This window comes from Gilliamella sp. W8126 (assembly GCF_016102185.1).
In the GTDB taxonomy this organism is placed as follows: domain Bacteria; phylum Pseudomonadota; class Gammaproteobacteria; order Enterobacterales; family Orbaceae; genus Gilliamella; species Gilliamella apis_A.
Genome location: NZ_JACFPE010000009.1, coordinates 1 through 57,671, shown reverse-complemented (window position 1 = coordinate 57,671; position 57,671 = coordinate 1). Strand labels below are relative to the sequence as shown.

Sequence of the window (57,671 nt, the reverse complement as noted above, 5' to 3'; positions counted from 1 at the left end):
CACTATTGATAACATGTCGTTTGATGTCAGTAAATCTAAACGAGATCAAATTGTTAAATTTCGTCAACAAACAGCGATGGTTTTTCAACAGTTTAATCTTTTTCCACAAAAGAATGCTTTAGAAAATGTTATGGAAGGGTTACTGATTGTAAAAAAATACTCTCGAGAGAAAGCTGAAAAAATTGCTTACGACAAACTCGTTGAAGTTGGTCTTGCTGATAGAGTAAACCACTATCCAAAACAACTATCAGGTGGTCAACAACAAAGGGTTGCTATTGCGAGAGCGTTAGCCATGAATCCTAAGGTTTTATTACTTGATGAACCTACCTCTGCATTAGATCCTGAGTTAGTCGGCGAAGTATTGGCAACGATAAAAATGGCGGCAAAATCGGGTATTACGATGATATTAGTTTCTCATGAAATGAGTTTTGTGCATGATATAGCCAGCCGAGTTTTGTTCTTAGATAAAGGGCAAATTATTGAAGATGGATCGCCTAAACAAGTTTTTTTAAATCCTGTTCATCAAAGAACAAAAGATTTTTTATCTAGATATTATTCAGCAATGCAAATGGATTATGAGATTTAATCAGTAAATGAGGTACTAATGGGGATTATTATTCAACAACACTGTGATGATATTAATTGGCAAGAAGTTGCTGATTTACTGGCATTTTATGGCCTAAGTTCGTTCGATGCGATAACTCAAGAACAAGTCTTTAAAAGAAGCTATGCGGTAGTTTTTTTATTGGAGAATAATCATGTGGTGGGGGTGGGTAGAGCACTATCAGATGGAATTTGTCAGGCAGCGATTTATAACATTGCTTTGGCTAAACACTTACATGGTCAGCAATATGGTAGGCTAATTGTCGATAAGCTTATTGAACAAGTAAAGGATTGTAATATTATTCTTTATACACATCCTCAAACGGTTGAATTTTATAAGAACTTAGGTTTTGATTTAATGAAAACTGGTATGGCCATATATCAAACAGATCATCGGCAGCAAATGAAAGAAATGGGATTCATTTAGATAGCCTAATTGACTAGCATTTTAATAATATTAACTAATTTTAACTACAGAGGATCGGCGTTATGAATCTAAAAAAATGGTATAGCTTTTTGATCTTGGCTGTTTTATCACTGATTGGATGTGATAATCAAAATAAAAACACCCAAAGTACTAAAGTAGAAAAAATCGTTATTGCAACATCAGGCGCACCAAGTCCTTTTACGACAGTCAATGATAAAGGAGAGCTGACTGGCTATGATATCGATGTGGTTAAAGCCATATTTGCCAAACAACCACAATATGAAATTAATTTTGAAATTACAGAATTTCCATCGGTACTTGCAGGACTTGATTCTCAAAGGTATCAAGTTGGTGCTAATAATTATGCAATGAATGAAAAACGTAAGGAGAAGTATTTTTATTCCGATCCAATCTTTAAAAATCAATATGTAATCGCAGTAGCTAAAAATAATAATAATATAAATCGTTTTAGTGATCTTAATGGAAAATCTACAGAAGTATCACCTGGACTAAACTATGCTACAGCTTTAGAAACCTATAATCAGCAAAACCCTAATAATCCTGTCAAAATTGTTTATAGTGAAGCTGATTTATTACCTGTTTTGCAACATGTTGAAAACGGTCAATATGATTTTCAGTTAATTGATAAAGTAATGTTATCGCAATATATTAGTGAACATCATCTCAATTTAAAAATAATTGAACTAAGTAAGGAAGATGAAGATCGTATTGCTTCACCATTTAGTTATCTTTTAATTAGTAAAAGTAGTAGAGGGGAACAATTAACCAAAGATATCAATGAAGGTATCAAAAAAATTATTAGTAGTGGTGAACTAGCACAAATTAGTCAGCGTTATTTTGCTGCTGATTATTCACCTAAATAATGAATATCAATGGTCTAACAGCGGTAAATAAACATCCGTTATCATCTGTTCTAGTTTAATGGTCGGACCAACATTGACATAATGAAAAATTGGGGGGAAATCTCCCAGTTTTTCTCCGCTATTTGGTAACCATTGTTTGAGTAAATAAATAATAGCTTGATTATGATATCTCGAACCAATATCTCTGGTTTTTGCACAGCGGAGTTGGGGAATCGTTTTATTTATTACTCCATAAATGTTAGTAGTAATAGGTTCATCAATAGCGATACCCAAATCGACATGATGTAGTTCCGGCGGCGTTGATTTGGATTGGTATAATGAATGCCGTAGTTTCTATATTTATTATCTAAAAGCTGATTTTCTTGTCGCCATTTTATGAGTTTATTCACTGATTCATGTTCTAATTCAGGCGAGCCATAATGCTCAATAACGGCTAACTGTGTCATCGGAAATAATACGATTTCGACATCCATATAAACCTCAAAATTTATCAATGATAATGATCTTGTCGAATCTTAACACTGATTAAATATATAAAAAAATCCAATTTCACTTGACAATAGATCTGCTGAAAAAGATAATGGCGCCGTTTTTTTAATCTAATATTTATATTTTTTGTGAGGTGACAAAATGCCTGTATTCAACACTTTATCTTAATGCCGACATGGTATCTTCTATTTTATTGTCTTTTAGCTTTTTCTAAAGCGTCTACGTTGCAGTTCAATCTATAGATCTTCGCCTTGTCGGTTTTCCCTAATTTTTCGGAGAAAACAAAATGACAATGGAAACTTATATTCAAAATTTAGAATTAATTAAATACCCACGAACTCCACATTTGCAAAGTTCACGTTTACAATTTGGCGATAGTGAGCATGGACAGCTACCTTACGATCAGTTAGCAGGGCAATATATTGTGGTTGAAGAAAAACTTGATGGGGCCAACTGTGCAATCAGTTTTTCAGAAAGTGGTGAACTATTACTACAATCACGTGGCCATTACTTAATAGGAGGGAGTCGCGAACGTCAATTTAATCTATTTAAACATTGGGCAACGGTCCATGAAGGCTGGTTAATTGAACGTTTAGAAGATCGCTATATTATGTATGGTGAGTGGCTACATAAAAAACACGCTATTTTTTATGATGCATTACCACATTATTTTTGTGAATTTGATGTTTGGGATAGGCATAATAATTGTTTCTTATCGACTCGAAAGCGTCATGAATTATTGGCCGATGGTCCTATTTTATCTGTTCCTGTATTGTTTATGGGAATTGCACCAGAAAAATTAAGTGATTTATTAGCACTCGTGAAAAATTCTTTAGCTAAAACAATTGACTGGCGAAGTTGTTTTGAAAAAATTGTCACACAAGAAAAGCTTGATTTAATCAAAGCTTGGCAACAGTGTGATAACTCTGATTTGATGGAAGGATTATATTTAAAAATCGAATCAGCAAATACTACAACTGGTCGTTTGAAGTGGGTTAGGCAGGATTTTGTGCAAGCTATATTAGATGCTGGGCAACATCATTTACAACAACCATTTATTCCTAATCAATTAGCTAACAATGTTGAGCTTTATTCGCCACAACTAACAATAAATTGGAATAATGGCTTAGTATTTGGAGGTGATTTATGAGTTATTCACAGTTACAACAAGAGATCGCCTACAGTATCAGCCAAGATAACTTTGACCAGTGGTTAGACTGTATTCCTGAGTTGAATAAATTGACTATTACACCACAAGATCCGATTTATCATGGTGAAGGAAATGTTTGGATTCATACTCAAATGGTATTAAGGGCTTTAATTGCTCAAGATGATTTTGCAGCATCTTCTGATGAAGATAAGTTTGTACTGTTTATGACTGCTTTATTACATGATATTGCCAAACCAGAAACGACAATTATTGATGAAATAAGTGGTCGAATTTCACAACCACGACATTCGCAAAAAGGCGAGATAAGTAGTCGAATATTATTATGGCGAAATGGCGTTCCTTTTGAATTACGGGAAAAAATTTGTCGAATTATCCGAGTGCATCAAATACCATTTTATGCTTTAAGTGATGATAATAACTATAAATCACCGCAATGGTTAATTCATCGGCTTTCATGGCAACTTCCTGTTTGGATGTTATGTATGCAAGCTAAAGCAGATATACTGGGTCGTATTAGTGCTGATAAAGCTCGAATGGTTGATGAAGTTGAACTCTTCAAACAATTAGCTTTAGAAGAAGAGTGTTTATATCAACCACGGCAATTTATTGATGATTATACGCGAATACAATATTTTCGAGGTAGCAATGTGTTACCTGATTATGCGTTATATCCTCAAAAAGGGCCTAAAGTCATCTTACTGTCGGGGTTGCCTGCATCAGGTAAAAATAGCTGGATAAGTAAATACTATCCAAAGTTACCGGTTGCATCATATGATGATGCTCGTAATCAACTTAAATTGAAGCATGGTCAAAATGAAGGTTTAGTGATTCAATTTGTATTAGCAAAGGTAAAACAATACTTAAGAGAGAATCAGTCATTTATTTGGAATGCTACTCACTTATCACGAGATATGCGAGAAAAAGCATTGGATTTACTTTATGCTTATCATGCCGAAGTTGAAATTGTTTATCTTGAGCAGTCAGAAAAAACATTATATCAACGTAATTCAAGTCGAGATACTAGCTTGCCAAACAAGAAAATTACTCAAATGCTTTCTAAATGGCAAGTGCCGTTACCGACAGAGGCACATAAGGTAACTTATCTAGTCAATTAGCGGTATTTAAATAAATTATGATGGGCCTTTCAGCGCCCATCATGTTTAGTTTTGCATTATTATTTAATACCGTTATCTTTGATGACTTGCTGATACCAATAAAAACTATCTTTTTTAATTCGATTAAGCGTTTTTAAATCATGATCATCTCGATCGACATAGACAAAGCCATAACGTTTTTTGAAACCTTGATGTGAACTTAGTAAATCGATAACTGACCATGGACAATATCCAAATAACTCAACACCATCTTCAATCGCATCATGACAAGCTAAGATATGCGATTTTATATAATCAATGCGATAATCATCATGTACTTTATTGTCAGCAGTTAAAATATCTGGTGTACCTAAGCCATTTTCTGTAATGATCAGTGGTAAACGATATTGGCGATAATATTCATTTAATACCAGTCTTAGACCCATAGGGTCAATTTGTGCACCATAAGTTGAGGCGACCAAATTTGGATTTTTCTCGATCTTGAAATAACCATAAAGATCAAAATCGATATCTTTTTCTTTGCTACCAAACGGATGGCTATCATCTTCTGGTAGGTAACTAGCCACTAATGTCCGATAATAATTTACGGCAATAAAATCTGGCTTAGCTTGTTTTAAAATTTGCGCATCTTCTGATTGAGTAATAGGATAGATACCACAACGATTTAAGTAATTTTTATAATACCCAGGATAGTCACCAAAGCAGTACATTTCAAGTGCATAGTTGGTTTTGAAATTGTCATTCATTTTGGCTGCCCAAACATCCATGGGTTTGTTACTTGCAGGGTAGGTCATGGTTGATGATACCGCTGGCCCAACTTTACTACCTGAAATTAGTTCATGACAGTCATTGGTTGCCATTGCATGAGCAACAAACATATGATAATCCATTTGAGCTCTCACTTTTTCAACCTCATGAGCCGCAACTTTATACATGTTCATTCTTTCGTTAACACGGATCATCAGATTTTGTTCGTTATTAATCTGCCAATGTTTTACTCGATCGCCGAATGCTTGATAACATATTTGCGCATAACGTCTAAATGCATCAACACAACGACGATCTTGCCAACCATTATATTTATCAACTAAGGCGAATGGTAAATCAAAATGATAAAGAGTAATAAACGGAATGATATCGTTCTTGATTAATTCATTGATGACTTTGTTGTAGAAATTAATGCCTGCTTGATTTATTTCACCATCACCATCGGGAATAATACGCGCCCATGATATAGAAAAACGATAAGTTTTTAGTCCTAACTCTTTAAATAAAGCAATGTCACTTTCAACATGATGATAGAAATCACTGGCTATTTTACTATCGGCTTGTATTGCAGAGCGTTGAAATGAATTGTAATCGGCAACGGTCATTCCTTTTCCATCCGCATCCCACCCACCTTCAATTTGAAATGCAGAAGATGATGCTCCCCACCAAAAATCCTTAGCAAAAGCTTTCATAACTAAACCTCTAAACTTGAATAAATAATAAATTGTCTTTATTACTAACATGAGTTAGTTGACAATAATCTATATGTTTATATTGATCTGAATTAACCACAATAATCGAAGTTGTTAAATCAAATTGCTGTTCGATTTTTTCGATATTAAAGGAAACAATTTTGTTTCCTTTAGCAATATGTTGACCAGTTTCTACATAAGACTGGAAATATTTACCTTGTAAGTTAACTGTATCAATACCTATATGAATCAGCAACTCAATACCGTTATCTAATTTTAGGCCAATTGCATGTAAAGTCGGGTAGAGTACGGTAATGGTACAATCTGCTGGGGCAATTATTTCACCAGCTTTAGGGTAAATTGCTATTCCTTTGCCCATCGATCCTGAAGCAAATACTTCATCTTTAACTTGATTTAGCGCAATAACTTCGCCGGCAACTGGCGATAGAATGGTTGTATCATTTGTTAATGGTTGGCTAGATGAGGTTTGAATTGTCTTTGACTCTTCTTCATTTGCGATATCGTTAAAGCCAACAAGCATCGTCATAATGCATGAGCCAAAAAAAGCGAAACCTATACCAATTAAGTAACATAAGAAAGCTTTGGTTCCGGCTTCAGCATAAACCGGGATTGTCAGTACGCCTTGATTGGCAAAAGCGGTTCCATAAGAACCTCCCCAGCCCATTAAACCACCAGCGAGTGCACCACATATAACTGCACAAACCATTGGTCTTTTCAATCTAAGATTTGCTCCATAAATAGCCGGTTCGGAAATACCGAATAAGGCGGTTATTGTCGCTGAAGCAGCAACTGTTTTTAGATTCTTATTTTTAGTTTTAAAAAATACACCTAAAGCAGCGCCGGCTTGTGAAAAATTAGCTGCACCAGCAAAAGCAAGTAAACTTTGATGTCCTGTTTGGGCTACATCATTAATGCCGATTGGTACGATAGCGCGGTGGGCACCAAAGATAACTAAAATACACCATACACCACCAATAAATGCACCTAATAAGATAGGACTAACTCCCATAATGTAGTAATAGACCCAGTTTATAAATTCGCCGATATAGATACCAATTGGGCCGAAAATAAGTAATGTAGCTGGAATCATGACGAGCAATGAACATGTAGGCACCATGATGATTTTTAACACTTCTGGAATAATATAATCTAGAAATCTTTGTACATAACTTAAAATGAACACCGCTAATATAATAGGTATAACACTTGATGTGTAACTAGCTTTGGTGAGTTCGATTGCAAACAGCGTTACCTCGGTGTTACTGGTCATTAAATTGACGATTGATGGATAACATAAAGTCGCACCAATAATCATGGAAATAAATTCATGAGCTTTGAAGACTCTAGCCGCAGTGTAACCTAATATAATTGGCATAAAATAGAAAACTGCATCTGATGCCGCATGCAAAATAGTATAGGTGTTATAGCTTTTAATATCAGTCTGATAGTAATAGTTACCAATCATAACGGCAATAGCTAGAATTCCTTTTAGCATTCCTGATGCTGCGATAGCCGGAATAATTGGTGTGAAAATAGCGGCAAAAGCATTAAGTATTTTTACAGCTAAAGATAGTTTAGGTTCTGTTTGATTATTTCGTTTTACATCACCGACGAATGAGACTAATTGCTCATAAACTTTAGTGACTTTATTACCTAAAACCACTTGATATTGTCCACTCCCTTCAACAACAGAAATTACACCTTCTGTTTGTAATAATTTTTCACGATTAGCGGTTTGGTTATCGTGTAATTGGAAGCGTAATCGAGTAAAGCAGTGGGTAAAATTAATAATATTTTCTTTACCGCCCACCAATTGTAAAATTTGTTGGGCTATTTGGGGATAGTCCATTATTTTCTCCATTACTTAAAGAATGGTTATACGTTGAAAAAAACTAAACACACTAAAAATCATTGCGTTAATATTAATTAAAAAATAAATATTATTGATAATATTAGCTTTTTTCTATTAAATTTAATTTTTATCATTTTATGAAGTGGTTGCAAGCTAGCATAGTTTATAAGTTTAGACAAGTTTGTCTTAACTATTGCCAAATAATTTAATGAAAATTGTGGTAAATAGGATAATTGTTGGTATAAAAATGTGCATAAATCAAATAAGCTAAGAAAAATTTTAATAACTTTTTTCTTTTTCTGTGTATGCGCAATATCTACTATTCTTTATTAAAAACTTTATTTTATAGTAATAAATTTATTGATAATTATTACTTATATATTGGTTAGCGCTTACTTTTTTAATCATTATTAAGATTATGTTGGTTGTTTTTTAATTATCACCTTTTGTTTCCTAGCTTAATTCGATCAGAAATATAGCTATCAACTACAATACTTTTATCGATCCAATAATGAGTACTCTAGTTATAATTATTTAATTTTTTATTTTTTCTGTTATTAAAATGTTCTCGTCGTAGTTAGTAATTAAATAAAGTGTGAGATAGACTGAAGTATGAAGTGCTTTAATTTAGATTATCTTAGGATATTTACACAATGAATGACTACATTATTAATTTTGGGTTAGTGAATGAACCTGAAATGATGCTTAATAACGGCCGTTTATTTTACTTTAGCTGGCGTGACAATCGTTACGGTGCTTTTATCAATAATTTATTGGTTACCGCTTAACCATCAATTTTTATTAGAACATTTATAAGTTAAATGAGTTAATTTTGAGCTGCATAATGAGATAAAAACCATGTAACTGCGATAAGATCCGCTGAGCCACCAGGACTTAGGTGGCGTTTTATCAGTTCGTCATCTAACTTAGCAATCATTTCTAGTCCATTTGGATGCAAAACGCCACCTTGCTGGATTAAATATCTTGCTTCATTTTGCACGAATTCTAATCCGGCTAGTCCTCCTCTAGAAACTAGGTTTGTGTCTTGATTGTAAGCTAATAAGTATAGCATTGCTTGTAATAGGGCTGATTCTTCATCATAGCCACTATTCAACATTTTTTGATAAATTGGTAATGATATCTCACGTGCGGTTGTATATCCTGATTCAGCCTCGCCTCTTGCACCAGTAAGATTATGTTGTTTAAAAAGCCGTTCTCCTACTGAGTGGCTGCGGTTATTTTGTGATAATTCGTTATTAACCATACCGTGGCAAATGTTAGCTACCTCATTACAGATCATCGGAATAGTTGTCTGTAATTTAAGTTGCTCTAATTTACCTATGGCACTTAGTAATAGACCAAAGGCAAATATTCCACCTTTATGCGTATTAATCTGTTTAGTTGCACTAAACATTGCTGTTTCACATTCAAGGCCAATTGGTCGAATATTTGCTAAAAAATCAGGTGCTGCAACGTTGGCATTATGTTTTCCATAATTATAAAAGCGTTCAAACCAATTTGAAATGGCATTAATACTTGTTATGAATGTTTGAAAACTCATATCGTGATGTGCGCCATTATTGTTCATATCTACCAATCCAGGTTTGGGTGATAAGCAGATCTCTCTAATTAATGCTTGTACCGCTAATATTGTCGGTGAGCTCAGAAAATTTTCACTTATTAATTTCGATTCTAAGCTAATTACTTGCGATAAATAATTACTCATGGAATAGGCTGCCTTTACAATTAAGCTTAATAATCATTATGAGATGCTTGAGCAAGTACTTCTCGATTACCATTATGGGCAGGTGCACTTATAATGCCTTCCATTTCCATTTGTTCCACAATTCGTGCGGCTCGGTTATAACCAATTCTAAATTTACGTTGGACACTGGATATTGATGCTCTACGTGTTTCAATGACGAAAGAAACCACTTGATCAAATAGTGGATCGAGTTCTTCATCAATAGTATCAAAGCTACCACTTTCACTATCATCAGTTGAGACTGTTACATTTTCAATATATTTAGGTTTACCACGGGCTTTCCAATCTTGTACGACGGCATGAACTTCTTCATCACGGACAAAAGCGCCATGAACACGAACAGGAATAGAGCTATTAGGTGCTAAATAGAGCATATCCCCCATACCAAGCAGAGATTCTGCACCCATTTGATCTAAAATGGTTCGTGAGTCAATCTTACTTGAAACTGTAAATGCAATACGGGTTGGTATGTTAGCTTTAATTAAACCGGTAATAACATCAACAGAAGGTCTTTGAGTTGCTAGTACCAAATGAATACCTGCAGCTCGGGCTTTTTGTGCTAGTCGAGCAATTAACTCTTCAACTTTTTTACCAACAGCCATAATTAAATCGGCAAATTCATCAACCATAACCACAATATATGGAAGTTTTTCAAGCGTTGGCATTTCTAGATCCATACTATCGGTTGGTTTCCAAAGTGGATCAGGAATTGGTCGCCCCATCTCTTCAGCGAGCTTGATTTTCTCATTAAAACCAGCAATGTTACGCACCCCTAACGCTGACATTAATCGATAGCGTTTTTCCATTTCATTCACACACCAGTTAAGAGCATTTGCCGCATCTTTCATATCGGTGACGACTTGAGTTAATAGGTGTGGTATTCCTTCATAGATAGAGAGCTCTAACATTTTAGGATCAATCATGATGAACCTAACATCTTCCGGTTGTGATTTGTATAAAATGCTTAATATCATGGCATTAACACCAACCGATTTCCCTGAACCTGTTGTCCCTGCGACTAATAAGTGAGGCATTTTTGCTAAATCAGCAACTACCGATTGTCCAGCAATGTCTTTTCCTAAAACGACAGTAAGTGGAGATTGAGCGTTTTTGAATTGTGGACTATCTAGTACTTCTCTGAAATAAACGGTTTGTCGATTTTGATTAGGTAATTCAATACCGACATAAGGTTTACCAGGTATTACTTCTACAACTCTCACCGATGGCATAGATAAGGAACGAGCTAAATCACGATCCAGTGTTGATATTCTGGCCGCTTTAATACCTGGAGCTAGTTCAATTTCAAACCTCGTAATCACTGGTCCTGGTAAATAATCAACAACGCGAGCTTTTACTCGATAATCAGATAAACTTTTTTCAATTTGCTGTGACATTGCATTTAACGCAACATGATCCACTTCAATTCGTGTTGTTGGTGGTGGCGTTAATAAACTCAACGACGGTAATGGAGTAGTTGGCTTGGGTAATGGTTTATCATTACGTTGTAATAACGGATGAATTAAGCTTTCTCCCTCATCTTCATTATCTTCTTCGGTATCTTCATCGATAATCGGTGCCGTTTGAGTTAAAGCCGTGAGTGATTGTGTTGTTTCTTCGATAGCAACATCATTTAAATAAATATCATCTATAGTAGGATTTTCTTGTTTAAGAAGTGAGATATCAACATCCTCAGGTATCTCAAAGTTGTCTGGAATATCATTGGTTTGATAATGATTATATTCTGGGGTAATGCTTAGTGATATTTCATCCTCAACTGGTTGTATTACAGTTGGTTCTATCACACTTTCGTTATTAAAAGTAGGATGATTTATATTTATTTCAGGTTCATGATGTTCCATAGTAAATAACGGTTTACTTGGCGCATCGGCAATCGTGTATTTATCTTCTTCGAATGGTTGAATGATATCTTGACTATCCTTTTGCTCATTAGATTCCACCAAATTAGTAGAATTAGTTGTACCACCTTCATTCATATTTTTTAAAATGGTTTCCATTCGCGCTAATATTGCATCAGGATCAAGGTCTTTTTTGGCTACCTTTTCAGTTACATCATGAGTTTCGTCTGTAGTAGCATTGTTAGCTTCGATCGTTTGTAATAATTGAGCTGCCGTTTTTATGAATTTTTCATCATTTTGTAATGAAATCGGATCTAGATCTATTGTTGATTCGGCTTTTTCCGTATCTATTTTAGCGGCTATTTCTGGATTATTTGTAGCCAAGTTGGTTAGTTTAATACTTTCTTGACTACTATCATCCATATCAAGATGTAAATCAATCTGTGGTTCTTTTTCTTCTATAGATGCTTCATCATTTTGATTTTGCTCAACTGATTGTGTCACTTTATCTGGCGTAAATAACCATTTTATTGGCGATAGTATTAACATAACTAACACCCCGATTTTTTCAAATAGATAAAGCCAAGAAAAGCCAGTCAATAATGTAACACAAGCTAAGGTTGTTGCTAGTAAAGCTAAAGAGGTTACTAAGCTGCTCATAACTGGTAACAAACTTTCAATAACTATTGAGCCTAGATAACCACCGGCTTGGAATTGTTCTGGGTCACGAATATTTAAGGTAAAAAAACCACAACAACTAAGTACAAAAGCTAATATACCAATAATTCGAAATGAAACACTGAAATAGTTAATTGGTTCATTACTATGACGATAAAAATAGCCCATTAACTGTAAGCAAAAGAAAATAATAATAATAGGTAAACTATAAGCAATCAGTCCAAAAAATTGAAATACGATATCAGCAGCATATGCACCAATATAACCACCAAAATTGCTAATAGGATTATGCCAAGCCGTACGTGACCAACCCGGATCCGATGGGTTGTAAGTAAAAAGTGATAAAAATAAACAAATAGACAATCCTATTAATGTTAATAGAATTAATTGAATAACAATCTGTCTTCTAGTAATTTTAAATTTTTTCAAACACGTACCTAAAAGCTATTTTAATTAAAATTTTAGCTATTTTATCATAAATTAAACCCACTTATAGCGTGAATGAGAGATAAAAAATAATTTATTGATATGAATTCAATTCGATCAAGGTTTGATTAAATCTTTGCGCATTTAATACATAGTGTTGAGCATTTGTAATGTTGGCTAGAATTTCTTTCTCAGTCAATTTACGAATAATTTTAGCTGGAGATCCCATAATTAGGCAACCTTCTTCATATGGTAAGCTGTGAGTAACCAGCGAGTTAGCGCCTACTAAGCAATTTTTGGCAATTTTAGCATTATTTAAAATTGTGCTACCCATACCAATTAATACATTATCTTCGACCGTGCAGCTATGTAAAATGACGTTATGGCCAATTGTCACGTTTTCACCAATAATACATGGGACATCAGTTTCAATATGAATAGTAGTGTTATCTTGGACATTACTATTTTTACCAACATGTATCTTGGCGATATCACCACGTAAAACTGCATTAAACCAGATAGATACATTTTCATTTAAAACCACATCACCAATAATATCGGCAGATTTGGCAATAAAGCAAGTTGGATTAATTTGTGGTTTCAAGTTACCTAGTTGATAAATCATATTTTTTTCCTTGTTATATTTCTAACACTCAAAAATAAACCGACGGCTAAGAAGTTACAGATCACCATTGAACCAACCATTAACGATTCAGTTAAGCTATTAGTAACTGAGGTTGTGGTATGCATTGAAACGAGTGTAGAAAGTAAAACACCAATGGCGCCGGCAACAGCAAAGCGAATCGTGCCGGCAAGAGAGGAGGCGGTACCGGCGATATGAGAATAACAATCAAGAATTACCGCCATGCAATTCCCTCCTATGGTTGAAATACAACCGATATAACCGGAAATGAAGATAACTAAAAAGAAAAATCCTAAATTAAATATACTGGTAATTGCCATACCAATTGTCATTACAAACTGAATTAATAATCCCAATTGTATCATTTTTATCGAGCCAACTCGTCGTACTAGACGGCTATTTAGGGTGTTCATAAATATCATAACTAAAATATTTATAGCAAAGTAATAACCAAAATTGATTGAAGCAACACCATGTAAATTAATATAAACAAATGGCCCCAGACTGAGAAACGAGAATAGTCCTGCTCCAGAAAATGCGCCAATCATCATATAAGTAAATACTTGCCTATGTCTAAATAACGCAATGAAATTACTTAAAATTCTAATGATGCTAAATTTATCACGTTTCGATTTAGTCAAGGTTTCAGGAATATTGATTGTTACCAAACCAAGGCAGATAATAGCCATTAAACTAAGAACATAGAAGTTCGCTTGCCAGTCAAACCAAAATAGAATAAAACCGCCAATAATTGGTGCAAGTAGTGGGGCAATATTGGAGATGAGCATGACAAAAGACATCATTTTTGAAAACTCATCACGATCACGATAAATATCTTTCATTAATGCATTAATGACAATTGTAGTTGCCGATGCCGCTATGCCATGAAAAAAGCGGGCAGTAATTAATTGATTTATATTAGCAGCTAGACCACAACATAATGCAGCAATGATGAAGATAATTAGCCCAAAAGTTAAAACTTTTCGTCGTCCATAGCTATCGGTTAGGGGCCCAAATAAAAGTTGGCCTAGTGAAAATCCTAATAAATAACAACTTATCGTTAATTGTACAGTGGAGTCAGCAACATTAAATTTTTCGGCAATAGTTGGCATACTTGGTAAATACATATCAATGGATAATGGCATTAACATTGATATTAAACCAAGAATAAAAATGAGTGCTTGTTTAGAAACTTTGATTTCTATTTGTGGATCTTGTGTTTGCACGTCGTCATTCCTTTGGAACTAAAATTTAGCAAAAAAAATCATTATTTATTCAATCTAATCAAAAATACTAATTAAACGAATTGATCTCGTCCTGAGTAAGTGGCCGATATTCACCTTCAGGTATATCAAGAACAATATTGCCGATCTGTTTGCGATGTAATTGGGTGACATGGTTATTTACCGCTGCAAACATTCGTTTTACTTGGTGATATCGCCCTTCGCTTATAGTGAGTTCTGCATGATAATCGTCAATGATAATCAATTTCGCTGGTTCGGTTAGAGTTTTTTCACTTTTTAACTGAATGCCTTGTTTAAATATATCAATAAGATTAGCGGTAAGTGGTTGTTCAACTGTCACTTGATAGACTTTTTCACAATGATGTTTAGGTGATGTTATACGATGTGACCACTTACCATCATCGGTTAATAAAACCAAACCAGTGGTATCAAGATCCAGTCTGCCTGCTGAATGCAGTTTTTCTGCCATAGGTTCATCAATAAAATAGAGGATAGTTGGATGATCTGGATCATCAGTAGAGCAGACATAACCTTGTGGTTTATTGAGCATAAAGTAGCGATTTTCGGTAATAGGTACGATTTCGAAACCATCATATTCTACAATTTGATCTGGTGAGATATGATAAGCACCTGATTTGACAATATCACCATTAACGGTAACTTTTTGGGCTTTAAGTTCTTTACTGACTATTGTTCGACTCACACCTAAATGGTGAGCAAGAAATTTATCCAGTCGCATATTTAAATACTGTTCCTATATACAATCTAATGGTGTGTAAATATCAAAACGATGATTTTTAGTTTTAATTTCAGCCGTTGGTTTTTGATTGGCTAAAAATGGTGCATAATCAGGCCGTTTGACAACAACTCGTTTTTTGGCTAATCTCCTTGCCGGTTCGAGCAAACTTTCGGCATCAAGATCACTACCGACTAATTGTTGAAAAATACGCATCTCTTTTTTGACTAATGCACTTTTTTGTCGATGTGGAAACATCGGATCAAGGTACACAACATCAGGTTTATCTTGATATAAGCTGAGTCCATGTAAGCTTGAATTATAAATTAAACGTAACTGTTTTTGTAATAATTGACCAATAGTCGGATCTTGATAAGCACGATCAAGGCCATCAGCGAGTAAGGCGGCGACCACAGGATGACGCTCAAACATTGTAACTTGACAGCCAATAGAAGCTAATACGAAGGCATCTCGTCCTAATCCAGCAGTGGCATCTATAACGGTTGGTAAGTAATTACCTTTAACGCCAACGGCTTTAGCGATTGCCTCACCACGACCACCACCAAATTGACGGCGATGTGCCATTGTGCCTGACACAAAATTAACTGCGACTGCCCCTAATTTTGGCTCATCGGTTTTTTGTAACTCAAGTTGATGAGCTTGACTAACTAAAACAAATGGAAGTTTGATATGATCAGATAACCACTGCTCAGCTAATTGTTTTAGCTGAGCAGTATTGATATTAGTGGATTCCATAGTGACGAAGTAATGCCTCAAGTTGTGGCTCACGACCACGGAAATTTTTAAACAATGTCATAGGTTCATCACTGCCACCCTGAGACAAAATATGATCAAGAAATGCATTACCGGTTGATTCATTAAAAATCCCTTCTTCTTCAAAACGAGAAAATGCATCTGCTGATAAAACTTCCGCCCAAAGATAACTATAATAACCTGCCGCATAACCACCGGAAAAAATATGGCTAAACGCATGTGGGAAGCGTCCCCAATCAACAGTAGGTACCACTGCAACTTGTTGTCTGACCTGTTTTAATGTCTCTAAAATATCCGGTGTTTTGTTACTATGTAATTTAAAATCAAATAAACCAAATTCTAATTGACGTAAAATAAATAATGCTGCTTGGAAGTTTTTGGCATCTAGCATTTTATCTAACATCTCTTTAGGTAAAGGTTCTCCAGTTTGATAATGACCGGAGATAAATTCTAAAGCCTCAGGTTGCCAGCACCAATTCTCTAAAAATTGACTTGGTAATTCAACGGCATCCCATGGAACTCCATTAATACCTGCTACAGACGACACTTCAATTTCAGTCAACATATGATGTAATCCATGACCAAATTCATGGAATAACGTGGTGACTTCATTGTGGGTGAATAATGCTGGTTTATCTCCAATTGGGCGATTAAAGTTACAGGTTAAATAAGCTACAGGTTTTTGCAAGTGACCATCGGCAAAACGCATTTGGCCAATACAATCATCCATCCAAGCTCCACCACGTTTATGCTCACGAGCATATAAGTCGAGATAAAAACTACCTTTTAATTCTCCATTGGCAGCATAAAGATCATAAAATTTTACCTCTGGCGCCCAAACTTCTACGTCATGGCGTTGTTTAGCGGTAATACCGAAAATACGACGCACGACTTCAAATAATCCACTAACGACACGTTGTTCAGGGAAATAGGGACGAAGCTCTTCATCATTGATAGTATATAGATGTTGTTTTTGTTTTTCGCTGTAATAAGCGATATCCCAAGGTTTAATATCACTAGCTCCAAAGAACTCATAAGCATATCTTTTTAAATCGGCTAACTCTTTTTCACCTTGCGGTTTGGCCTTGCTGGCTAAATCAGTTAAAAAGACAGTAACTTGCGAGGTTGTTTCAGCCATTTTGGTTGCTAATGATTTGTCAGCATAAGTTTCAAAACCGAGTAATTTAGCGAGTTCATCACGGAGTGATAAAATTTGTTTAATAATATCGGTATTATCCCATTTACCTGCATTAGGCCCTTGATCGGATGCGCGAGTATTATATGCTTGATAAAGTTCAAAGCGTAAGTCTCGATTATCACAGTAAGTCATAATCGGTAAATAACTTGGCATATCTAAAGTCAGTAACCAACCTTCTTGATTTTTAGCTTTTGCCTGTTCTTTTGCTGCTGCTAAGGCACTTTCAGGTAATCCAGACAAGTCATCAACATTAATAATTAGTTTGGACCATCCCATTGTTGCATCTAATACATTGTTACTATATTGCGATGATAATTCTGAAAGTTTAGCAACAATTTCACCATAACGTTTTTGTTTATCATCTGATAAACCGATTCCAGATAATTCAAAATCACGTAAGGCATTGTCGATCACTTTTTTCTGTGCCTTACTTAAATTTTCATAATGCTTGCTATCTTTAAGTTGTTTGTAAGCTTGATATAATGGTTTATGTTGTCCAACCCAAGTGCTGTATTCCGAGAGTAATGGTAAACAAGCTTCATAAGCTTCACGTAATTCAGGACTATTTTTCACTGAATTAAGATGACTAACTGGTGACCACGCTCGGCTAAATTTTTCATCCATTTCATCAATGGGTTGTATTAGGTTATCCCAAGTGTATTCACTATTTTGTTCCAATACTGATTCGATTGTTTTACGACAGTTGTTTAATGTCTCTTGAATAGCAGGCAGAACATGCTCAGGTTTAATTTTTGAAAATTGGGGTAATGATGAATTGCTTAATAGTGGGTTAGTCATACTGCGATACCTTATGCGAATGATTATGGTTCTTAATAAAACATTATGTTGTGGCTAAAAACCTTAATTCAAGTCAAAATGCTGATTGGGTTTAATTATAAACCCATTAATTTACGCTCACGTTGCCATTCAGTCGGTGTATATGTTTTGATTGATAATGCATGGATCCGATTATCATTAATAAATTCGGCTAAAGGTGCATATATAGCTTGTTGTTTTTTTACTCGACTTAATTCGGCAAAGATTTCACTAACTGCAATAACTTGAAAGTGGCTGCCATCATCTGTCATTACATGAACATCATCGAGGTCGAGTGAACTTTTTAATTTAGCTATAATTTCTTGCTTATCCATTATTTAAACTCTTATTATCTATTTTTTGTTTATTAAAAAAATTTTGAGGAAAGGGGTTTTTTATTATGAACTTGCATTAACAGTTACTGATTAATAACCGTTTGCAAATCATAAAGTTCAATTAATGTTTGTAACTGGGGGCTGATCCCAGTTAATTTGATATTATATTGGTTACAAAAATAGACCAGTGTCGCGAGCCCAGAAGAGTCAACTCGGGTAACTTGAGTTACATTAATATCCGTTACACCATTTAAAAGTGTATTTTGTATTGACCATAAATCATTTAATGAGTGAGCATCAAGCTCACCGATTAAATTAAGTGTATTTTGTTGTTTTTCTGCTTGGATTCGCGACATGATGAACTAACCTTTTTGTTTAGCGTTTGGATCAATATTGCGATTAGATAGATCATTTAACTGTTTAGTTAATGCATCAATTCCATCTTGGCGTAAAATTGTTGACCATTCATTTTGTTTGGTTGTAATCATACTTACGCCTTCAGCTATTAAATCATAAGCTTTCCATTCACCAGTTACGGTATTTTTTCGCCATTGGAAATCAATTCGTAACGGTTGTTGATTTTTATCTGGTTGATTTAGTAATACGCGGATAGAAATTAACGATTTACCGGTTAAATCTTTTGAGGTTTCAACTTGATAAGATTGACCGTTATACATTGAAAGTGCCTGGGCAAAGGCTTGAACTAGATAGTTTTCGAAAGCTTTGAAATAAGCCGTACGTTGTGTGTCAGTTGCCGTTTTATACGCATTACCTAAAATGAGTGCACCAGCATATTTAACTTGTACATAAGGTAGTAAGTCAGCTCTGACAATATCTTTAAGTTTATTTGGATTTGATTTAAGCGTCGCTGATTGCGCTTTCATAGTGCTAAAAATTTTGTCTGCTGCAACTTGCATATCTTTATATGGGTCATTTTCTGCAAACGCTGCTGTACTTATCATTAATGCAAGTATTAAAAATAAACTTTGTTTCAATCTGGTTAACATAATTACTCCTTACTTTCGTTAGTATCTTGTTTTTTGTCTTTATCTGACGATCCACCAGCACTATATAAAAACTGTCCAATTAAATCTTCAATAACCATTGCTGGTTTAGTATTGTTAATCACATAACCGTCTATAAGATAAACAGGCTTCTTATTGACATTATTATTGGTTGGTGCAGTGGCATCATCTGCATCTAAAGCATCTAATTCCTGTTCAATGTTTTGATCTAACCCAAAATTAATATCAATGAATTGTTCACCTAATAGGCCTGAAGTTTTGATAGAAAGTGAACTAGAACTCGGAATTTTATCGTATTGGGAATCGAGATCCATAGTAACATAAGGTTTATAAACATCACCATTATCTGATTTTAAACTAATATTACTGACACGACCAATTACTACCCCACCAATTTTAATTGGTGATCTTACCTTTAATCCACCAATATTATCAAATACTGCATAAACACGGTAAGAATTATGACTAGCAAAAGATGTTGGATCAGTAACTCTAAAGCATAAAAAGAGTACTGAGCAGATCACCAGTACCATAAATAATCCTACTGTAATTTCAACTTTACGACTCATGTTTAATGACCTCAATTACTAAACATTAATGCGGTTAAAATAAAATCTAACCCCAAAATAACTAATGATGAATAGACAACAGTGTTGGTTGTTGCCCGACTGATTCCTTCTGATGTTGGTACGCAATCATAACCATTAAATAATGCAATCCATGTACTAGCGATTGCAAAAGCAAAGCTTTTTATAAAACAATTGCCTAAATCGTGCCACCAATCGACATTACTTTGAATAGAAGACCAAAAAAATCCAGCATCAATACCTTTCCAATCAACACCGACTAATACACCGCCTAAAATACCAACAGCGACAAAAATTGCGGTTAAAAATGGCATACAGAAAAATCCCGCCCAAAACCGTGGTGCAATAATTCTTCTTAATGGATCGATCGCCATCATCTCCATACTTGACAATTGTTCAGTGGCCTTCATTAATCCTATTTCGGCAGTTAGGGCTGAACCAGCTCGGCCGGCAAAAAGTAATCCAGCAACCACAGGACCAAGCTCTCGTAATAAAGCAAGGGCAACTAGCATCCCTAAACTTGCTTCGGCACCAAAGGTAGTTAAAATAAAATAACCTTGTAACGCCAATACCATACCTATAAAAAGACCAGATACGATAATAATGGAAAGCGATTGTACACCGACAAAATAAAATTGTTTAACAAGTAATGGAAATTGTTTGCTAAATTGAGGTTTACCAATAAGTGCACCAAATAGCATAACTCCTGAGCGGCCTAACATAGCAATAATATTAATTATTGATTGACCAAGTTTTGCAATTAAGTTCAACATTAGTTTGCACCTCTACTTAGGTCTAATTTGTAATCAACAGCCGGATAATGAAAGGGTACTGGACCATCGGCTAAACCTTCAAGGAATTGCTTAACGCGTAGATCATCATTATTACGCAATTCTTGAGATGTTCCACCAGCAATAATATGTTGTTCAGCAACAATGTATGCATAGTTAGCAATACTTAACACTTCATTAACATCATGGCTAACTACAATACAGGTTAAGCCAAGCGATTGATTGAGTTCAGCAATAAGCTTAACGATCACTCCCATTGATATCGGATCCTGTCCAGCGAATGGTTCATCAAACATAATGAGATCCGGATCGAGAGCGATAGCTCTGGCTAACGCGGCACGCCGAGCCATACCTCCAGATAATTCGGAAGGCATCATATTGGCAGCGCCACGAAGGCCTACTGATTGTAGTTTCATCAAGACTAAATTATGTAAAACTGGCTCAGGTAAATTTAGATGCTCACGTAATGGATAAGCAACATTATCAAATACCGATAAGTCAGTAAATAATGCACCTGATTGAAATAGCATGCTCATGCGTTTACGGACCTCATATAGCCGTGAGCGTGTCATACTAGGCACATCTTCACCATCAAATAAAATTTGACCAGCTTGTGGTTTTAATTGTCCACCAATAAGTCTTAATAGCGTAGTTTTACCTATGCCTGATGGTCCCATGATAGCGGTGACTTTGCCTTTGGGTACCGTTAGGTTCATATTTTTGTAAATAGGCCGAGTACCACGATAAAAAGACATATCGTGAATTTCGACCAAATTTTGCTGTAATGTGTCAGTCACAATGAGTTCCTACACTACTATAATTGAATTTTGAGTATTCTACTTGATTATTGTAAATAAACAAATGCGTTAAATGAATTGGTAATTTTAGCAATAATAAGTATAAAACATAAGGAATTTTATTGTTCATCTTTTTATGCTAATACTTTATCCTAAAAACATAGTAATAATTTATGCAACTGAAATCTTATAGAAAGTTAATAGTGGTAACGTTAATCCAGTACCACTATATAGCAATTTATTAAATATTATTGATATTATTCATGTCGAGCTTTGCGTGCTAAATAATTACCTGTACTTTGTACAAACTGAATTGCAATAACTAAAATCACGACACAAATGTAGGTGACCGTTGTATCGAAACGTTGATAACCGTATGAAACGGCTAGATCACCAATACCACCAGCACCGATGGCTCCTGCCATCGCAGTTGCACCAATTAAACCAATTGTCGCAGTAGTTAGGGTTAAAATTAAAGAGCTAAAAGCTTCTGGAAGCATAAAATGCCAAATAATTTGTATTGGCGTTGCGCCCATCGATTCAGCAGCTTCAATAATACCACTATTTACATCGAGTAATGAGTTTTCGACTAATCGAGAAATATATGGTGCTACATAGAAGGTTAATGGCACAATTGCTGCTGTTGTGCCTATTGAACTACCAACTATTAATTTGGTTAATGGTAGAATTGCTACTAGTAAGATAATAAAAGGTAATGAGCGAACTAGATTGATAATTGGATTAATTATCTGATAAATCTTTTTATTTTCAAGCAATCCAGACGGTCGAGTAGTGACTAAACAAATACCCAATGGCACGCCAATTAATGATCCTAATGTTAAAGCAAAAACTACCATATACAAAGTTTCATAAGATGCTTGAGCAAATTGTGCACTAGTTACGTTGGTTGCAAAAGTTGTGCTTAAATAATTTATAATATCATTTACTATTTCCATTAGTTGCTCTCCCAATGTTTGATTTCTGTAACGTTTACCCCATGTTCACGAAGAAAATGTACCGATTGTTCGATATTACTATCACTACCTTTTAGTTGAACAAACATGCTGCCCAATACAGTTTTTTCAATTTCTGACATATGGGCAAACAAAATATTGACGACAACTTTTTGTTGTAATATTAACGAATTCATAACAGGTTCTGAGGCTGAACGACCCAGAAATTCAAGCTTAAACAATTTTATATTATTTTTATCTCCCTCTATCTCTAAGAGATTTTCAACCACTCCCGCTGGGATTTGATCATTAATTACTGAGCTAACAAAATTTTGTGTGGTTTTATGTTTGGGATGACCAAACACATCAAGTACATTGCCATGTTCGATAATTTTACCTTTTTCCATCACCGCGACTTTATGACAAACCTGTTCTATAACATGCATTTCATGGGTAATTAATACCACTGTAATTTTATATTGATCATTAATTTTTTTGATTAACTCCAAAATCGATTGCGTGGTTTGCGGATCGAGTGCTGATGTAGCTTCATCACAAAGTAAAATATCGGGATCATTGGCCAAAGCTCGGGCAATGCCAATACGTTGTTTTTGGCCTCCTGATAACTCTTTAGGGTAGCTATGAGCTTTATCACTTAAGCCAACAAACTCAAGCAGTTCGTAGACTTTTTGTTTAATCGCTTGTTTGTCTTTTTTGATTAATACTAAAGGGATAGCAATGTTTTCATATACAGTTTTCGATTCAAGTAGATTGAAATGCTGAAAAATCATACCAATTTTACGACGTACTTGCCGTAGTTGTGGATTTGATAATTGATTTAATGATTGGTTTTGAATAATAACATTGCCTTGTGTCGGTTTTTCCAGAAAATTTATAAGACGTACTAATGTACTTTTTCCTGCGCCACTATAACCAATAATGCCGTAAATATCGCCTTTTTGGATGGTTAAATTGATGTTTTGTAATGCTTGAGTCGTAATTCCATTGCGTTCATATTGTTTCGATACATTTTCAAATTTTATCATTATGTTATACCTATCAATGTTTGGCTAATTCAATCAATCCGAGTTGCGCAAGATTTGCGAGATAATTAGCTGCTGGCATTATCATATTGCGATTAACTAAAAATTTAGGATGGTGTAGTGCATAGGGGCTTTGCGAGCCAAGATTGATAAATGCACCGGGAACATGATGTAAGTAGTGAGCAAAATCTTCACCGCCGAGTTGTGGTTGAAAGTCAACAACCTCATAACCTTCCTGTTTTGCAATGTTTTGGCAAAAATCGACCCATTTAGCCACGTTTATGATTGATGGTGGTCCATCAAACCATCTTAACTCGGCTTCAGCTCCCATACTAAAGGCAATATTTTCGACAATGCTAGTTAGTTGTTGCTTGACCTTTAGCCTTATATCGGGGGTAAGTGTCCTTACGGTACCTTCCATTTCAACTGTTTCAGGGATCACATTCCAAGTGTTTCCACCTAAGAATTTGGTAATGCTAACCACTACGGGGTCGAGCCCACTTATGGTACGACTGGAAATTGTTTGTATCGCATTAACAATCTGTGCACCAATGACAATTGGATCAATACCTGATTCAGGTCTTGCAGCGTGTGCTCCAATTCCTTTTACCGTAATTTCAATACGATCTACATTAGCTGAAAAAGGGCCTGCTCGTGAAGCCATTTGGTTAATGGTTAAGTTAGGATTATTATGCATACCAAAAATGGCATCAACCCCATTGAGTGCACCAATTTCGATAAAATGTAACGCGCCGCTAAAATTTTCTTCGGCTGGCTGAAAAAGTAACCGAACAGTTCCTTTTAGTTGCTGTTCATTAGCTTTTAATAAATAAGCAGCTCCCATTAACACAGATGTATGCAAGTCATGACCACAAGCATGCATAACGCCTTGTTTGGTTGAACGGTATTGACAATCAGATTGTTCATCTATGGGTAGGGCGTCAATATCTGCTCGTAAAGCAACAACAGGGCTTCCTGAGCCAATTTCGGCGATAACGCCTGTTTTTGCCCCCAGTTCTAAAATACGAATATTAGCTTGTTCTAAGCAATTTCTTAACTTTTTTGTTGTTTCAAACTCTTGATTGGAAAGTTCTGGATTTTTATGTAAATCAAGAAAAAGTTGCTCAATAATAGGGGCAATCGTGTTAGTCATGGCATATCCAATAGATATCAATTTTTGATACTTTTACGGTAGCACAGCTGATTTTTTTGCTCTAATAATCGTTTTTTATAACTTATTCCAAAAAGTTATAAGATAGAAGTACATGGAATAAATGAATTGTTATTTCTATGTTAGAGTGTTTGTTAAATTTACATTTCACTGAGGATAGTTCAAATGAAAATAAGTTTTATCAAACAAAAATTTGTTAACAATGTTGCACTATTAGCATTATTTAGTTCTATTTTTTTAATTACTGCATGTGATAACTCATCATCTAAGGTTGATAATCAAACTAAAAAAGAAATCAGTATGGGCGTATCACCAGGGCCATATAATGATCTGTTCAAAGATGCTGTTAAACCAATACTTGAAGCTGAAGGTTATAAAGTTAAATTAGTTAATTTTCCGCATTTATTAGAATCTGATGTAGCATTAAGCGAAGGAAGTATTGATTTAACTGTTGCTCAACATACTGCTTATATGGATGTCTTTAATAGTCAACGTAAAGCTAATTTAAAACCGGTAGTGCATGTACCTTCAGTACCTGCAGCAATATTTTCGAATAAATATACTTCAATCAAAAATGTCTTTTCTGGTGCTAAAATTGGTATTCCTCAAGATGCCTCAAATGCGGCTCGCTCATATAATTTATTGGAAAAAGCCGGTTGGATTAAGTTAAAACCAAATACTAATCCAATTATTGTTAGCAAAAATGATATTGCCGAAAATATTGCTGGTGTAGATATTATTGAAATGGATTCTGCCAATATTCCTAGAGTCTTAAATGAGTTAGACTTTGCCGTTATTCCTGGAAGTATTGTTTATTCTGCCAATATAGATTCGAAAAAAGCGCTGTTATCAGAAACAATTATCCCTGATTTAGAAATCATGGTGGTGGTTAATGGTGGTAATGAAAATAGCCAGTGGGCAAAAGATATAAAACGCATTTATCAGTCGCAGCAATTTAAATATTATATGAAAGAACATAACCAAAATGGTTATTGGGTCATGCCACAAGAATAATAAATTTGCCCGTTTAAATACGGGCTATTTAATATTTAGGCATACTGGTATCAATGAGTTGTGCCCATGCGTCAATGCCACCAGTTAAATTATATAAAAAATCACTATCAAAACCATTTTCGACCAAATAGTTAGCTACATTGAGGCTTCTTACGCCATGATGACAATAAATCACAATATCTACTTCGTCAGGAATTTTATCTAAATAAAGTGGTATTAAATTCATTGGAATATGATTGGCGCCGTTAAGCATACAAATAGCGACTTCATTAGCTTCTCGGACATCAAGTAAATAGAGTGGTGCTTTACTTTCGATTTTTTGTTTTAGTTGTAATGGGCTAATTTCTTTTATCATTGTCATTTTTCAAACTCATTTTAATTTCGGCAAAAATTTTGAGGAACGGGGTTTTTGGTAGCAAATTTGCTGTCGTTTAATTAAAAATCCCACCTTAACTGAATCTTATTGATCAATAACAAGGTGGATTTTGCTCCTTATAATGCTGTTAATTTATTATGCAGCTAACGCTTTAGTGATTTTTTCATAGAGATCTTTAGATAAGTTATCTAATTTTAATAAGCTTTCTAAAGCAGCTGTCATTTTTTTCTGACGATTTTCGTCATAACGTTTTAATCGAATAAGTGGATCAATAAGTCTTGATGCCACTTGTGGGTTTTTCTGGTTTAGTTCCATTAATATTTCAACTAAGAAATGGTAGCCACTGCCATCTTCAGCATGAAAAGCAACAGGGTTATTGTTAACAAAAGCACCAATTAGACTTCTTATTCGATTTGGATTATTGAGTGAAAAAGAGCGATGATTAAGCAATTTTTTCACTGTTGATAAGACATTTTGCTCTGGACTTGTCGCATTTAAAGCCAACCACTTATCCATTACTAAACCATCTTGATACCATTTATCATCAAAATCGGAGAGTAATGTATGTCGACATGTTAATTGCGCTTTTACTGCTGTGGTAAGCGCCGCTAATGAATCTGTCATATTATTGGCTTGTTGATATTGTTGTTCAACTACAGTATTCGCTAGCGATTTATCGTCAGCATAAGCTAATATCGATAAACAGCAGTTTTTCAGCATGCGTTTGCCAATGTCAGCATGTTCAATCTGATATTGTGCTGTTTGATTATGATGATAAACCGCTGTTAGTTCATCATAGAGTTCATTAGCAAAGACATTTAATAAGAATTGGCGAACTTGATAAATAGCCATCGGATCAACGATATCAAATAGATTTGCCAATTCATTTTCCGAAGGTAAAGTCAGTATTTGTGCGATAAGTGCTGGTTCAGCGGTATCTGATAGTAATATTCCTCTAAAAGCATCTAATACTGGCTCAGGAATTGTCATTGATAAATTCTGATGATAATTATCTACATTCATACGCACATATTTTGCTAATAACATTTGCGCTGCATCGTAACGACTAAAAGCATTGCTGGCATGTTGCATTAAGAATATAAGATCGTGATCTTGATAATCATAATTGAGTTTTACCGGTGCTGAAAAATCTCTTAATAGTGAAACAATTGGTTTTTCTGAAACATGATCAAAAACAAATTCTTGTCTGGATTGGGTTACATTTAGTACGTGATGAATAGGTTTATTTTGATATTGCAATGCAATTACATCACCATTTTGCTGATAAAGTTCGATATCTAATGGAATATGTAGCGCCTGTTTTTGACTTTGATCTTGCGTTGCCGGCGTATGTTGCTCAACAGTTAAGGTGTATTGTTGATTTTGTGGATTGTAGCTGTCCGTTACTGTTAACACTGGTGTGCCTGATTGACTATACCATAATTTAAACTGAGTTAAATCAATTCCCGATGCATCTTGCATAGCTGCAACAAAATCATCACAAGTTGCTGCACTACCATCATGGCGTTCAAAATAAAGTTTCATACCAGCCTGAAAGTTAGCTTCACCTAATAATGTATGCATCATACGAATCACTTCTGCACCTTTTTCGTATACGGTAACAGTATAAAAATTATTCATTTCAATTACTTGTTCAGGACGAATAGGATGAGACATCGGGCTTGCATCTTCCGCAAATTGTACTGTGCGTAACAGTTTGACATCAGCAATCCGTTTTACCGATCTGAGTCCTTGATCAGAAGTGAATTCTTGATCTCTAAATACTGTTAATCCTTCTTTTAGGCTAAGTTGGAACCAATCACGACAAGTGACTCGATTACCGGTCCAATTATGAAAATATTCGTGACCAATTACTGATTCAATACCGATATAATCATCATCGGTGGCAGTTTGTGGTTTAGCAAGGACATATTTAGAATTGAAAATGTTAAGGCCTTTATTTTCCATTGCTCCCATGTTGAAAAAATCAACGGCTACAATCATAAAGATATCTAAATCATATTCTAAATCAAAACGGCTTTCATCCCAGCGCATGGCATTTTTTAAACTGGTCATCGCCCATTGTGAACGATCTAAATTGCCTTTATCGACATAAATTTCAAGATCAATTTTTCGATTAGAACGAGTGATAAAGTGATCTTTTAAAATATCAAAATCACCGGCTACTAATGCGAATAAATAGGCCGGTTTAGGAAATGGATCTTGCCATTGCACCCAATGCCTACCGTCGGAAAGTTCCCCTTGTGCAATGCGATTACCATTAGATAATAAGTAAGGATATTGTTGTTTATTAGCGGTAATTCTAGTTGAAAATCGTGCTAGAACATCTGGTCTATCGAGGTAGTAAGTAATGTGGCGGAAACCTTCAGCTTCACATTGCGTGCATAGTGCATCACCAGAAACATATAATCCTTCAAGTGCTGTATTATCGATAGGCTTAATTTGATTAACAATAGTTAAGGTAAATTCAGAAGGAACATTATTAATCGTTAATCCCGTTTTTGTGATTTGATAATCAGACCATGGTTGTTCATCAATATTTACTGAAACTAATTTAAGTTCTTCGCCATCTAATACTAAATCGTTAACTTGAGAATTTTTTTTGATGATATGACTACGGGCGATAACTGTCGTTGTTTCTGCCGCTAAATCGAAATCAAGATCGATGTCAGTAATAGTAAAGTCTGGAGTTTTATAGTCATGACGATATTTAGCAGTCGGTTGTATATCAGTTGTCGTTGTACTCATGTTTATATACCTTTGTAAGTGGTGTGCTAATTATGTATTCAAATTAATCAAAACGGGGTTAATACCCATCAGTATCTATGATTATTTTTCTAAAATAGAATGAATTATATTTATTTATCATTTTGGAATGAATTTCGATTAATTTTACCAAAATGTCTATATGAACTATTATAGCCTATTAAAAATAATCTTATTAGATAATTAATTTATATCTTAATTATTATTCTGCTATAATCATCAGAATTTTCTTTAAAGAACTGATAATAGATAGACATGTTACCCGCAATAATTACATCAATATTAGATACTGATGCTTATAAGTTGCATATGCAGCAGGCCGTTTTTCATCATTATCCTGACGCGACTGTCGTTGCTCAGTTTCGCTGTCGTAGTGATGATCTACTTGGTCAATATGCCGATCAAATTGCTCATCAAGTTAAATTAATGGAGTCTTTAACACTTACCGATGATGAGTTCGCCTATTTATCTGGTATTACCTTTTTTAAATCTGATTATTTAAACTGGTTAAAAAACTGGCGTTTTAATAGTCAGTTATTAACCATTAAAAACGAAGATGGTTTGCTGGTGATTCAAATTGAAGGCAAATGGGTTGATGTTATTTTGTGGGAAGTGCCATTGCTGGCGGTTATTAGCGAAATAGTTCACAAAGATCGTTCGCCAAATATCGGCGTTGAACAAGCATTAGCAAGGCTTAAAGATAAATTAGCCAGATTTGATGAGCAAACTAATGATCTTGATATGTCTGGTTTTAATTTGCTGGATTTTGGTACACGGAGACGTTACTCTTTTGCTGTCCAAGAGGCCGTTGTAAGTTATTTGCAAAACCATTTCCGCAATTTTCATAGTACTAGTAATTATTTATTGGCATATCGTCTAGGGTTAACTCCAGTTGGCACTCAAGCCCATGAATGGTTCCAAGCCCATCAGCGTTTAAGCCCTAACTTGCATGATTGCCAAAAAACGGCCTTGCAAGTTTGGTTAGACGAATACCCTGATGATCTGGGCGTTGCGTTGACAGATTGTATTACTATGGATGCTTTTTTACGTGATTTTGACTACTATTTTGCATCTCATTATCAAGGACTACGCCATGATTCGGGCGATCCGATTGAATGGGGTGAAAAAGCGATTAGCCATTATCAGCAATTAGGAATTGATCCTAAAACAAAATTACTGGTGTTCTCTGATAGTCTAAACTTTGATAAAGCGCTGAAAATTTATCGACACTTTAATCATCGAGTGAAATTATCCTTTGGTATCGGTGGTTTTCTTGCTTGTGATATTCCGTCTACAGAAGTAAATACCAAATCGTTAAACATTGTATTAAAACTAACGGAATGTAATAATCAAGCTGTAGCTAAATTATCTGATAGTCCTGGTAAAACAATTTCACAAGATTTGGCTTTTATTGATGAATTAAAAAGAACGTTTAAAGTCAATCATTAATAGTCATATTGATGATTAATATTAATAATTAAACAAAGTGATATAGTCTTATAAATAATCTGTATTATCAATTTTTGATAATACTTAAATGAATATTAAAACTCAGCTTATATATTACTTTTAAGATTACTTACTATATAAATAATAAATAGAGATGGATAATTAAAATGAATTCTGTTGCTCCTATTGTTGACGTGCTACAAGGTAAAATTGCTGTTGGTAGCACCATTTCAGTTCAAGGTTGGGTAAGAACTCGCCGTGATTCTAAAGCCGGTATCTCATTTTTGGCTGTGTATGATGGTTCTTGTTTTGATCCAATTCAAGCGGTAATTGAAAAAGACTTACCAAATTATGAACAAGATATTTTGCGTTTAACTGCGGGCTGTTCAGTAAAAGTGACTGGTAAAGTTGTTGAATCTCCAGGTCAAGGACAAAAATATGAACTACAAGCAACGCAAGTTGAAGTTTATGGTTTTGTTGATGATCCTGAAACTTATCCAATGGCCGCTAAACGTCACTCAATAGAATATCTTCGCGAAGTTGCTCATTTACGCGCAAGAACCAATATTGTTGGTGCTATTACTCGTGTACGACACACCTTAGCGCAAGCTATTCACCAGTTTTTTGATGAAAGAGGTTTTTTCTGGCTTTCAACACCAATTATTACTGCCTCTGATACTGAAGGTGCCGGTGAAATGTTCCGCGTTTCAACACTGGATATGTTAAATTTACCTAAAACAGATAATGGTAAAGTTGATTTTGATAAAGACTTTTTTGGTAAAGAAGCTTTTTTAACTGTTTCTGGGCAACTTAATGCAGAAACTTATGCATGTGCACTTTCAAAAGTCTATACCTTTGGTCCTACTTTTAGAGCTGAAAACTCAAATACTACACGCCATTTAGCTGAATTTTGGATGATGGAGCCAGAAGTGGCGTTTGCTGATCTTAACGATAATGCCAAACTTGCTGAAGATATGTTGAAGTATGTCTTTAAAACAGTACTTGAAAAACGAGCTGATGATATGCAGTTTTTCGCACAGCATATTGATAAAGATGCTATTAATCGTCTTGAAAGCTTTATTAATGCTGATTTTGCCCAAGTGGACTACACTGATGCTATTACTATCTTACAAAACTGTGATGCTAAATTTGAAAATCCAGTAAGTTGGGGTATTGATTTGGCATCTGAACATGAACGTTATTTAGCTGAACAATATTTTAAAGCGCCAGTTGTTGTTAAAAATTATCCTAAAGATATTAAAGCGTTTTATATGCGTATGAATGATGATGGTAAAACTGTTGCGGCAATGGATGTATTAGCACCGGGTATTGGTGAAATCATTGGTGGTTCACAACGTGAAGAACGTTTGGATATGTTAGATAAACGTATGGATGAATTAGGTCTTAAAAAAGAAGATTATTGGTGGTACCGAGATTTACGTCGTTATGGTACTGTACCTCACTCAGGTTTTGGATTAGGTTTTGAACGTCTAATTGTGTATGTCACTGGCGTTCAGAATGTTCGTGATGTGATTCCTTTCCCTAGAACTCCACGTAATGCAAATTTCTAAAATTTGTGCATATTATCAACTGACTTTTAGTCAGTTGATAGCAAATTTAACATTAACAAAACTTTACAAACGATTAAAAAATAATCAAACAGACGTTATTTTAAGCTTAGACATCACGTTTAACGAAAAGTTCACTTGATTTTAATAAATTTTTATACATAATTTACAGTACTGTAAAAAGTAAGATGAAAATAATAGTTAAAAACGTTAGTTATAAACATTATTTTTGGATGAATAATCATTGTAAAAATTGACACAACCAAAAGGCGTGTCTTTTTATAGAAATAACCATGAGGGTAAGAAATGAAACGTAATCTATTAGCAATCGCTATCCCTGCTCTTTTAGTAGCAGCTGGTGCAAATGCTTCTATCGAAGTATGGAACAAAGACGGTAATAAAGTTGATTTTTATGGCCGAGTAAAAGCAGCTAACCATATCACTGATCGTGGACAAGATGGTGAAGGTGACGATACTTCAGCTCGTTTAGGTATGTCTGGTCAAACTCAAATCACTGACGGTATTACTGGTTATGGTCGCTGGGAATATGAAGCTAAAGCTGGTAAAAATTCAAATAACGAAGTTCGTTATGCATTTGCTGGTTTAAACTTTGGTGACTTAGGTTCATTTGACTATGGTCGTAACGATGGTGTGTTAAAAGCTATTACTGCTTATACTGACGTATTACCAGAATTTGGTGGTGAAGCAGCAAACAATACTTGGAACGTGCTTTCAGCTCGTACTAAAGCTGTTGCAACTTACCGTAACAACAACTTTTTCGGTTTAAGTGATGATTTGAGCTTTGCATTACAATATGCTGATAATGGCGATAATTCATATACTGTTGATGGTAAAAAACCTTCAATTAATGTACTTGATGAAGATGGTGATCTATCTGGATACAAAGGTGTTAGCCGTGAAGCATATGGTGCTAATATTCAATGGAATATTTTTGATACTGGCTTAACTGTTGGCGGAGGTTATGCGCAAACAGCTGGTAAATCTAAATACCTTGAAGGCGGTGTTAAAAAAGCTAAAACATGGACTGCTGGTATCAAATATGATAACTATAATCTATATTTAGCCGCTACCTATTTCCAAACCAAATTCAATACTTGGAATGAGAGAGGTGTTGATGGTGAGCGTTATGACAATCCTAAAATCAAAGGTGTTGAGTTAGTTGCTCAATATGGTATTGATTTAGGAGTAGGACGTTTAACTCCATCTTTAGCTTATGTTCAACATAAATTTAGTAACATTAGCTCTGAAGACTACTATTATGATGACGAACATAAACAAGGTCGTAACTTAGCTAAATATGTTTCACTAGGTGCGACATATGATCTTAATAAAAACTTTAGTGCTATCGTTGAATATAAATTCAATCTTCTTAAGAAACGAGATATTGGCGCTGAATTAAATACAGTTCGTGCAAGCAGTGGTAATTATCCGTACAAACCAGGTACTAAAGATGTATTAGGTGTTGGTTTAATTTACCAATTCTAATTTCTTGATATCTTAAATATCAATAAAAGGCACTTAGGTGCCTTTTTTTTCATCTCTTGAACGTCATGTTATCTAAAAAAACATTTTATGCTTAAAAAAATATTATTTTAAGTCATAGAATAGACTCAATTCGCAGAATAATATCTTACAAACGTTATTAATCCATAATGTTTGCAATAAAAATCTAGTATTTAACAATAATAATAGATATCCCAGTAATAACTTAGTTGCTAATTAACAGCAGCTATTTATTAAATCAAGAACAAAATATTTTGTATCTTTAATAATAAAATACCTAAGAGGGTAACTAAATGAAACGTAATCTATTAGCAATCGCTATTCCTGCTCTATTAGTTGCAGGTACAGCAAGCGCTTCAATTGAAGTGTGGAACAAAGATGGTAATAAAGTTGACTTTTATGGTCGAGTTTATGCCTTAAACTATATTACTGATCGTAATAATCAAACTGGTGAAGGTGACAAAACCACTGCTCGTTTAGGGATGTCAGGACAAACACAAATCACTGATGGTTTGAGTGGTTATGGTCGCTGGGAATATGAAGCTAAAACAGGAGCTGATGCTGATAACGAAACTCGTTATGCTTATGCAGGTCTAAATTTTGGTGATTTTGGTTCATTTGATTATGGCCGTAACGACGGTGTATTAAAAACCTTAACTTCATATACTGATGTTCTACCTGAGTTTGGTGGCGATGCATCAAATAATGATATCTATGCATTAACAGCAAGAACCAAAGCAGTGGCTACTTATCGTAACTCAGATTTCTTTGGTTTAGTTAACGGTTTACGTTTTGCTGTGCAATATGCCGATAATGGTGATAATAGTTCAACTAAATATCTAAATAATCACGACCGTACTGGCCATGATAGTGCTGAAGCTTGGGGTTCAGTAATTGATTGGGACGTGCTTGATACAGGTTTATCAATTGGTGCCGGCTATGCACAAACGGGTGGTCATAAAGATGCTAAAGCATGGTCAGCTGGTGTTAAATATGATAATGATAATCTATATTTAGCTGCGCTTTATATTCAAGGTAAACAAAAATACGGTTGGGAAAAAGCATCAACTACAGAAAATACCTCTGATTTGAAAACTAAAGGGTTTGAATTAGTTGCTCAATACGGTATTGACTTTGAAGTGGGTCGTTTAACTCCTTCTGTTGCTTATATTCAACATAAAGTACAAGATGCATCAAACTTCTCAAGAAGTGGTGATGCGGGTCTTAAAGGTAATGATTTAGCTAAATATGTCGATGTTGGTTTAACCTATGACTTTAATAAAAACTTATCAGCAATTGTTGATTATAAAATTAACTTGTTAGATAAAGATGATATTGGTGCTCGTCGAGGTTTATACGAAGATGGTACATTCACTAAATCTCAAATTAAAGCAACAGCTAAAGATACTGTAGCATTAGGATTAATTTATCAATTCTAATTATCTTTATCTTTTTCTTAAGATTAAATAAAAGGCACTTAGGTGCCTTTTTTGTTATCTATTTTTCAATAAATACCGCTTGCGCTTTAATAATAAGTCTGATAAAAATAATGAAATAATAATCAATTAGGACTATATTGATGCAGTACATTACTCGAAAATTACCTGCAAAAAAAAATATTGCTTTAGTGGCACATGATCACTTAAAAGAAGCATTATTAAATTGGTGCAAAAAAAATCGACAAGAACTTTCGCATCACAACCTGTGTGGTACAGGAACAACCGGAACATTAATTAAGAAAGAAACGGGATTAACTATAACGCCTATGCTCAGTGGTCCAATGGGGGGGGATCAACAAATCGGAGCTTTAATTGCTGAAGGTAAAATTGATATTCTGATCTTTTTCTGGGATCCACTTAATGCTGTACCACATGATCCAGATGTAAAAGCTCTATTACGCTTATCAACAGTTTGGAATATTCCAGTAGCCACTAATCAAGCTACCGCTAACGCTTTAATACAATCCTCAATATTTACTCAAGAAGTGGAAATTGAAATTCCTGATTATCAAGGTTATTTAAACGAAAGAGTAAAATAGATGCCAATTCCTTCACAAGTTCGCAAAACAGGTCGATACATATTATTGTTAGATAATTTGTTTATTGTGTTGGGATTTTATGTAGTATTTCCATTGGTCTCTACCCACTTTGTTAGTCAAGTTGGGTGGAGTGCGTTATTTGTTGGTTTTGCTTTAGGTTTTCGTCAATTTGTTCAGCAAGGATTTGGTTTGATTGGTGGGGCAATCGCAGATCGCTTTGGTGCTAAACCAATGATAATAACTGGTATGTTTTTGCGATCAATTGGATTTATCTCAATGGCACTAGCAACAGAACATTGGTTATTATTAATATCTTGTTTACTTTCGGCATTGGGCGGTTTGTTATTTGATCCCCCTAGAATGGGATTAACTATCAAATTTACTCGTCCTCATGAACGAGGCAAGTTTATTTCTCTACTAATGATACAAGATAATGCAGGCGCAGTTATTGGCGCTCTTATCGGTGGCATTCTAATCGATTACGATTTTCAATTAGTGTGTTGGTGTGGTGCTTTTATCTTTTTTTTATGTGGTATTTTTAATCTGATGTACTTACCGGCCTATCATATCGCAATTGGTAAAGCTCCGATCATTAACGGCATGAAAATGGTTCTTAAAGATAGAAAATTTACTCATTATGTACTTACTTTAACTGGTTATTACGTGCTGTGGGTGCAAATCATGCTGATGTTACCTTTAACCATTACCAATGTGTCAGGAAGTCCTAGCTATGTAAAATGGATGTATGCTATCCAAGCAACAATATCACTATGTTTACTTTATCCTCTTGCTCGAATAAGTGAAAAATATTTTAGATTAGATCAACGTCTTAAATTTGGATTATTATTGATGTCTTTTGCTTTTATTATTATTGGCTTTACATCACAATTATCAATTTTACTCTCTCTTATAGCATTGTTTTATTTTGGTGCGATTATAGCTGAACCAGCTAGAGAAACATTGGCAACTGTTTTAACAAACCCTAAAGCTAAAGGTAGCTATATGGGGTTTAGCCGGTTGGGATTGGCATTAGGTGGTTTTATTGGTTATACCGGTGCTGGCTGGCTTTATGATGTGTCCATCCAAATCGGTTTACCGCATTTACCATGGATAATCTTAACTTTAGTCGGTCTATTAACTTTAGGATATTTAGAATATTTATTCAAAAACGAGCCACCTATGACTAAGGTCAAGATGAGAAAGATTGGCTAATTTCGCCATTTTTAAATAAAATTGCTTCACCACTAGCTAATTTAGTCCATATTTCGTTCGAAGTTAACGGCATAGTTGAAATTATTGTTACAACATCATTTGGTGTCGTATGTTTTTGAAAATCTATTTCAACATCTTCGTCAATTAACTTGGCTTTTCCAAATGGTGCTTTTCGGGTGATCCAGTGTAGATTAGTTGAACTGTAGGCAAACACATATTCACCATCTGAAAGTAGCATATTAAAAATACCTAATTGGGTTAATTTAATAGCACACTCTCTAATATATTCAAAAAGTTCAATATTATTGGTTGGTTGCTGTGGGTATTTTTTATGTAATTCATTTATTAAATAGCAAAAAGCATATTCACTATCAGTTAATCCAACCGGTTGAAATATTCCTGTATCTAATTTTTCATAATCAGTTAATTGTCCATTGTGTGCAAAAGTCCAATTTTTACCCCATAATTCTCGAGTAAAAGGATGAGTGTTTTCTAGTGCAACACCACCGCGATTAGCTTGGCGAATATGAGCAATAACAGCAGTTGATTTTATTGGGTATTGTTGAACCAATTTAGCAATGGGTGAAAAACTACATGGTTGCGGATCTTTAAACGTTCGACATCCTTTACCTTCATAGAAGGTTATGCCCCAGCCATCTTTATGAGGACCTTTATCACCACCACGTTTAATCAAACTGGTAAAACTAAAACAAATATCGGTCGGCACATTGGCACTCATACCCAATAATTCGCACATATTAAGCCATCTCTTTTTCAATAAGTAGAATCAAAATATGAATTACTTTGATATGGATTTCTTGAACACGATCTGCATAGCCAAAATGTGGTACTCGAATATCAACATCAGCTAATCCATTCATTTTCCCGCCATCTTTACCTGTCAGTGTGATAATTTTCATACCTTTTTGTTTAGCGGCTTCAATTGCTTTAAGTACATTAGCTGAATTCCCTGAAGTTGAAATGCCTAATAATACATCACCTTTTTGTCCAACGCCTTCAACGTAACGAGAAAATATGTAATCAAAACCATAATCATTGCCCACGCACGAGATGTGACTAACATCAGATATGGCAATTGCTGGATATGAAGGACGATTATCACGGAAACGTCCGGTTAATTCTTCAGCAAAATGCATCGCATCACAATGCGATCCACCATTACCGCATGAAAGTACTTTTCCACCTTGTTTAAATGAGTCTGCAATTAAAACGGCTGCTTGCTGGATTTTTTTTAAATTTTCATCGTTTGCAACGAAATTGGCCAATACGTCAATTGCCTGATTTAATTCATCACGAATGGTGTTAATGTACATTAATAATACCTCTTTAATAAAAAGCCTTTCCATAACCATTGTAATTCGTTAATAACAGCTTGCAAGCAATAACAATAAATTTTTTATAATATGTAAAATATTTCAATTTTCTACAAACAAATAATAGGATAGTTATCTAAAAAATAATTATGGATAAATGCAAAAATAACCTTTGATAAATTAACTATTTTCATACAATAAATAGTTAATAACTATTTTAATTAAAGCTAGTATTAAAAAGATTAAATCCTCTTTTGCTAATAGGATAAGCCTTTAATTTGTGGTATAATTGCCTGATAATTTAATCTCTGAAAGAGATTATAAAATTGCATCTAGAATCAATCGGTAAGGAATGAATATGCAAACAATTAAAGGTAAAGTTGCTGCACCTGAAGCCAAAGTAGCGATTATCGTGGCGCGTTTTAACCAATTTATTAATGAAAGTTTAGTTAATGGTGCCGTAGATGCACTCACTCGTATCGGTGAAGTAGACGATAACAATATTACCGTTATTTGGGTACCGGGCGCTTATGAAATTCCTTTAGCAGCTAAAGTTGCTGCACAGTCAAAAAAATATGATGCAATTGTTGCATTGGGCACAGTTATCCGTGGTAGTACCGCTCATTTTGATTTTGTCGCTGGTGAATCAAGTTCAGGACTATTAAATGCGAGTTTAGGCTTTTCGATACCAGTTGGTTTTGGTATTTTAACTACTGAAAGTATCGAACAGGCCATTGAGCGAGCTGGAACTAAAGCGGGCAATAAAGGTGCTGAAGCGGCACTAACCGCACTTGAAATGTTAAATGTGATTAAAACAATTAAGGAGTAATTTAGTGGCGTTAGTTAATCCTCGTCGTCGAGCAAGAGAGTGTGCAGTTCAAGCTATTTACTCTTGGCAAATTTCTAGAAATGATCTTGCTGATGTTGAGAGCAGCTTCATGGCTGAACAAGATATGAAAGGTGTCGACACCAAATATTTTAGAGAATTACTGCATGGTGTTGCTAAAAATACTGCAGAATTAGATGAGAAAATGACTCCTTATTTAACAGAAAGAACTGTTGATGAACTAGGTCAAGTTGAATTAGCCGTATTAAGAATTGCTCTATATGAATTAATGAAGCGACATGATGTCCCTTATAAAGTTGTTATCAATGAAGCTATCGATCTTACTAAAACCTTTGGCGCAGAAGATAGCCATAAATTTGTTAATGGTGTATTAGATAAAGTTGCACCAACCATTCGTACACGATAACTGTCTTTAATTGGGAATAATATGAACGATACTAGTGAAAAAAGTAAGCCCACTATTTTTTATGCTAAAAATAATGAAGCAAGAGTGAAAAACCGTTCAGCCAAAGAACGTGGTGGTGATTATAAAAATAAACGTAATAATGATGGTTTTCAGTCTAGTTCAAAAGCAAAACATGACCGGATCGAAACCTTTAAACCAAAAAAATTTAATAAAACGGTAAAACCAGCTAAAGCACAGTTTGATTTAGCAGATGAGCATGATTCCCCATGGCAAAAAAAAGTTCGAGATAATGAACAAGTACCTACATTCGGTTATGATGGCTATCGTCAAAAAAAGGAAGAGACATTAGTTTACAGCGAAAACAGTTGTAAAGCGGTATTTAAGCATCGACGTTTGGCTATTGTTAAATTATTTATTACCCAAGAAATGACTTATCAATTTAAAGAATTAATTAATTGGTTAGTCAAACAACGTCTTGGTTATGATGTTGTCTCAACAGAGCAAATTACTAAAATCACACAAACTCCTCATCATGGTGGTGTTTGTTTAATTGTTAAAAAACGTATTCCACTCACTTTGCTTGATTATTTAGATGAATATGATGATCAGGTTCAGGATTGCATTATTGCTGTTGATGATGTGAATAATCCGCATAACTTAGGTGGGTTAATGCGTAGTGCAGCTTTTTTTGGCGTTAATGGCGTAATTTTACGGCAAACAAACTTACTCGATAGTGGTGCCGCAATGCGTGTTGCTGAAGGTGGCATTGAAGCAATTGAATCTATTAAAAGTGATGATTTTATAGCATCTATTGATCTGTTAAAACAACATGGTTATCAAGTTATTGCGTTATTACCATGTCAATTAAAATCGATTTCATCAACAGAGTTATCACAACTCAAATTTACCAAGAAAATTGCCTTAGTTATATTTCAACAAATTAATAACAAATTAATTAACTGTGCTGATAACATTGTCCATTTGCAAGGCAATGATAATATGTCGGCTTTAAATATTTCTGTAGCAACAGGGATTGTGTTATCTGCTATAAAATATCAATCTTAATTGGTATGATTCTAACAATTGATGAATTTAATTGATGAAGTTAACACTTTTGTAATTTTATTATATTAAATAGCATCAATTGGTTAGAAAATGGTTGTTTTTTCTGTACATTAGTATCCAGTTTTGAAATTGATTGGTAATGATTATGTCATCTAAACATCGAGTTGGTTTAATTTTTGGTAAGTTTTATCCGTTACATAGTGGTCATATTTATCTTATTGAAAAAGCATTGACCCAAGTTGATGAACTGCATGTCATGTTGGGTTGTGAATCAATACGTGATAAACAACTGTTTGAAAAAAGTCGCCTGCCTAGACAGCCTCAAGTAAGTGATCGCTTCTCCTGGTTAAAAGAAACCTTTAAAGATAGACATAATATTCACATTCATATCGCTGATGAAGCTGGTATTAACTATTATCCCAATGGTTGGCAAGATTGGAGTGATAGTATAAAACGTATTTTATTGGAACATAAAATCGAACCTACTGTGGTATTTACTAGCGAATCACAAGATGTAAAACAGCATGAACGCTATTTTGGTTGCCCTGTGGTTATTGTTGATGCTGATCGTGATTTTGTTAACATTAGTGCGACACAAATTCGAGAAAAACCTTATCAAAACTGGTCTTATATTGCTAAGGCAGCGAAACCTTTTTTTGTTAAAAAAGTAGCGATTATAGGACATGATAAATTTAATGAATTGCCGGTACAATTAGCTAATATTTATAACACACAATATGTTTCAAATGGTTATATTAACTACATTAAACGAGAAATATCAACAACAGAAAATAAACGTTATTTAAGTGAAAATGATTATCTTAGGATAGCCATGTTGCAAGTAGAACGTATGTCCAAAGCTGTTGAAGATGCTAATAAATTAATCTTTACATCGATTGATTTTGATACATTGGCTAATTACTATAATCAAATTTTTACTAAATCTAATGAAGTATTAAATGGTTTAAAAAATAGTTATCAGTTTGATTTGGTCATTCACGAAAAAGACTTGCCAGCAAACTCCACACCATTACAACATTTCGAAATTGTTTCTCAAATGGTTGAATCGTTATTAATTTAGTCCATCACATTTAGGTTAGCTTATGCTAAAATAAGCTAACTATTTATGATAGGTAAATTTTTATGTCTCAATCATCTTCACAGCAAAATGATGAAAATCAAGATAAAATTGATTTTGGTTACACTCAAGTTTTAAAGCAAGATAAAGTAAAACGGGTAGCAGAAGTTTTTCATTCTGTTGCTGATAAATATGATGTTATGAATGACCTTATGTCATTTGGTATTCATCGTATCTGGAAAAAAATCACTATTGAATATAGTAGTGTTCGTAAGGGGCAAAAAGTTTTGGATCTTGCCGGCGGTACTGGCGATTTGACGGCTAAATTCTCGCAAATTGTCGGTGATGATGGTTTAGTTGTATTAGCTGATATCAATGAATCTATGCTAAAAGTTGGTAGAGATAAGCTTCGAGACAAAGGTCTATTTAATAATATTGAATATGTACAAGCTAATGCAGAAGAACTGCCATTTGCTGATAACTATTTCGATTGTATTACTATCTCATTTGGTTTACGCAATGTCACTGATAAGCAAAAAGCATTGCAATCTATGTGGAGAGTGTTAAAACCTGGTGGTCGTTTATTAATACTTGAGTTTTCTAAACCGCAATACCAGATTTTAAATAAAGCTTATGACTTATACTCATTTACTATGTTACCGTTGATAGGCAAAATTGTCGCTAATGATGCTGATAGTTACCGATATTTAGCTGAATCTATCAGAATGCACCCAGATCAAAAAACATTGAAAAAAATGATGGAGGATGCTGGATTTGTCGATGTGAAATATCACAATATGACAGGTGGCATTGTGGCTTTACATACTGGTTTTAAATTTTAATGTGATAAAAAAGAATGACATTTCTTCGAATTTATAAAATATTAACGGTATTTCGAGCTTATCGATTAGATGAACTATTACCAAAACATCGAACCTCAACATGGTTTAAATTGTTGTTGATTAGTCTATTTTGGGTTAGATCTAAAGCAAAACAACAAGATATTGGTGAAAGATTGCGTCTAGCCTTACAAGAGTTAGGTCCGGTTTGGATAAAGTTTGGACAAATGGTTTCAACAAGGCGAGATGTATTACCGAAACATCTTGCTGATGCATTAGCCAAACTGCAAGATCAAGTAGCTTCTTTTGATGGACAAATTGCCAGACAAATTATTGAATCAGCTCTTGGTTGTTCTATAGATGATTATTTTACCGATTTTGAGGAAAAACCATTAGCTTCTGCTTCTATTGCTCAGGTGCATACTGCAACTTTAAAAAGCAGCCACGCCCAAGTTGTGATTAAAGTCTTACGCCCGAATATTTTACCTATAATTAAATCCGATATTCGCTTGATGTATTGGGCTGCTAATCAATTTACTAAACGGATTAAATTTGGTGAAAAGTTACGTGCGGTTGAAATTGTTAGTGATTATGAAAATACACTTTTGAAAGAGCTTGATCTACAAAAAGAAGCTTATAATACTGCTCGTTTACGGGATAATTTCATAAATAGTGAGATTTTGTATATTCCTTATGTTTATCAAGATCTTTGTCGAACAAATATTTTAGTAGAAGAACGAATTTATGGTACACCAATAGCTAATATTGATGAACTTAAACGAAATAGTGTCAATATGAAATTGCTCGCCGAACGTGGTGTTCAAGCTTTCTTTACACAGGTGTTTCGAGATAATTTTTTCCATGCTGATATGCATCCAGGTAATATCTTTGTTGATATTTCTGAACCGCAAAATCCCCGTTATATTGGCATAGACTGTGCAATTGTTGGTGTACTAACTGAAGATGATCAGCGTTATTTAGCTGAAAATTTTCTCGCCTTTTTCAATCAAGATTATCGACGAATTGCGCAAATTTATATTGCTTCTGGTTGGGTGCCAGAAACAACTGATGCAACGGCATTAGAAATGGCTATGCGTAGTGTGTGTGAACCTGCATTTGCCAAACCATTAGGTGAAATTTCATTTTCTCAAATTTTATTAGCTTTATTTCAAGTTGCTCGTCAATTTGAAATGGATATTCAGCCGCAATTAACATTACTTGAAAAAACCTTATTTTATATAGAAGGATTAGGACGTCAGCTATATCCAGAACTCGACTTATGGCAAACTGCTAAGCCATTTCTTGAAAAATGGTATGAAGATAAGTACAGCGCTAAAACGTTATTCCAGCAAGTATGGACCTCGTTACCGGAGTGGAAGAACATCCTAGTTGACCTGCCAGTAAGATTAGGTGATCAGGCTCGTATGACTAAACAGATGCATAACCAATTAAAACAGATTAATCAAGAATTACAACGAGGCAAAAAACGCTATCGTTGGTCGTTGGCCATTCTTAGTCTAGTTTGTGTTTTGTCTATTGTAACACTGGTTGTACATTGAAATAGTTATTTTTGGGAATATCACCATTTAAGTGTATAATTTGACTACCTAACGCTATTGGAGATAGTTATCATATGCCTAGTTTGCCCAAACTACTGATATTTGTTGCTGTTATCGTACTATTATTCGGAACAAAAAAATTGCGTTCATTGGGCTCTGATCTTGGGGCTTCAATTAAAGGTTTTAAAAAAGCCATGAATGACGATGATGACAAAAAAGAGACTGATGATTCACAAAAAGTTGAACATCTTGACTCATCAGCTAATAACCACGCCGATAAAGAGTAACCCGTGTTCGATATTAGCTTTGGTCAGCTACTATTAGTATTAATTATTGGACTGGTTGTATTAGGACCGGAACGTTTGCCTATTGCAATTAAAACTGTTGCCGGATGGATTAAAGTACTCCGTCGCATGTCAGCAACTGTCCAGTTAGAATTGAATAAAGAACTCAAACTGCAAGAACTACAAGATAGCTTAAAAAAAGCCGAACAAAGTGGTTTGAATTCTCTTACCCCAGAACTGCAAGCATCAATTGATGAATTAAAACGGGTAACCGAATCACTGCAAAATGAGATTAATTCAGTCAGTCAAATTGATACAACAATTCATTCAGATAAAGATAAATTATGACAGACGACGCAACCCAACCACTTATTGGACATCTGGTCGAACTAAGAACAAGACTTTTACGCTGTATCATTTGTATATTACTAGTATTAGCATGTTTGCTTTATTTCTCAAATGATATCTATCATATTGTTGCTAATCCGCTTATCAGTCAATTACCTAAAGGTAGCAGTATGATTGCCACCGATATTGCCGCCCCTTTTTTTACACCAATTAAACTGACGGCCGTTGTTGCAATATTTATTTCTATTCCTTATCTTTTATATCAAGTTTGGGGATTTATTGCTCCGGCTCTATATCAACATGAAAAACGGCTGATTATGCCATTAATTATTTCTAGTACGGTACTTTTTTATATCGGTATTGCGTTTGCATATTTTGCTGTATTTCCTTTGGCATTTTATTTCTTTATCCATACAGCACCTGTTGATGTCGCGATAAATACTGATATTACAAAATATCTTGATTTTGTCATGACACTATTTATTGTATTTGGTTTTGCATTCGAAGTGCCTGTGGCGATTATTTTGCTTTGTTGGACTGGCGTTACTACTCCTAAAAATTTACGTAAAAAAAGACCTTATATTATTGTCGGTGTGTTTGCTGTAGCGATGTTTGTAACCCCACCGGATGTATTTTCTCAAATTTTATTAGCTGTACCTATCTGTTTATTATTTGAAATAGGGACATTTTTTGCCCGTTTTTATCAACCCAGAAAAAAAATTCAACCAGACGATGAATCTGTTGGGGATTAATAATAAATCGATAAGTGATTTACTGAATAACAAGTAAAGGATATATGACCATAATGAAAACTTCACTTCCTGAGTTTAATCAAGCAAAAGTTCTGGTAGTTGGCGATATTATGTTAGATCGCTATTGGTATGGTGGTACTAACCGTATATCACCAGAAGCACCAGTGCCAATTGTTAAAGTTGATGCTCTAGAAGAACGCGCTGGTGGTGCAGCCAATGTCGCTATGAATATAACCTCTTTAGGGGGGGGCGCAAGATTAATTGGTTTTACCGGTATTGATGAACCAGCCAAAGTACTTGATGAACAACTGACTAAACGTAATGTCCATTGTGATTTTGTATCAGTCTCAACTCATCCAACAATTACCAAATTAAGAGTTTTATCTAGAAATCAACAACTCATTAGAATTGATTTTGAAGAAGGTTTTAATAATGTTGATCATACACCTATTTTAGAACGTATTGAAAGTGCACTTTCAACCTCTAAAGTATTAGTACTATCTGACTATGCCAAAGGTGCTTTAACTGCTGTACAAGCAATGGTTAAACAAGCTCAAAAAGCAAATGTCCCAATATTGGTTGATCCGAAAGGTACTGATTTTGAGCGTTACCGTGGGGTAACATTATTAACGCCAAATATGTCTGAATTTGAAGCAGTTGTTGGTGTTTGCAAAACAGAGCAAGAAATTATCGAAAAGGGCTATCAACTGATTAAACAATACGATTTCAAAGCACTGCTTGTCACTCGTAGTGAAAAAGGGATGACGTTAATACAGTTAGATAAACCTGTTTATCATCTACCTACGCAAGCCAAAGAGGTATTTGATGTTACTGGTGCTGGTGATACGGTGATAGCGACCTTAGCTGCTTCATTAGCCGCAGGGCAATCTCTTGAGGAGAGCTGTTTTTTAGCAAATGCAGCAGCAGGTGTTGTGGTTGGCAAGTTAGGGACATCTACGGTATCTCAAGTTGAATTAAGTAACGCTATCCGAGCTCGTGCTGATGATGGTTTCGGTGTGATGACTGAAGACACATTAAAAGAAGAAATTCGCAAAGCGCGTCTTCGTGGTGAAAAAATTGTCATGACTAATGGTTGTTTCGATATTTTACATGCTGGGCATGTCTCTTATCTTGCTAATGCCCGTAAACTTGGCGATCGTTTGATTGTGGCGGTAAATAGCGATGCTTCGGTAAAACAGCTTAAAGGACCATCACGTCCAATCAATCCATTAATGCAAAGAATGATTGTTTTAGGTGCGCTTGATTCTGTTGATTGGGTTGTTCCTTTTGAGGAAGAGACACCGCAACGATTAATTGCTAGCATATTACCAGATGTACTAGTTAAAGGTGGCGATTATAAACCAGAAGATATCGCTGGTGGCAAAGAGGTTATTGAAGCTGGTGGTGAGGTTAAAGTACTGAATTTTGAAGATGGTTGTTCAACCACGAATATCATTGATAGGATTAAACAACAAGAATAATGTATTTCGGTAATTGGCTATTTAATTGGGTAGCCAATTACTCAAATATACAATAATTGGTGTTCAAATTTTTCATTATTTGATATTTAATTCACTCAAATAAATAGTTATTTGAGTTTTGAAAAATAAAATCTTAAATAATTAATAAGGAATAGGATAATGAAAACAAAAGTGACTTTATTGTTAATGGGCTTTCTGATTGTCGCTTGTCACCGAGTACCGCAACACAAATATCGTTATGAAGCAAATATCAATGATCCTCAACTTGTTTTCACTACAGAAACTGATTATCCAACCTATTTTTCGTTAAATATTTATGATGGTAAAAGTAACACATGTTCTAATTATCAGAGTCTTGGCTATGTTTTTCGCCATAAAATTGTACCATTTAATATTTATCCTAAATATGTTCCTTCGGTAGAAGTGAAAACTCCTAGTAATCAAATCGTTACTGTTATTGGTAAATCAAGAGATGATAAATTCGTCTGTACAACAAAATATCAGCAATTCACTCCAGAATTAGGGAAAATATATAGTATTCTTTACAAACTTGAAAATAACAAATGCCATCTTGAGATTAGCGAAAAATTGAATTCTAAACCGGTTAATTCTCAGGCTTTAAATAGATGTTTTTAGTAAGTCAGAAACTATTAAAAAAATCATTAATACGATTATATTAATGAATAAGACCAATCAATAGTTAATAACTATCATTAAATTTCATATTTAATACTTTTTTTATTGTCCGCTTTGTGCAAAGCTATTAATCATTATTTGCTAATTTATTTAAAGGATTTTTTATGACTAAACATTATGACTATATTGCTATCGGTGGTGGTAGTGGTGGGATTGCCTCTATTAATCGTGCTGCATCATATGGTAAAAAATGTGCAATTATTGAAGCTAAGTTACTTGGTGGAACTTGCGTAAATGTTGGCTGTGTACCGAAAAAAATTATGTGGTATGGTGCACAAATTGCTGAAGCAATTAACCATTATGGCCCTGATTATGGTTTTGATACCACTATTAACCATTTTGATTGGGACAAACTTATTGCAAGTCGAACTGCTTATATTGAGCGTGTCCATCAATCTTATGATCGTGTTTTAAACAATAATAATGTCGATGTGATCCATGGTTATGGCAAATTTGTTGATGCAAAAACGATTGAAGTTAATGGCGAACATTATAGTGCCGATCATATACTTATTGCTGTAGGTGGAAAGCCAACGATTCCAAATATACCTGGAGCGCAATATGGTATCACTTCTGATGGATTTTTTGAGTTAAAAGCACTTCCTAAACGAGTAGCAGTAGTTGGAGCTGGTTATATAGCTTGTGAAATAGCCAGCGTGTTACATTCACTTGGCGCAGAAACACATCAATTTGTTCGCCAAGGTACACCTTTACGTGCTTTCGATCCACTTATTGTGGAAACATTAATGGAAGTAATAACTAATGAAGGTCAGCATTTGCACACTTTTGCAATCCCTTCTTCTGTTACTAAAAATGATGATGAATCATTGACGTTAACATTAGAAAATGGTGAGAGTTATACTGTTGATTGCTTAATATGGGCAATCGGTCGTGAACCAGCAACAAAAGAAATGAATTTATCTGCTGCAGGTATTAAAGTTGATAACAATGGATTTATTATTGTGGATGAGTTTCAAAATACTAGTGTTGCCGGCATTTATTCGGTAGGGGATGATACAGGCGCCGCAGCATTAACCCCTGTAGCGGTGGCTGCCGGTCGTCGATTATCGGAACGACTATTTAACAATAAACCAAATGAGCATCTAGATTATTCTAATATTCCAACAGTGGTGTTTACTCACCCACCGATTGGTACGGTTGGTTTAAGTGAACCGCAAGCTATATTGCAATATGGCCCAGAAAACGTCAAAGTTTATAAATCTACTTTTACTGCTATGTATACCGCGGTCACGTCGCATCGACAACCTTGCCGAATGAAATTAGTCTGTGTTGGTGAGCAAGAAAAAATTGTTGGTATTCATGGCATTGGTTATGGTATGGACGAAATATTACAAGGGTTTGCTGTAGCATTGAAAATGGGAGCAACCAAAAAAGACTTTGATAATACTATTGCAATTCATCCAACAGCAGCGGAAGAATTTGTTACAATGCGTTAATATTTATCATTTATCTTACTTTTTACCGAAAACAGGGCTATTGCCCTGTTTTTTATTAATAGTCTTTAATGATCTGATTTATTTTGCCAGCCATTTTGGGCTAATGAAGTAAAGCCAACTACAACAGCTAGTAAAGCGACAGCTGAAATATAAATACCTGCGCCAAGATAACTAAATTCGCCTAATAAGTGATCTGGGCTTAACAAATAAATAGTTAACGTTGGGGTAATTGCACTAAATAGTGCGTAGGCCAAATTATAAGAGAACGATAATCCAGAATAACGAATTGCTGGTGGAAACGTTCTAGTGCCGATAATTGGTGTCATGGCTATCGAGCCGATAAACAAACCAAATACTGCCCAAATAGAATAAAGTTTAGTTAATGATATATCTGCAGTTAAAGAACTATAAAAATAGATACTGACTACTGCTAAGCCACCCCATGTGATGATAACGGTTTTTGCTGTACCTAATTTATCATCTAACCAACCAGCAATAACACAACCAATAGATAAGGTTAAAGCAGCAATACAACCACCGATACGCCAATCAAGATTTGCAAAATGGTACATACCACCAACAATGCGTCCAGGAGTAATTAAAATACCGACCATAATAGCGGTGGATAAAGACCAAGTTAATAATGCGACAATCAAACATGCCGTTTTGTGTTTTTTTAATACGGTAACCACAGGTATACTTTTTTCTAAAGCTTTACGTGCAGCTAACTCTTTAAAAATTGGCGTTTCAGATAAAAATTTGCGTAAATATACTGAAATAACCCCAAAAATACCGCCAATAATAAAAGGAATACGCCATGCATAATCCAAAATATTTTGGTTAGTAAAATAGAGATCAATAATAATTGTAACGAAAAAGCCAAGTAAGATACCACCAGTAATGCCTGAGGTTAAAGTACCGACACCTAAACCATAACGTTGTTTTGGGGTATGTTCTGCGATAAATACCCATGCGCCAGGCATTTCACCACCGATAGCCGCGCCTTGTAGCATCCGCATCAATAACAATAATAATGGTGCTACAATACCAATTGTTTCATAAGTAGGCAAAATACCAATGATAAAAGTAGGTAAAGCCATCATCGCCACACTTAAGGTAAACATTCTTTTACGACCAACTTTATCACCAAAGTGCGCCATAATAATGCCACCAACAGGGCGAACCAAGTAGCCGGCTGCAAAAATTCCCCACGCAAATAAATCTAACGTTAACGGCGATAATGTATGGGGTAAAAATAACGGTTTGACAATGGTATCAATGTAGAGTGCATAGATAACAAAATCATAAAATTCTAATGTTCCTCCTAAAGAGGATAATATCAATGTTTTTAAATCTTTGCTGTTCAATGGACGTGCCACTGGTTGCCATTCAGCATTAATCTCGGACTGACTCATGAAAAAACCTTATTGTTATAGTTAAACTGATATAGTCAATTAAGAAAATAATTATATATTGACTAAATCTTAATCGTGAATGGTCATTCTGCCATAAAAAATAGATATTTTTTTAATCATAAAAAAATTTAATCAACAGTAATTATCTGCTGGTTAGATTTATAATATAAATTTAGGGATGATTTAAATAAACACTCAATTTATTTATCAAGTATAATAATCTCAAAATATTAAGTTAGAATAACTATGAAAAATAACCAACCAAAACGTTGTAGTTGGGTTAGCAATGACCCGTTATATATTGATTACCACGATAATGAATGGGGGCATCCACAATATGATAGTTTAAAACTATTTGAAAAAATCTGTCTTGAAGGTCAACAAGCAGGGTTATCGTGGATTACTGTTCTAAAAAAACGAGATGAATATCGTCGATGCTTTTTCAATTTTGAACCACAAAAAATTATCCAATTAACGGCGACTGATATAGAATCATTACTTGAAAATGAAGGCTTAATTCGTAATCGTCTAAAACTTAACAGCATTGTAAAAAATGCTCATGCTTACTTAGCAATGCAGAACAATAATGAGGATTTTTCTCAATTTATTTGGTCCTTTGTTAATGGTAAACCTATAATTAACCACTTTAATGACATAAGTGAAGTTCCAGTTAGCACCGAAATATCAGATAGAATGTCAAAAGCATTAAAAAAGAGAGGATTTTCTTTTGTTGGATCAACGATCTGTTATGCATTTATGCAATCGATGGGATTAGTTGATGACCATTTTGAAACTTGTTTTAAAAAATGAGAGGTATTAGATGATAATCATGAAATTAATTAGATGGTTACTGATATTAATACTATTTTATTTTATTCTTTGTAATATTATTATTTTTATTTTTGCTTACCAAAAACCAGCAGCGAATGCTGATACTCTGGTGGTATTAGGTTCACAAGTCGTGGGCACTCCAGCACAAGCTCCTTTAACGTTACAAATTCGCTTGAATACTGCGATCAATTATTTACAAGCTAATCCCAATACAAAAGTGATTGTATGTGGGGGGCAGGGTAGTGATGAATCGGCGACTGAAGCGAGCGTGATGGCTGATTATTTAATCCAAAAAGGTATTGAACCTTCAAGGGTCTATTTAGAAGATAGATCAAGGCGAACAGCACAACAATTTGTGTATGCTAATCAAGTTTTGCCATTAGGAAAGACCGTTGTGGTAACTAATGATTTCCATATTTTACGTTCAATCATGTTAGCTAAACGATCCAATATTGGTGATATTTCTGGTTTGTCAGCACCATTAAGTTATAGCAATTTTGATAAATATATCGCCATGATAAGAGAACCATTAGCTTTACTTAACTCATGGCTATTTGATCATCCCTTAGATTATGTTGAAACTAAAAATGATAATTAATCAGTCCCATTGCTTTAGACTATTTCACTTTACAGATTTTTAATGGTTGTCGTGGTATGATTAACCATTGCTATTTAAATTAAAATTGATAAATATGAATACAGATACAATTGTTGCACAAGCGACACCTCCCGGTCGTGGTGGTGTCGGAATATTGCGTGTTTCCGGCCCTAAAGCGCAAGATATTGCTAAAGCCGTTTTAGGTATTTTACCTAAGCCGCGTTATGCTCATTATTTACCTTTTTTAGCATCGGATGGTACAACCTTAGATGAAGGGATTGCTTTATTTTTTCCCAATCCACACTCATTTACGGGTGAAGATGTGCTTGAACTACAAGGGCATGGTGGTCCAGTTATTTTAGATTTACTATTAAAACGTATTTTAGATATTCCTGGTGTGCGGATTGCAAGGCCGGGTGAATTTTCAGAGCGAGCTTTCTTAAATGATAAATTGGATCTAGCACAAGCCGAAGCCATCGCTGACTTAATAGATGCCAGCTCAGAGCAAGCAGCAAAATCAGCCTTATCATCTTTACAAGGGGTATTTTCTAAAAAAATTAATACACTGGTTGAATCATTAATTCACCTACGTATTTTTACTGAAGCTGCTATTGATTTTCCAGAGGAAGAGATAGACTTTTTATCTGACGGGAAAATAGCTGCAGAACTTGAGCAAGTCATACAACGATTAAATGAAGTCCGTCAAGAAGCTAAACAAGGTTCATTATTGCGTGAAGGCATGAAAGTTGTCATAGCGGGTAGACCTAATGCCGGTAAATCAAGTTTACTTAATGCATTAGCAGGACGAGATGCCGCTATCGTAACGGATATAGCTGGAACAACGCGCGATGTTTTACGTGAACATATCCATATTGATGGAATGCCTTTACATATAATCGATACTGCCGGCTTACGTGAAGCTAGTGATGAAGTTGAACGTATTGGTATTGAGCGAGCATGGCAAGAAATTGATCAAGCCGATCGCGTTTTATTTATGGTCGACAGTACAACAACTAATGAGACAAATCCAGAAAAACTCTGGCCAGAATTTATTGAACGTTTACCGAAAAACATACCAGTCACAGTTATTCGCAACAAGGCTGATTTAACTGGTGAACCGTTAGGTTATAGTGAACAAAATGGCTATTGTCTTATTCAACTATCAGCAAGAACCGGTGAAGGTATTACATTATTACGTGATCATCTCAAACAGGTTATGGGCTTTACTAGTAGCACCGAAGGTGGTTTTCTGGCCCGTCGTCGACATCTACAAGCACTTGAGAAAGCAGCAGAGCATTTAAATAATGGTCAATATCAACTTACCACATTCCATGCTGGCGAACTATTGGCGGAAGAACTTAGATTGGCTCAAGAAGCGCTAAGTGAAATTACTGGTGAATTTACGTCTGATGATTTATTAGGACGAATATTCAGTTCATTCTGTATTGGCAAATAAGTTTTATCTACAGATAACTAAATATTTTAAACAGATTTTTCTATTTCAAAACCCATATAATTTTTTAAGTTATATGGGTTTATTTTTCAGTGTTTGTAAAAATTGTTTTATAAAAGTTTTAATTAAAAAACAGGGATAGATGCGAAAAGATTTATCCCTAATTTAAAATGATAAAAAAGTTATGCTAACTTATTTATTCTTGCCGGCATTATTGGGCACTAAAATTAAAATTGAAATAAAACATAACAGACAAAAGCCAACATTAATCCACAGTCCAATTGCCGCCGCTGTGGCGACACTTTGACCGCTGGCAATAACTGCAGCATAGGTTGAGGCTGAAATAGCGACACCAAATGCCCCCCCTAATGAGCTTGCCATTTTATATATTCCTGATGCAACACCAACTTTATCTTCCGGAGCACTAGCTATTGCGGTATCAATTGATGGTGTAGCGTAAAAACCTAAGCCAAGACCCAATAAAATATAGCCGGCTAACACCGAAATAATATAAAACATGTCGGGTAAGAAAGTCAGCGTCATCAAGGCAATACCTGAACCGGTAATTAACGGCCCGAGTAACATTGGTTTTTTCGCCCCGACTTTTTGTAAGATCTTTTCACCAACTCGAATCATACATAAAACCGAAACTAAATAACCTATGGTCAATAATCCATTTTCGAAAGGGGTAAAGCCTCTTCCTTGTTGGGTATAAGTACTGGCAACAATTAAAGTACCGGCCACAGAATTAAGTAGAAAGTTAGATAAGGTAGCTCCACGATAAGGGACGTTCTTAAACAGTGAAAAATCTATAAATGCGCCATTAGCTTTACGATTTTCTATAGCAAAAAATAAAATCAGAAAAACCAAACATATCGTAGCGAGTGATAATGTCATTACACTAGTCCAACCAAAAGTAGATCCTTTGGTGATGACAAGGTTTAACGTAACTAAAGTGATCACAAAAACGAATAGCCCAACATAATCAAATTTGGGCAAACTTGATGGATCGTCAATTTTAGTTTCTGGTGTCCCTTTCAATAACAGCATACCTAACACAGCACAGATGATTGAGATAATAAAAATCCATTGCCAACCTAAATAAGTGGCTATTGCTCCACCGGCAAGTACACAAGTTCCTGAACCACCCCAAGAGCCAATTGACCAAAAACTCAATGCTCGTTGACGATCTTTACCTTCATAATAGGTTTTCACTAATGCCAACGTCGATGGCATAATACAAGCAGCAGATAAGCCTTGAATAATCCGACCAATGGTAAAAAGTACTTCACCTCGGGCTAAGATCAAACAAAGACAACCAATAATACTTAAAATAAAACCTAAATAGGTAAAACGAACTCGGCCAAAGCGATCAGCGAGTCCGCCAGCAACGACAATAAAACAACCAGAAAACAGCGCGGTTAAACTGACGGCTAAATTGAACGATGCAGGAGTGATACCAATACTATGTTGAACCGCCGGCCCAACATTGACTATAGACTGAGCAAAAAGCCAAAAAGTGATCACCCCTAATACAATACCTAAAGTTAATCGGTTGTAACTTTTAAACTGCTTTGCTGGAGAATTTTTTGAATTTGACATATTTATTTTTGACATAGCTGCACATTAATCCTTATATGTTTAAATAGTTTTCAGTTAATGCCACCCAATATGATGCAGCGGTAACAATACATTTATCATTAAAATCATAACCAGGATTGTGCACACTACAAAAACCGGGTTCATCGCCATTACCTATAATCATATAGCAGCCATTAGGATTACTTTCTAACATAAAAGCAAAATCTTCACTGCCCATAAAAGGATGACAATTATCATGCACGCGATCTTCACCGACTAATTTTTGTGCGACTTCTAATGCAAATTTGGTTGCATCTGCACCATTATTCAATACCGGACTACCATTCACATGCTCAATTTGTACTGAGGCGCCAAAACTCTCTGCTTGTGCAGTTGCAACTTCGCTAATCCGTTTAAGTAATAAAGCACGAGTATCGTTATCCAGTGCTCTAACCGTTAACTTCATTAGTGCATCGCTATTAACAACATTCGGCGCTTCACCTGATTGAATACAACCAATCGTGATAACGGCTTGCTCAAATGGTGACACATTACGAGAAACAATGCTTTGTAAGGCTGTGCCGATATAACAAGCGACAAGCGTTGCATCAATCCCTCTTTCTGGCATTGCACCATGGGCACCTTTACCTTTAATATGAATATGGATCGTATCGGATGAGGCCATAAGAGCGCCGGCTTTGAAATAAAAATGACCTTCTTTAAAACCTGGCATGTTGTGGATACCGAAAATAACATCGCAAGGAAATTGTTTAAATAAACCGTCATCAACCATTACTTTTCCACCATATAACAACTCTTCAGCTGGTTGAAAAATAACATGCAAAGTGCCATCAAAGTGACGGGTTTCGGCAAGATATTTGGCTGCACAAAGCAAAATAGTGGTATGACCATCATGGCCACAACCATGGAATTTGCCATGGGTTTGACTGCTCCACGGTTTTCCGGATGCTTCAATAATTGGTAGCGCATCCATGTCGGCTCTAATACCAATTTTTTTATCACTAGTACCATTTTTTAAGACACCAACCACACCGGTTTTTGCTAAACCACGATGTACTTCATAGCCCCACTCAGCTAATTTACTTGCCACTAAATCGCTGGTTTTATGTTCTTCAAAACCTAATTCAGGATGTTGATGAATTTGATGGCGAATATCAATAAACTCTTGCTCTGTTTTTCTAATCGTTTCCATAATATGCTGCATTTTAGGCTCCTAATTAACCTGAATATCGTTATGAAAAAAATAAAAAGAAGGGAACTACACATCTAAACTATGATTAAAACTATGATTAAATGTAAAACCTGCAAACAACTTAATCAGTAAAACAGCTTAGATGAATAAATATACAATAACCGCTATTCTTGTGAATGTCGATAATTTCTATACGGTAATATTTGAAAATTGTTGTGTTGAACTAGCATTGAGATATGATTTGATCGAAAAAATGAACAAAGAGTACGTTAAACTAATCGTATTATTATCGATTTTGAAAAGTAGTTTTAACTAACAGCGATGTTTTCATTAATTTAGTTAATTAATCTGAATGTCAGTAATGCTCTAATTAACTTTTTCACACCATAAACTAAAAATTATTTTTTCAATGATGCAGATTTAATTTAAATAACTTCTAAAAATTGGCTTGGTACATTCTCCGTTAACTAAACGCCATTATCGGCTAAATAAAACTTGATACCTTGTTGATACATAGTTAAAGCACTAACTCTTAATACAACTGGTTTTCCATGACGTTTACCAACGGCTACAGCTGTTTTATTATCAATTGAAAGATGAACATAATGACGTTCGCCCGCAATCAAACCTTGTTGAATGATTGAATCTAGAAAACGGGTTGCTGTACCATGATATAAATATTCAGGTGGGATTTTTTCTACATGTATTATATTTACTTGATTAGTCGAATGTCCTTGAGCTGCGCGTATTTTCAAGCCATCTTCGGACAGAGTAAAGCGTTTTTTATCACTAGTTATAACGACTTGGCTAATTAAATCTTGCGACAGTTGTTGACGATGTTTATTCGCTTGCCGAATTAAAACATCTATTCCAACCCAACCATTACTATCTAATGTGATACCAATAGATTCTGGTTTATGCCTTAAAACATAGCTTAAAAACTTACTAGTGTTCTCTAAATCTTTACTCGTGCGCTTAATATTTGACTTCTTGCTCATGTGCTAAATATTTTTACTATCAAATCATAAGTTAGATGCTATCTTTTATTAAAAGGAATACAAGGTATATTTATAAAAAATGTTAAATAGTAATAAAGAAATGGTCTCTGTAGATTCCATAATTGAATATGAATCTAATTTTAGTTTTGTTGCTTTTGATTAGCTTAATAATGCTACATAATACATTGCAGATAATTTTGACAAGATGGTTTTTTAAGTATTCTTACTTATAATAAATTCCGGATATTTCTTTAACGGTTAAATTGGCATAGTATATTTAATAGAATGTAAACTTATTTTCATAAAATTGAAGTTAAGCGTAATGGTTTATTAAATAATAATTACTATTATTTAATTCCAAAAAGGCAAAACAGATTATTTTAAATGATAAATATCCTAGCTTTATCATCAAGATATCTTCGTCATTTTACTGTTACTCATCTAACCACTCTGTACTAAAAATAAACATAAATTTGTCATAACTAATTGATTAATCGAATAAATGTATTTAAAAAATTTAAACAAAATCCCCAAAACATTTATTACTGATGTTTATAAAAAAAAGGAGCGGTTAATCGAATAAGTAATTGAAATAAACAATACGAATG

Annotated in this window: 55 protein-coding genes and 1 pseudogene (1 of these 56 running past the window's edge); 28 read left to right on the top strand and 28 right to left on the bottom strand. The window is 34.7% G+C overall.

Annotated elements, in window-relative coordinates; translation table 11 throughout:
* From H3S74_RS11885 to H3S74_RS11875, 3 genes are all read left to right on the top strand, one after another.
* Window positions 1-586 carry the 3' portion of an amino acid ABC transporter ATP-binding protein gene (locus H3S74_RS11885; protein WP_198201259.1) on the top strand. 173 nt of this gene lie to the left of the window's left edge, so only the last 586 of its 759 coding nucleotides appear in the window; the start codon falls outside the window, past its left edge; its stop codon occupies window positions 584-586.
* 18 nt (window positions 587-604) lie between these two features.
* Complete coding sequence (locus tag H3S74_RS11880; RefSeq protein WP_065613954.1) at window positions 605-1,030, top strand: GNAT family N-acetyltransferase; 426 nt, start codon at window positions 605-607, stop codon at window positions 1,028-1,030.
* A gap of 62 nt (window positions 1,031-1,092) precedes the next feature.
* Entirely contained in the window at window positions 1,093-1,914 is an 822-nt protein-coding gene (locus H3S74_RS11875) for a transporter substrate-binding domain-containing protein (RefSeq protein WP_198201257.1), read from the top strand.
* A gap of 6 nt (window positions 1,915-1,920) precedes the next feature.
* Here H3S74_RS11875 and H3S74_RS12740 read toward each other — a convergent pair whose 3' ends face one another.
* Window positions 1,921-2,187: a GyrI-like domain-containing protein gene (locus H3S74_RS12740; protein ID WP_198222220.1), complete on the bottom strand. Its 267-nt coding sequence runs from the start codon at window positions 2,185-2,187 to the stop codon at window positions 1,921-1,923.
* Window positions 2,139-2,387: a GyrI-like domain-containing protein gene (locus tag H3S74_RS11865; RefSeq protein ID WP_198247956.1), complete on the bottom strand. Its 249-nt coding sequence runs from the start codon at window positions 2,385-2,387 to the stop codon at window positions 2,139-2,141. The genes H3S74_RS12740 and H3S74_RS11865 overlap by 49 nt, the downstream gene beginning before the upstream one ends.
* 302 nt (window positions 2,388-2,689) lie before the next feature.
* Here H3S74_RS11865 and H3S74_RS11860 point away from each other — a divergent pair, with 302 nt between their 5' ends.
* A complete protein-coding gene (locus H3S74_RS11860; RefSeq protein ID WP_198247955.1) occupies window positions 2,690-3,553 on the top strand; it encodes an RNA ligase family protein in 864 nt (287 codons plus the stop codon).
* Window positions 3,550-4,689 (top strand): AAA family ATPase, encoded by a 1,140-nt coding sequence (locus tag H3S74_RS11855; protein ID WP_198201254.1) that lies wholly within the window; start codon window positions 3,550-3,552, stop codon window positions 4,687-4,689. Before H3S74_RS11860 ends, H3S74_RS11855 begins: the two co-directional genes overlap by 4 nt.
* 59 nt (window positions 4,690-4,748) lie before the next feature.
* On the opposite strand, the gene H3S74_RS11850 is transcribed toward H3S74_RS11855, so the two are convergent.
* Both H3S74_RS11850 and H3S74_RS11845 read right to left on the bottom strand, forming a co-directional pair.
* Complete coding sequence (locus H3S74_RS11850) at window positions 4,749-6,149, bottom strand: glycoside hydrolase family 1 protein (RefSeq protein ID WP_198201252.1); 1,401 nt, start codon at window positions 6,147-6,149, stop codon at window positions 4,749-4,751.
* Between the two features lie 10 nt (window positions 6,150-6,159).
* Window positions 6,160-8,019 carry a beta-glucoside-specific PTS transporter subunit IIABC gene (locus H3S74_RS11845; protein WP_198247954.1) on the bottom strand — a complete coding sequence of 620 codons (1,860 nt, stop codon included), beginning with the start codon at window positions 8,017-8,019 and terminating at the stop codon, window positions 6,160-6,162.
* A gap of 656 nt (window positions 8,020-8,675) precedes the next feature.
* Between H3S74_RS11845 and H3S74_RS12590 the strand changes: the two genes are divergently transcribed.
* Window positions 8,676-8,810 carry a hypothetical protein gene (locus tag H3S74_RS12590; protein WP_255518885.1) on the top strand — a complete coding sequence of 45 codons (135 nt, stop codon included), beginning with the start codon at window positions 8,676-8,678 and terminating at the stop codon, window positions 8,808-8,810.
* A gap of 38 nt (window positions 8,811-8,848) precedes the next feature.
* On the opposite strand, the gene citG is transcribed toward H3S74_RS12590, so the two are convergent.
* The 16 genes from citG to H3S74_RS11765 all read right to left on the bottom strand — a co-directional run bounded on the left by citG (window position 8,849) and on the right by H3S74_RS11765 (window position 24,842).
* Window positions 8,849-9,748, bottom strand: a complete 900-nt coding sequence (gene citG, locus H3S74_RS11840; protein ID WP_198222226.1) for a triphosphoribosyl-dephospho-CoA synthase CitG — start codon at window positions 9,746-9,748, stop codon at window positions 8,849-8,851.
* 26 nt (window positions 9,749-9,774) lie between these two features.
* On the bottom strand, window positions 9,775-12,750 hold the full coding sequence (locus H3S74_RS12735; RefSeq protein WP_198247953.1) for a DNA translocase FtsK 4TM domain-containing protein: 2,976 nt from the start codon (window positions 12,748-12,750) through the stop codon (window positions 9,775-9,777).
* Window positions 12,751-12,841: 91 nt separating this feature from the next.
* A complete protein-coding gene (locus tag H3S74_RS11830; protein ID WP_198247952.1) occupies window positions 12,842-13,372 on the bottom strand; it encodes a gamma carbonic anhydrase family protein in 531 nt (176 codons plus the stop codon).
* Window positions 13,369-14,616 carry a Bcr/CflA family multidrug efflux MFS transporter gene (locus H3S74_RS11825; protein ID WP_198247951.1) on the bottom strand — a complete coding sequence of 416 codons (1,248 nt, stop codon included), beginning with the start codon at window positions 14,614-14,616 and terminating at the stop codon, window positions 13,369-13,371. Before H3S74_RS11825 ends, H3S74_RS11830 begins: the two co-directional genes overlap by 4 nt.
* Window positions 14,617-14,683: 67 nt before the next feature.
* A complete protein-coding gene (gene rsuA / locus H3S74_RS11820; RefSeq protein ID WP_110448426.1) occupies window positions 14,684-15,373 on the bottom strand; it encodes a 16S rRNA pseudouridine(516) synthase RsuA in 690 nt (229 codons plus the stop codon).
* Between the two features lie 15 nt (window positions 15,374-15,388).
* The gene (locus tag H3S74_RS11815) at window positions 15,389-16,126 is read right to left on the bottom strand and encodes a class I SAM-dependent methyltransferase (protein WP_198201240.1); all 738 of its coding nucleotides are present in this window, start codon (window positions 16,124-16,126) and stop codon (window positions 15,389-15,391) included.
* A complete protein-coding gene (gene prlC, locus H3S74_RS11810) occupies window positions 16,113-18,140 on the bottom strand; it encodes an oligopeptidase A (protein ID WP_198247950.1) in 2,028 nt (675 codons plus the stop codon). The genes H3S74_RS11815 and prlC overlap by 14 nt, the downstream gene beginning before the upstream one ends.
* A gap of 95 nt (window positions 18,141-18,235) precedes the next feature.
* The gene (locus H3S74_RS11805; protein ID WP_065613967.1) at window positions 18,236-18,493 is read right to left on the bottom strand and encodes a BolA family protein; all 258 of its coding nucleotides are present in this window, start codon (window positions 18,491-18,493) and stop codon (window positions 18,236-18,238) included.
* An 83-nt stretch (window positions 18,494-18,576) separates the two neighbouring features.
* On the bottom strand, window positions 18,577-18,849 hold the full coding sequence (locus tag H3S74_RS11800) for an STAS domain-containing protein (protein WP_110448423.1): 273 nt from the start codon (window positions 18,847-18,849) through the stop codon (window positions 18,577-18,579).
* Window positions 18,850-18,855: 6 nt separating this feature from the next.
* Complete coding sequence (gene mlaC / locus H3S74_RS11795) at window positions 18,856-19,500, bottom strand: phospholipid-binding protein MlaC (RefSeq protein ID WP_110448422.1); 645 nt, start codon at window positions 19,498-19,500, stop codon at window positions 18,856-18,858.
* A gap of 2 nt (window positions 19,501-19,502) precedes the next feature.
* On the bottom strand, window positions 19,503-20,087 hold the full coding sequence (gene mlaD, locus H3S74_RS11790; protein ID WP_198247949.1) for an outer membrane lipid asymmetry maintenance protein MlaD: 585 nt from the start codon (window positions 20,085-20,087) through the stop codon (window positions 19,503-19,505).
* An 11-nt stretch (window positions 20,088-20,098) separates the two neighbouring features.
* The gene (mlaE, locus tag H3S74_RS11785) at window positions 20,099-20,878 is read right to left on the bottom strand and encodes a lipid asymmetry maintenance ABC transporter permease subunit MlaE (RefSeq protein WP_086362848.1); all 780 of its coding nucleotides are present in this window, start codon (window positions 20,876-20,878) and stop codon (window positions 20,099-20,101) included.
* Window positions 20,878-21,693 (bottom strand): phospholipid ABC transporter ATP-binding protein MlaF, encoded by an 816-nt coding sequence (mlaF, locus tag H3S74_RS11780; RefSeq protein ID WP_294892771.1) that lies wholly within the window; start codon window positions 21,691-21,693, stop codon window positions 20,878-20,880. The genes mlaE and mlaF overlap by 1 nt, the downstream gene beginning before the upstream one ends.
* Before the next feature lie 257 nt (window positions 21,694-21,950).
* Entirely contained in the window at window positions 21,951-22,550 is a 600-nt protein-coding gene (locus tag H3S74_RS11775; protein ID WP_363317459.1) for a methionine ABC transporter permease, read from the bottom strand.
* Between the two features lie 98 nt (window positions 22,551-22,648).
* Entirely contained in the window at window positions 22,649-23,692 is a 1,044-nt protein-coding gene (locus tag H3S74_RS11770; protein ID WP_198247948.1) for a methionine ABC transporter ATP-binding protein, read from the bottom strand.
* A 13-nt stretch (window positions 23,693-23,705) separates the two neighbouring features.
* On the bottom strand, window positions 23,706-24,842 hold the full coding sequence (locus tag H3S74_RS11765) for an amidohydrolase (protein ID WP_198247947.1): 1,137 nt from the start codon (window positions 24,840-24,842) through the stop codon (window positions 23,706-23,708).
* A gap of 183 nt (window positions 24,843-25,025) precedes the next feature.
* Here H3S74_RS11765 and H3S74_RS11760 point away from each other — a divergent pair, with 183 nt between their 5' ends.
* Window positions 25,026-25,874 carry a MetQ/NlpA family ABC transporter substrate-binding protein gene (locus H3S74_RS11760; protein WP_198247946.1) on the top strand — a complete coding sequence of 283 codons (849 nt, stop codon included), beginning with the start codon at window positions 25,026-25,028 and terminating at the stop codon, window positions 25,872-25,874.
* Between the two features lie 28 nt (window positions 25,875-25,902).
* On the opposite strand, the gene H3S74_RS11755 is transcribed toward H3S74_RS11760, so the two are convergent.
* Together H3S74_RS11755 and pepN are read right to left on the bottom strand one after the other, a co-directional pair.
* Window positions 25,903-26,235, bottom strand: coding sequence for a rhodanese-like domain-containing protein (locus H3S74_RS11755; RefSeq protein ID WP_086358657.1), 333 nt, complete (start codon window positions 26,233-26,235; stop codon window positions 25,903-25,905).
* A gap of 150 nt (window positions 26,236-26,385) precedes the next feature.
* Window positions 26,386-29,019, bottom strand: coding sequence for an aminopeptidase N (pepN, locus tag H3S74_RS11750; protein ID WP_198247945.1), 2,634 nt, complete (start codon window positions 29,017-29,019; stop codon window positions 26,386-26,388).
* A 273-nt stretch (window positions 29,020-29,292) separates the two neighbouring features.
* Between pepN and pncB the strand changes: the two genes are divergently transcribed.
* The 6 genes from pncB (at window position 29,293) to mdtH (ending at window position 36,828) form a co-directional block, all read left to right on the top strand.
* Complete coding sequence (gene pncB, locus H3S74_RS11745; protein WP_110448416.1) at window positions 29,293-30,486, top strand: nicotinate phosphoribosyltransferase; 1,194 nt, start codon at window positions 29,293-29,295, stop codon at window positions 30,484-30,486.
* Window positions 30,487-30,653: 167 nt separating this feature from the next.
* Complete coding sequence (gene asnS, locus H3S74_RS11740; protein WP_198201225.1) at window positions 30,654-32,057, top strand: asparagine--tRNA ligase; 1,404 nt, start codon at window positions 30,654-30,656, stop codon at window positions 32,055-32,057.
* 303 nt (window positions 32,058-32,360) lie between these two features.
* On the top strand, window positions 32,361-33,560 hold the full coding sequence (locus H3S74_RS11735; protein WP_198247944.1) for a porin: 1,200 nt from the start codon (window positions 32,361-32,363) through the stop codon (window positions 33,558-33,560).
* Between the two features lie 311 nt (window positions 33,561-33,871).
* Window positions 33,872-35,017: a porin gene (locus H3S74_RS11730; protein ID WP_198247943.1), complete on the top strand. Its 1,146-nt coding sequence runs from the start codon at window positions 33,872-33,874 to the stop codon at window positions 35,015-35,017.
* Window positions 35,018-35,157: 140 nt separating this feature from the next.
* Entirely contained in the window at window positions 35,158-35,616 is a 459-nt protein-coding gene (locus tag H3S74_RS11725; RefSeq protein WP_086358663.1) for a methylglyoxal synthase, read from the top strand.
* Window positions 35,617-36,828, top strand: coding sequence for a multidrug efflux MFS transporter MdtH (gene mdtH / locus H3S74_RS11720; protein ID WP_198247942.1), 1,212 nt, complete (start codon window positions 35,617-35,619; stop codon window positions 36,826-36,828).
* On the opposite strand, the gene H3S74_RS11715 is transcribed toward mdtH, so the two are convergent.
* Together H3S74_RS11715 and lpcA are read right to left on the bottom strand one after the other, a co-directional pair.
* Complete coding sequence (locus tag H3S74_RS11715) at window positions 36,806-37,585, bottom strand: class II glutamine amidotransferase (protein WP_198247941.1); 780 nt, start codon at window positions 37,583-37,585, stop codon at window positions 36,806-36,808. The two genes, mdtH and H3S74_RS11715, sit on opposite strands and share 23 nt — an antisense overlap.
* Before the next feature lies 1 nt (window position 37,586).
* On the bottom strand, window positions 37,587-38,162 hold the full coding sequence (gene lpcA, locus H3S74_RS11710; RefSeq protein ID WP_110448410.1) for a D-sedoheptulose 7-phosphate isomerase: 576 nt from the start codon (window positions 38,160-38,162) through the stop codon (window positions 37,587-37,589).
* 358 nt (window positions 38,163-38,520) lie between these two features.
* On the opposite strand from lpcA, the gene ribE reads away from it, so the two are divergent.
* The 12 genes and pseudogenes from ribE to gorA all read left to right on the top strand — a co-directional run bounded on the left by ribE (window position 38,521) and on the right by gorA (window position 48,974).
* A complete protein-coding gene (gene ribE, locus H3S74_RS11705; RefSeq protein ID WP_198247940.1) occupies window positions 38,521-38,991 on the top strand; it encodes a 6,7-dimethyl-8-ribityllumazine synthase in 471 nt (156 codons plus the stop codon).
* Between the two features lie 4 nt (window positions 38,992-38,995).
* On the top strand, window positions 38,996-39,415 hold the full coding sequence (gene nusB, locus H3S74_RS11700; RefSeq protein WP_065613984.1) for a transcription antitermination factor NusB: 420 nt from the start codon (window positions 38,996-38,998) through the stop codon (window positions 39,413-39,415).
* Window positions 39,416-39,436: 21 nt separating this feature from the next.
* Entirely contained in the window at window positions 39,437-40,480 is a 1,044-nt protein-coding gene (locus tag H3S74_RS11695) for a TrmH family RNA methyltransferase (RefSeq protein WP_198247939.1), read from the top strand.
* Between the two features lie 145 nt (window positions 40,481-40,625).
* Complete coding sequence (gene nadR, locus H3S74_RS11690; RefSeq protein WP_198247938.1) at window positions 40,626-41,561, top strand: multifunctional transcriptional regulator/nicotinamide-nucleotide adenylyltransferase/ribosylnicotinamide kinase NadR; 936 nt, start codon at window positions 40,626-40,628, stop codon at window positions 41,559-41,561.
* Between the two features lie 62 nt (window positions 41,562-41,623).
* Entirely contained in the window at window positions 41,624-42,400 is a 777-nt protein-coding gene (gene ubiE / locus H3S74_RS11685; RefSeq protein ID WP_198247937.1) for a bifunctional demethylmenaquinone methyltransferase/2-methoxy-6-polyprenyl-1,4-benzoquinol methylase UbiE, read from the top strand.
* 14 nt (window positions 42,401-42,414) lie between these two features.
* On the top strand, window positions 42,415-43,956 hold the full coding sequence (gene ubiB, locus H3S74_RS11680) for a ubiquinone biosynthesis regulatory protein kinase UbiB (protein ID WP_198247936.1): 1,542 nt from the start codon (window positions 42,415-42,417) through the stop codon (window positions 43,954-43,956).
* 74 nt (window positions 43,957-44,030) lie between these two features.
* Window positions 44,031-44,243: a twin-arginine translocase TatA/TatE family subunit gene (gene tatA / locus H3S74_RS11675; protein ID WP_086353849.1), complete on the top strand. Its 213-nt coding sequence runs from the start codon at window positions 44,031-44,033 to the stop codon at window positions 44,241-44,243.
* 3 nt (window positions 44,244-44,246) lie between these two features.
* Window positions 44,247-44,570: pseudogene (tatB, locus tag H3S74_RS11670) on the top strand (Sec-independent protein translocase protein TatB); the annotation flags it as partial.
* A 14-nt stretch (window positions 44,571-44,584) separates the two neighbouring features.
* Complete coding sequence (gene tatC, locus H3S74_RS11665; protein WP_198247935.1) at window positions 44,585-45,340, top strand: twin-arginine translocase subunit TatC; 756 nt, start codon at window positions 44,585-44,587, stop codon at window positions 45,338-45,340.
* Between the two features lie 53 nt (window positions 45,341-45,393).
* Entirely contained in the window at window positions 45,394-46,821 is a 1,428-nt protein-coding gene (hldE, locus tag H3S74_RS11660) for a bifunctional D-glycero-beta-D-manno-heptose-7-phosphate kinase/D-glycero-beta-D-manno-heptose 1-phosphate adenylyltransferase HldE (RefSeq protein WP_198201211.1), read from the top strand.
* A gap of 159 nt (window positions 46,822-46,980) precedes the next feature.
* Window positions 46,981-47,457: a hypothetical protein gene (locus tag H3S74_RS11655; protein WP_198247934.1), complete on the top strand. Its 477-nt coding sequence runs from the start codon at window positions 46,981-46,983 to the stop codon at window positions 47,455-47,457.
* A gap of 164 nt (window positions 47,458-47,621) precedes the next feature.
* Window positions 47,622-48,974, top strand: coding sequence for a glutathione-disulfide reductase (gene gorA, locus H3S74_RS11650; protein ID WP_086362870.1), 1,353 nt, complete (start codon window positions 47,622-47,624; stop codon window positions 48,972-48,974).
* A gap of 65 nt (window positions 48,975-49,039) precedes the next feature.
* Here the strand turns inward: gorA and H3S74_RS11645 are convergent, their stop codons facing one another.
* Window positions 49,040-50,389: an MFS transporter gene (locus H3S74_RS11645; RefSeq protein WP_110448402.1), complete on the bottom strand. Its 1,350-nt coding sequence runs from the start codon at window positions 50,387-50,389 to the stop codon at window positions 49,040-49,042.
* Between the two features lie 246 nt (window positions 50,390-50,635).
* Here H3S74_RS11645 and H3S74_RS11640 point away from each other — a divergent pair, with 246 nt between their 5' ends.
* The 3 genes from H3S74_RS11640 (at window position 50,636) to mnmE (ending at window position 53,274) form a co-directional block, all read left to right on the top strand.
* Entirely contained in the window at window positions 50,636-51,199 is a 564-nt protein-coding gene (locus tag H3S74_RS11640) for a DNA-3-methyladenine glycosylase I (protein WP_086358677.1), read from the top strand.
* Window positions 51,200-51,218: 19 nt separating this feature from the next.
* The gene (locus tag H3S74_RS11635) at window positions 51,219-51,818 is read left to right on the top strand and encodes a YdcF family protein (protein WP_198247933.1); all 600 of its coding nucleotides are present in this window, start codon (window positions 51,219-51,221) and stop codon (window positions 51,816-51,818) included.
* A 94-nt stretch (window positions 51,819-51,912) separates the two neighbouring features.
* Window positions 51,913-53,274 (top strand): tRNA uridine-5-carboxymethylaminomethyl(34) synthesis GTPase MnmE, encoded by a 1,362-nt coding sequence (mnmE, locus tag H3S74_RS11630; protein ID WP_198247932.1) that lies wholly within the window; start codon window positions 51,913-51,915, stop codon window positions 53,272-53,274.
* 189 nt (window positions 53,275-53,463) lie between these two features.
* Here the strand turns inward: mnmE and H3S74_RS11625 are convergent, their stop codons facing one another.
* The 3 genes from H3S74_RS11625 to H3S74_RS11615 all read right to left on the bottom strand — a co-directional run bounded on the left by H3S74_RS11625 (window position 53,464) and on the right by H3S74_RS11615 (window position 57,063).
* Window positions 53,464-54,888, bottom strand: a complete 1,425-nt coding sequence (locus H3S74_RS11625) for an MFS transporter (protein ID WP_232354897.1) — start codon at window positions 54,886-54,888, stop codon at window positions 53,464-53,466.
* Between the two features lie 16 nt (window positions 54,889-54,904).
* Window positions 54,905-56,077 (bottom strand): M20 aminoacylase family protein, encoded by a 1,173-nt coding sequence (locus tag H3S74_RS11620; RefSeq protein ID WP_198247931.1) that lies wholly within the window; start codon window positions 56,075-56,077, stop codon window positions 54,905-54,907.
* 455 nt (window positions 56,078-56,532) lie between these two features.
* Window positions 56,533-57,063 carry an RNA 2'-phosphotransferase gene (locus H3S74_RS11615; protein ID WP_198247930.1) on the bottom strand — a complete coding sequence of 177 codons (531 nt, stop codon included), beginning with the start codon at window positions 57,061-57,063 and terminating at the stop codon, window positions 56,533-56,535.
* Window positions 57,064-57,671: the final 608 nt, after the last annotated feature.

Bases quoted from the DNA above. Each gene is read 5' to 3' on its own strand.
- H3S74_RS11645 (WP_110448402.1), bottom strand. From the start codon at position 50,389: ATGAGTCAGTCCGAGATTAATGCTGAATGGCAACCAGTGGCACGTCCA.
- mlaD (WP_198247949.1), bottom strand. From the start codon at position 20,087: ATGAGTCGTAAAGTTGAAATTACAGTAGGATTATTTATGGTACTGGTG.
- H3S74_RS11755 (WP_086358657.1), bottom strand. From the start codon at position 26,235: ATGACAATGATAAAAGAAATTAGCCCATTACAACTAAAACAAAAAATC.
- prlC (WP_198247950.1), bottom strand. From the start codon at position 18,140: ATGACTAACCCACTATTAAGCAATTCATCATTACCCCAATTTTCAAAA.
- ubiB (WP_198247936.1), top strand. From the start codon at position 42,415: ATGACATTTCTTCGAATTTATAAAATATTAACGGTATTTCGAGCTTAT.
- H3S74_RS11875 (WP_198201257.1), top strand. From the start codon at position 1,093: ATGAATCTAAAAAAATGGTATAGCTTTTTGATCTTGGCTGTTTTATCA.
- H3S74_RS11695 (WP_198247939.1), top strand. From the start codon at position 39,437: ATGAACGATACTAGTGAAAAAAGTAAGCCCACTATTTTTTATGCTAAA.
- tatC (WP_198247935.1), top strand. From the start codon at position 44,585: ATGACAGACGACGCAACCCAACCACTTATTGGACATCTGGTCGAACTA.
- ribE (WP_198247940.1), top strand. From the start codon at position 38,521: ATGCAAACAATTAAAGGTAAAGTTGCTGCACCTGAAGCCAAAGTAGCG.
- nadR (WP_198247938.1), top strand. From the start codon at position 40,626: ATGTCATCTAAACATCGAGTTGGTTTAATTTTTGGTAAGTTTTATCCG.
- hldE (WP_198201211.1), top strand. From the start codon at position 45,394: ATGAAAACTTCACTTCCTGAGTTTAATCAAGCAAAAGTTCTGGTAGTT.
- H3S74_RS11615 (WP_198247930.1), bottom strand. From the start codon at position 57,063: ATGAGCAAGAAGTCAAATATTAAGCGCACGAGTAAAGATTTAGAGAAC.
- H3S74_RS11860 (WP_198247955.1), top strand. From the start codon at position 2,690: ATGACAATGGAAACTTATATTCAAAATTTAGAATTAATTAAATACCCA.
- mnmE (WP_198247932.1), top strand. From the start codon at position 51,913: ATGAATACAGATACAATTGTTGCACAAGCGACACCTCCCGGTCGTGGT.
- H3S74_RS11850 (WP_198201252.1), bottom strand. From the start codon at position 6,149: ATGAAAGCTTTTGCTAAGGATTTTTGGTGGGGAGCATCATCTTCTGCA.
- tatA (WP_086353849.1), top strand. From the start codon at position 44,031: ATGCCTAGTTTGCCCAAACTACTGATATTTGTTGCTGTTATCGTACTA.
- H3S74_RS11620 (WP_198247931.1), bottom strand. From the start codon at position 56,077: ATGCAGCATATTATGGAAACGATTAGAAAAACAGAGCAAGAGTTTATT.
- H3S74_RS11725 (WP_086358663.1), top strand. From the start codon at position 35,158: ATGCAGTACATTACTCGAAAATTACCTGCAAAAAAAAATATTGCTTTA.
- H3S74_RS11880 (WP_065613954.1), top strand. From the start codon at position 605: ATGGGGATTATTATTCAACAACACTGTGATGATATTAATTGGCAAGAA.
- mlaC (WP_110448422.1), bottom strand. From the start codon at position 19,500: ATGTTAACCAGATTGAAACAAAGTTTATTTTTAATACTTGCATTAATG.
- pncB (WP_110448416.1), top strand. From the start codon at position 29,293: ATGTTACCCGCAATAATTACATCAATATTAGATACTGATGCTTATAAG.
- mdtH (WP_198247942.1), top strand. From the start codon at position 35,617: ATGCCAATTCCTTCACAAGTTCGCAAAACAGGTCGATACATATTATTG.
- H3S74_RS11640 (WP_086358677.1), top strand. From the start codon at position 50,636: ATGAAAAATAACCAACCAAAACGTTGTAGTTGGGTTAGCAATGACCCG.
- ubiE (WP_198247937.1), top strand. From the start codon at position 41,624: ATGTCTCAATCATCTTCACAGCAAAATGATGAAAATCAAGATAAAATT.
- rsuA (WP_110448426.1), bottom strand. From the start codon at position 15,373: ATGCGACTGGATAAATTTCTTGCTCACCATTTAGGTGTGAGTCGAACA.
- gorA (WP_086362870.1), top strand. From the start codon at position 47,622: ATGACTAAACATTATGACTATATTGCTATCGGTGGTGGTAGTGGTGGG.
- H3S74_RS11865 (WP_198247956.1), bottom strand. From the start codon at position 2,387: ATGGATGTCGAAATCGTATTATTTCCGATGACACAGTTAGCCGTTATT.
- pepN (WP_198247945.1), bottom strand. From the start codon at position 29,019: ATGAGTACAACGACAACTGATATACAACCGACTGCTAAATATCGTCAT.
- H3S74_RS11765 (WP_198247947.1), bottom strand. From the start codon at position 24,842: ATGACTAACACGATTGCCCCTATTATTGAGCAACTTTTTCTTGATTTA.
- H3S74_RS11760 (WP_198247946.1), top strand. From the start codon at position 25,026: ATGAAAATAAGTTTTATCAAACAAAAATTTGTTAACAATGTTGCACTA.
- H3S74_RS11805 (WP_065613967.1), bottom strand. From the start codon at position 18,493: ATGGATAAGCAAGAAATTATAGCTAAATTAAAAAGTTCACTCGACCTC.
- H3S74_RS11855 (WP_198201254.1), top strand. From the start codon at position 3,550: ATGAGTTATTCACAGTTACAACAAGAGATCGCCTACAGTATCAGCCAA.
- H3S74_RS12590 (WP_255518885.1), top strand. From the start codon at position 8,676: ATGAATGACTACATTATTAATTTTGGGTTAGTGAATGAACCTGAAATG.
- asnS (WP_198201225.1), top strand. From the start codon at position 30,654: ATGAATTCTGTTGCTCCTATTGTTGACGTGCTACAAGGTAAAATTGCT.
- lpcA (WP_110448410.1), bottom strand. From the start codon at position 38,162: ATGTACATTAACACCATTCGTGATGAATTAAATCAGGCAATTGACGTA.
- H3S74_RS11625 (WP_232354897.1), bottom strand. From the start codon at position 54,888: ATGTCAAAAATAAATATGTCAAATTCAAAAAATTCTCCAGCAAAGCAG.
- H3S74_RS11655 (WP_198247934.1), top strand. From the start codon at position 46,981: ATGAAAACAAAAGTGACTTTATTGTTAATGGGCTTTCTGATTGTCGCT.
- H3S74_RS11730 (WP_198247943.1), top strand. From the start codon at position 33,872: ATGAAACGTAATCTATTAGCAATCGCTATTCCTGCTCTATTAGTTGCA.
- citG (WP_198222226.1), bottom strand. From the start codon at position 9,748: ATGAGTAATTATTTATCGCAAGTAATTAGCTTAGAATCGAAATTAATA.
- H3S74_RS11715 (WP_198247941.1), bottom strand. From the start codon at position 37,585: ATGTGCGAATTATTGGGTATGAGTGCCAATGTGCCGACCGATATTTGT.
- H3S74_RS11830 (WP_198247952.1), bottom strand. From the start codon at position 13,372: ATGATTTATCAACTAGGTAACTTGAAACCACAAATTAATCCAACTTGC.
- H3S74_RS11815 (WP_198201240.1), bottom strand. From the start codon at position 16,126: ATGGAATCCACTAATATCAATACTGCTCAGCTAAAACAATTAGCTGAG.
- H3S74_RS11775 (WP_363317459.1), bottom strand. From the start codon at position 22,550: ATGGTAGTTTTTGCTTTAACATTAGGATCATTAATTGGCGTGCCATTG.
- H3S74_RS11845 (WP_198247954.1), bottom strand. From the start codon at position 8,019: ATGGACTATCCCCAAATAGCCCAACAAATTTTACAATTGGTGGGCGGT.
- H3S74_RS11635 (WP_198247933.1), top strand. From the start codon at position 51,219: ATGAAATTAATTAGATGGTTACTGATATTAATACTATTTTATTTTATT.
- H3S74_RS11770 (WP_198247948.1), bottom strand. From the start codon at position 23,692: ATGATAAAATTTGAAAATGTATCGAAACAATATGAACGCAATGGAATT.
- mlaE (WP_086362848.1), bottom strand. From the start codon at position 20,878: ATGTTGAACTTAATTGCAAAACTTGGTCAATCAATAATTAATATTATT.
- H3S74_RS11800 (WP_110448423.1), bottom strand. From the start codon at position 18,849: ATGTCGCGAATCCAAGCAGAAAAACAACAAAATACACTTAATTTAATC.
- H3S74_RS11735 (WP_198247944.1), top strand. From the start codon at position 32,361: ATGAAACGTAATCTATTAGCAATCGCTATCCCTGCTCTTTTAGTAGCA.